Below are 57,450 nucleotides of genomic sequence, written 5' to 3' on the forward strand. Positions count from 1 at the left end.
CGCTTGTGGCAGGTCCACCGCCGAACCCTGGCCGCTCAGGTACATCACGCCAAGATTGTATTCGGCGGGCTTGTACGCCCACGAGGCCGCAACCTTGTACATCGCAATGGCGTGCGTGTAGTCACCTTTCCTGGCTGCCTGCGCGCCGAGCGCGAAGAAGTACTCGCCAGGCCGGGCATCGTCGAGCGGGGTGTTGAAGGCCTTGCTGTTGTCTTCGCCGGTGTCGGTAGTAGTCGTGGCTACCGGGGCCGCCGCTGGCGTCTGGGCATCGATGGGGATTGTCTTGAGCGCGTCCTGGTCGCCGGCGATGCCCGCAACGGGCCAGAAGGCGAATCCAGCGGCAAGGCACAACAAGGGCAACGTCGCGTGCTTCTGCAGGGCCATGGCAATCCGTCCATTGTCTGCGCAGGGAAACATTCCGCGGAAGGCTACTCCCTCGCCTCATACCCTAGCAACTGACGCCATCTCGGCCCTCCCGCGTCATTTCTTAGGCTTGGGTCTGGGCGGTTTCGCCTGTCTGGCGCGGGGCGCTCCAGGCTCACGGGGCAACCGGGCAAGGTATCTGGTTCCGCAAGACGCGGAGGTAGAAGGGCGCGGCGGTCACCATTTGAATGCCTAGCTGGAAGGTCTCCTCAAAAGCCCGGATAGTGGTAAGCGTGCTCCCGAAGGTTCGCTGCCCCTGGTGGACGCTTACACAGGTCGGTCAATCGCAGGCTATGACTGCCAGCGCTGCATGTACGCGGGGCGGTAACCGTCCCCTGGCTGTGCGAAGAACCATGATGTTCAGGCCTACGGCTCGCATGTCGAGCGGTGGCTTTCGCTCATGAGGCATCAGGCCATGGGCAATCGGCGCATTCAGCACGCGCAGGACATGGACCCGCGGGCGGCAGGCCATGCGTGTGACAACGCGTTGTTGGTTTCTGCGGGTGCCACCCGTTGTGCACTTCGCCGTATCGCTACCGAATATTCCTTGCGAAGAGGCCGGTGTCCATTTCCGTCCCATGACGAGCGTTAGACAAGGGCGCGCTGTCAGGACGTGCCGAGTCGATGTGCGAGCAGGGCTTTTACGGATGGCCATTCTTCGCTCACGACGCTGTAGAAGGCGGTATTCCTTGGCTTGCCATTGGGCTCGATCTTGTCCTTTCGCAGGATGCCCTCGAACGTCGCCCCGATGTTTTCGAGCGCGCGCCGTGATCTGGCGTTGTCGGCCTTGGCCCGGAACTGGACGCGACCCACACCCAGCGTATCGAAGCAGAAAGCAAGCAGGAGCTGTTTGCATTCCGTGTTGATGCCTGTGCCCCAGAATTCGCTCGCGATCCAGGTGACGCCGATCTCGACCTTTTGATCATCGCGATGGATGTCGAGGAGTCGCGTGGTACCAATGATCTGGCCACTGTCGCGAAGGCACACGAGGAACGGATAGGCCTTGCCCAGATCCCTGTCGCGCAGCGCGGTTCTGAAGTTCGGGTAGAAGATGGCGGGATCGGAGTAGTCCACGGATGTCAGGCGCCATAGCTCTCGATCGCGACCGACGTCGAAGAGTGCATCCAGGTGTTCTTCTTCCACGGGGCGAAGTTCAACCCGGCTGCCTTTGAGAACCAGTGGGTGTTGAATCCATGAAGTGAGCATAGTCGCCATGTGGTCCAAAGAGTGGCGTGGTATTGGACACGCGATGGCTGGCTTTACAGCGTCGCGATTGAGGCGGTTCGAAGGCGAGCCTGCCGGGAGGGGCATCGCCAACCTGGGGCACCTTGGAGCGGAAGCGGGTGCTGGGACAACGGCGCGCGATGGACAGGGCACGCCGCCCATGCCCCGGGCATTCCTTGCCGACATTTCGCCCCAGCCCTGTCCCGCTCGCCACATAGATGACGTCCGTCGCCACGGGCCGGCTATAGTCGACGGCATGAACGTGCCATCCCGCCATTCCCACGAAATCTCCCATGGCGGCTACGGTGCGCCATTTGCGCCGATAACGTTGGCGGTGTCGTGGACGGCATTCTGGCTGCTCATGATCTGCATCGCCTTCCAGGAATCGCTTCGTAACCCCCACGTCCAATGGTGGGAGCCGATCCTGTGGGAAGGCAGTTCCGGGCTGGTCCTGACGGGTTGGTTATTGCTCGCAGTGCGGATTCGCGGGCGTTATGCATCGTATCTCGATAAACCCCTGGCCTGGTTTGGTGCCTACCTGCGCTGGTTGCCGTTGGCCATCCTGCTTTGGATTGCGGCGGTCTACGCCATACGGCATGGCGTCTATGCGGCCGTTGGGAGAACCTATGATCACCCGGGCTGGGGCTATATCGTTGTGTACGAGAGCTTCAAGCTGGTGATCTTTACGGGGCTGTGGCTTGGGGTGCTGTTTGGCATCGATTCCCACGGGCAATGGCAGATCCAGCGGCAGCGCCTGTTGCAGACGCAAAGGGCGCTGGCCGAAGCGCAGCTTGCACAGCTCCAGGGCCAGCTGCGGCCGCATTTCCTGTTCAACGCGCTCAATACCGTCTCTGCCTTGATGCACACCGATGTGGAGCGGGCCGATCGACTGGTCGCGACGCTCGGGGACCTGCTGCGCATCAGTCTTCGCTCCACCGACAACGAGATGACGCCGCTGGGTGAGGAGCTGCGGACGCTGGAGTTGTACGCAACGGTGATGAGCGAGCGGTTCCGCGACCGGGTCACCCTGAGCTGGCAGACAGAACCGGCCGTGCTCGACATTCCCGTCCCGGCCCTGCTGTTGCAGCCCTTGCTTGAGAACGCCTTCAAGCATGGCGTCGAGCGGACAGTGGCGCGCGTATGCATCGATGTCTGTGCAAGTCGGCGAGACCATTCGCTGGAGATCGTCGTGAGCAACTCCGGTTCCCGGCTCGCTGACGAGCCCCATGCCGGGCTGGGATTCCGCAACTGCAGGGAGCGATTGGGCATCATCTACGGCGACTTGGCATGGTTGCATGTACAGAACGAAGGCGACGGCGTGGCCGCGCGCGTTTCGCTACCGCTGGGCGAGGCGGTCCGGTGATTCGCGCGATGATCGCCGACGACGAGGCGCCTGCCCGCGAGAAGCTCGAACGCTGGCTGGCGGATCAAGCGGACGTGGCGGTGGTGGGTTCGGTCGAGGATGGACTTTCCGCGGCGCGCTGCATCGAGCAGTTCCGTCCGGACGTGGCCTTTCTCGATGTGCAGATGCCGGCATTGTCCGGACTGCAGGTGGCCGCGCAGCTCGAACCTTCGAGGGCACCGCTGATTGTGTTCGTCACTGCCTATGACGCGCACGCGGTGAGGGCGTTTGACCTCAATGCGGTCGACTACCTGCTCAAGCCTTATGACCTGGAACGTTTCGAAAGAACGGTGCAGCGGGTCCGGGTGCGGCTGAACGACCATGAGACCGGCACGGCGGCCGTCACCGTGAGCCGGACACGGGAGCCGTCCTGCGACCGCCTGCTGGTGCCGGATCGCGAGCGGCTGCAGCTCATCGACGCCGCGGCCGTCGAATGGCTGGAGGCCGACGACAATTATGTTCACGTGCACACGGCCGGTCGCACTTACCTTTTACGCCGAACGCTGCAGGACCTCCTTTCCCAGCTGGGCGAGCAGCGCTTCATTCGGATACACCGGTCGGCAGCGGTCAACCTGGCCTGCATCGAGTCGCTCACCCCGCTCTTCAAGGGTGACTACGAAATCCACCTGCGCAATGGGCACACGCTCAGGCTGAGCCGGCGGTTCCGCGACGCCCTGTTCGCCCGCATGGGGCGCTGAAAGCCGCCTTGCCACGGCGACGTCCCCGTTCACCCCAATTGGGATGCCCACCGGTCACCGAGGGGGCAGGCTCCTTCCCATCGCCGCTACAGGAGACCTGAACCATGCGTGCTGCCGATGAGCGGGAGAGTCGTTATGACTTCCTGGACTGGCTGCGAGTCATCGCCATCTTCGTATTGTTTTTCTTTCACACCGGAATGATCTTCGTCGGCTGGGGTTGGCATGTCGTCAACAGCCAGACCATACCTGGCCTGCAGTGGCCCATGGACATCGCCCATCGCTTGCGCATGCCGCTGCTGTTCGTCATTGCCGGCGCGGGCATGTGGTTCGCACTGCAGCGACGTACCGCGGGGATGTTGCTGAAGGAAAGAACGATCAAGTTGCTCCTACCGTTTGTAGCCGGCATGTTCATCATCGTGCCACCGCAGATCTACTGCGAGCGCCTGCTTCGCGGCCAATGGCAGGGTGGCTACCTGGAGTTCTACGCGACGCGGGTGTTGCAGTTTTCACCGTATCCATCCGGTGATTTCGGCTGGCATCACCTATGGTTCATCCTGTATCTCTATGTGTACGTACTGTTGCTGTTGCCTGCGATGCTTTGGTGGAGGCGACGCGGCAAGCCGGTTTCGCCAGGGACCTGGCTGTGCCTGCTGGGGATTCCGCTCGGTATCAACGAGGCGCTCCTGAAGCATGCCTATCCGGAGTCGCATAACCTGGTGAGCGATTGGTATATCTTCAATCACTACCTGCTTCTGACGGCCTACGGATATTTCATGGCATCCATGCCTGGCATCTGGCGATGGTTGGCCGACTTCCGCACATGGTCGCTTGGCGCTGGCCTGGTGTCGTTCGCGCTGCTGATTTCGTTGTTCAATGCGGGCGTGATCGAGCATGACTCGATAGCCGACGCCGTCGGCGCCAACATCTTTACCTGGCTCTGGATGATGGTATTTCTTGGGTACGGCTACCGTTACCTGTCCTTCGTGAACCCGTTGCTCGCCTGGGCAAGGGAGGCCAGCTACCCGTTCTATATCCTGCATCAGACGGTGATCGTCGTGATCGGCTACTACGTCATCCAGTACGCGTGGGCGCCGTGGACCAAGTACTTCGTCATCCTTGTTCTCAGCATGGTTGCGTGCCTTGCCCTCTATGAAGGGTGCGTGCGGAGGTTTGCCCTGCTTCGCCTGCTGTTCGGGATGAAACCGGAAGCTTCACGGTTACGCCTGGGCCCGGTGGCGGAGGCGCAGGCGGCCGGTGAGGATGTCCAGTAGATCCTTCACGGGGCCCGGACGTCCCCGGTGTTGCTGACGGGACACGACCGGGCTTAAGCAGTCGATGGCCGCCTGGGGCAATCGTTGCCCTTACGCATGTGGGGCATCATCTTGGTTTCAGGTCGCCCACCAGGGTTGGCAGCAACTCCGACACGGTGGGATGAATGGGGACTGCCCATTTCAAGGTGTCGAAGGGCTGGTCGGCGTTGATCAGGTCGATCAGGCCGTGGATGGCTTCGTCCCCACCAACGCCAAGGATGGCGGCACCAAGAATGCGGTGCGTATCAGCGTCCGCAACGACCTTCATGAAGCCTTGTGTTTCCCCGCGCTCAACGGCCCGGCCGACACGGGTCATGGGGCGCTTGGATACCGATAGCCGTTTGCCGCTGGCCAGTGCCTGCGTGTCACTCATGCCAACGCGACCAAGCGGAGGGTCGGTAAACAGGCCATAGCAGGGTACGCGCGCCGAGACGCGTCGCTGCGCGCCATCGAGCAGGTTTGCGGCAATGATTTCGAAGTCGTTGTAGGCGGTATGCGTGAACGCGCCGCGGCCATTGCAGTCGCCCATGGCCCAGATGCCGGGCACGTTGGTCGCAAGCGTGTCGTCAACGACGATATAGCCATGCCCGTCGGTCCTGACCCCGGCCCGCTCCAGTCCGAGGTCATCGGTGTTGGGGCGGCGGCCAACGGCAAGCAGCACATGGCTGGCCGCGATCTCCCTGTCACCGGCGCTGCAGTCCACACTGACCCTGACGCCGTTGCCGTCACGTGCGAATGCAATGCACTCGGCGTTCGTCCGGATGTTGATGCCCTCGGCCTCCAGCAGGTTCCGGAGCGCTTCCGAGATGTCTTCATCTTCGCGGGAAATCAGGTGTGGCTGGCGTTCGACGATGGTGATGTCGCTGCCGAAGCGGCGAAACATCTGTGCGTATTCCAGCCCGATGTAGCTGCCGCCGATGATGGCGAGGTGCTCCGGCAGCCGGGTGAGCTGAAGTATCGAGGTGTTGGTGAGATAGTCGACGTTGCCCACGCCGGGCATGTCTTCAGGAACCCGGGCTCGACCGCCCACGTTGAGGAAGATTCGCGGTGCCGTGATGGCGTCACCATTGACGCTCAAGGTGCCGGGGCCTTCGAAGCGGGCGTGCCCTCGCAGCAGGGTCAGGCGGTCCATGCCTGCGAGCCAGCTCTCCAGGTTGCCGCGGGATGTTTCCGTCACCTTGTGCGCCCGGGCCATGACGCGCGGCAGATCGATCGCTACCTCGCCGTCCAGCACGACGCCGTAATCGGCGGCGCACCTCGCCTGGTGCGCGACACGTGCACTGGCGACCAGGGTTTTGGTGGGCATGCAGCCGGTGTTGACGCAGGTGCCCCCAAGGAAGTGGCGTTCCACCAGTGCCACCGTCATGCCAGCGGCGGTGAGCCGGCCGGCCAGGGGCGGACCTGCCTGTCCGGCGCCGATGATGATCGCATCGAAGGCGCGGCTCATGGCTGTACCTTCGACAGGCAGGATCGATAGTCCATATATCCTCCTCGCTGCGCATTTTGCATCCGGAGCCGGTGTTTCAGGGGCGGTGCCAGCCTGTTCGGATCAGCTGCGGTGTTCGACCCACTGGCTACGCCAGGCAGGCGCGGGGAACGCATCGGCGAAATACTGGGTCTCGTGCGATACCTTTCCGTCGCGGAATTCCATGATGCTTACGGTGTAGGCAGGTTTGCTTTCATAGTCGATCACGTATTCGGTGACCCACAGGTTGTCGGCCCCAACGATACGGCGTATCACGAAGCCCGAGGGCTTTCCCGGGTGATGGCTGCGAAGCAACTGAAGGTTGCGCCTGCCGTGAATGACCTCGCCCGACTGCGGGTACTCGCACACGGCATCGTCGTGATAGATCTCGTGTTCGGCTACTTGGTCACCTGCAGCGGATGCGGCCCAATGTCGATCGATGGCCGCCCGGATGTTCTGCTCGTTCATCTCAGGTCTCCGCAACGGTGGCGTGCCATTCCGACAACGGCACTGGAGGCGCAGCTGACGCCTGACCACGGCGACAGACATGCGTGCATCGCATCCAGGGAAGCCTACGCTGCGCCTAGTCATGGTGGCGTGCAAGTGCTACCGCATGTTTGCCATGCGTAATGGGCGGGCGCGGGCCTCGCATCGGATCGCTCATCAAGCCATTCGCGGCGATCCTGGTGATGCATTGATGCAGGAGGTGCAGTCCCTTCCCATGCTCGTGGATGGACCGCTTCTGCCTCATGGCAGAGGTGTCGCGCCAACGACGCACCGACTTCGCCAGAACTTTGCCGGAACGACGCGGTCCCATTCGCGGTGTCCGAATGGCCGTTGCCCCCAAGCCGGTGGCGCGCCTCAACCCTGATTGCTGCGCATGAGGCATGGAAAGGGGAGGGCGTCGCCAGGCTGGTGGGGAGCGCCTCCGCTCGTCGGAAACACGGTTCGGGCACCCGCCGCAGTGGCGGTCGGTGGTGCACGGCATGCCTTCGGTAGCACACGCATCGGACCGAAGTGGATCGGCAGCGCACTACCGCCTGGCGGGTTGCGCCAAAGGGAGTTCGCTGATGGGAAGGAAGGGAATGAAGTCCCAAGGCCTTGTCATGTCGATGCGCCGGGTCGCGGCATGGGTCGTGACCCTGGTTTGCCATCTTGTCCTGCTGGTCGGCTTGCTGCGGCCGGCGGGTCCATCTGCTGACCGGAGTCTGCGTGCGCAAGACGGCGAGGTGGCACTCAAGCTGCGCTTCCTTCCGCGGCCTCGCCCTGCGGCCATGCCGTCGGCATCGCCCGAACCCCGGCCCGCCGCTGCCGCGTATGGCGGTCCCGCTCGGGTACCGGTGAAAGCGCGCGTGCAGTCTTCCGCAGCCGTCGTCCCGCATGTTGCGGCCAGGCCGGTCGAGCCGGATTCCGTCAGTGGGTCGCTACCGCCGGTAGTTTCCGGCGAGCCTGTGGTATCCGGGCAATCCACGGACCACCCAACGGCCACCGGAGACGGCGGATTTCGCGAGCGGGTGCTCAATGCCCAGCATGGCCAGAACATCCATGGCGTGCCCGGTTCGGATCAACGCGTCGCTCCTGGCATCGAGTTGGCCAATCCCATGGACCAGGGCATCGGCTCCGTGGTGCGCAATGCGCAGCGCCTGTTCGGCGTTACGAGTCGCCAATGCATCGATGTCGAGGCCTGGCAACAGCTCACGCCGGAGGAGTTGAGTGCGCGGCACCTCGATGCACAAGACGTGGCGAAGGCGGCCGAAAAATACCAGTGCAACCGGCCGTTGGGACTGAATTTCTAGGGGCCATTCGGCAGGTGGGATCGCACCGTAGGGCGCGCACCCAGCGCCTGCCGTTGCTGGCAGCAACCGAAGTAGGCTCAATCGATCCTCTTCCATACCGAAATCGGCACGTCGCCATTGGGGCGTGGCGCCACCCGATAGCTGAGGGTGTTGTCGTTGAGCTGGTACTGCCGGCGCTGGTCCTGGCCCTCCCAGTTGGGAAAGGAGGCGCCCTGGATATGGAAAACCAGGACACCATGACCTTGCTCGATGCTGAGCGTGCCGAAGTGGGTGCTCGATCCCATCACGGCAGCCTCGTACTCTTCAGGCGTTCCCTTGGCCTTGTCGCCCGAGTGAAATGCGGGGCGCTCGGACTTGTAGATCTGCAGCGAGTAGTGCCCTTGACGGTCCACCAGCAGCAACCCTTTCGGCTGCGCGCCGAAATCTGGCGCGCGTGAACCATCAGGGTGCTGGACGTCAGCTGCCACCAGCGTCCAGCTGCCGGCAAGCGATGAGATGTCCTGTGCCGAGTCGGCGCCGGCAGCCGCGGCCCAGAACGCACATGCGGACAGAAGCAGCGCCATAAGGCGACGCGCGTTTTTCGTACAGACATTCATGCGAGTGGCTCCGCAAAGGGGTTCGGTACACGCCGGAACCTGTCCGGCAAGGGTGCCGCCGATGCTAGGCTCTTGGCGGACTTTGGAAAATTCGATAATCCCAAACCATTCCATCGGGAAAACGAAAGTAATGTCCCTGCCAAACCTGGATATGGACGCCATGCGAACGCTGGTCGCGATCCTCCAGCTGGGTAGCCTGGGGCGAGCGGCCGAACGAGTGGGGCGCTCGCAATCGGCAGCGAGCCAGCAGATCCGGAAACTCGAAAGCCAGCTTGGCCAGCCCCTGTTCCGCAAGCAGGGGCGTGGGATGGTCCTGACCGATATCGGTGAGCTGGTGCACTCGTATGCGCGTCGCATCCTTGACCTCAACGACGAAGCGGTCCGCAGCGCAGCGGGGATATCGGTGGAAGGCATGGTGCGCTTTGGCCTGCCGGGCGACTTCGCGGAGACATGGCTGCCTGCAGCATTGGGGCAGTTCAAGAAGGCGCATCCGGCGGTACGGGTGGATGTGGAAGTGGAGCGCAATGGACTGCTGCTGGAGCGCCTGGACCGGGGTGAATTCGATCTCGTGCTCGCCATGGGGTATGCCAGCCGGCCGGATGCGAGGCAGCTGGCGACCTTGCCGATGACGTGGATCGGCCCGGCGGGTCGCGACGTGGTGCTGGGGCCCGGTGTGCCGCTCGAACTGGCCTTGTTCAACGCACCATGTTTTTTCCGGCGGGCGGGCATCGAAGCGCTCGACAAGGCATCCATTTCCTGGCGGCAGGCCTATGCAACGGGGAGCTTGCAGAGCCTGTGGGCGGGCGTGGCAGCCGGCCTCGGCATTACGTTGAGAACGGCGGTGGGCATCCCGCCTTCCCTCATGCGGCTCGATGAAAGGCATGGCTTGCCGCCGCTGCCGGTCGTTGAGCTGTGCCTTCACTCGGGGCAAGGCGCGCCGAGCGCCGCACTGAGCGAGCTGGAGCGCGTGGTGATCGACAACGCCCTGGCCAACCTGGGCGCGTAGCGCGAGGACGGCGGCTGGCGTGGCGCCTGCGCCCCGCCCCATGAGGCGTGCAATATTGCACCGCATCGTGAGGATGGTGGCGACAGGTGCATGGCGACCGTTGGAATCGATCGCCTGCCTTCGGGCAAGCTGGGCGGGTATACCGATGGTCCTGGCGAGCCTCGCAGGTCGTCGCGCCCGCAAGACGGTTCTCAGATGGGATAGCGAAGTATCGCCGCCAGTGGCGAGGGGTCCGGCAAATCCTCCTGGCGCACCGCGAGGAAACGCGCACCGGTGTCGATGGCGCGTCCGGTGATCTCGTCGATCACGTCGTAGTCACCCGGGGCCGGCCGGCTGGACAACTCGACCGCCCCGGTCCTGCTCACCGCGCCACGCAATACGTTGTCGATGTCGACCAGCAGCAGCTCCACCGCACCACGGGTGGCCCCGCGCGCCACCTCGTCGATGTCGGGGGTGGCGCGGCGATCGTTGCGGGCCTCGTTGAACTGCTGCACGGCTGCCTGCACCTCGGCGCGGTAGTAATCATCCAGCACCGGCCGGGCGGCGCTGGCCAGCTCGCCCTTGGTCAGGCGATCGGGACTTCCCGCGATGCCCTCGGGCAGCAGGTGCGGATAGCTGTTGAGGTTGCGGTAGATGCCGGCCAGCGGCTGCGTGGCGGCAAGTATCAGCGGCAACTCGTGGCCGGCCAGCACGCCGTGAATGGCGGTGTCGACCTTGCGCGCGTACTGGCGCAGCAGGACGGTTTGTCCTTCGGCATTTGCGATGCGGGTGTTCTGCGTCAGGTTGTTCACCGAGGCGCGGCCCACCGCGCTCGCCGCATCCTTGGGCAGGCCTGGCACGCGCACCTTCACCGGCGGGATGTCTGGGAAGATCTCGACCAGTTGCACCGCGTTCTCGGAGAGCGCCAGCACGAAGGCGGTCTGCGGAAAGGCTATGGCGCGCAGCAGCGGCTTCACCAGGAAGCGATCACTGACTTCCAGCGTTTCCGGAACACTGGTGGCCAACCGGTAGATGCGTGCGTTGCTGGCGGTGAGCAGCACGGCAAGCGTATTGGCCTGCAGCGCCCAGAAGTCGTCGTCATCGGCGATGGCGGCCAGCTCCTCCTCGAACGGGACGCGCCCGCGCTTGTCCACGCCAATGGCGTCGAGCTGCTCAAGCGTACGCTTGACCACGTTGCCGAAGGCGATCCGCGAAGCACCGATCCTGGCAGTCTTGGGCGTGGTGGGAAGATAGATGGACACACAGGCATCTGCCCGCACGTGGATCAGCTTCTTGATCTCGGAGAGACGCGGAATGTCGACATGCAGCATCGGCGGATACTCCCATGGGCGCAATGATGCGGAACAGCTCCGCAAAGGCCTAAAGAGTCCACCGGGGCGGGTGAAGAAAACATCTTCTGGGCACGGTCGAGCCCGCGTCACGTGTGAAGCCCCTGCTGCTGGCGGACCTCGATGCCAGGTGCCTGCGCGATAATGAACGGCCTCGTGCGTAGATGCCCGAGGGTGCTGTCGTCATGAGCATGCGGGAGCGGCGCCTGGTTCAATGTCATAGCATGGCCAGCTTCAGGCAAGTCGCACGGCGGTCCAGCCGCGTGGCTTGTTCGCGATGGGCGTGCGTGGCGGATCCAGCGCACGGAGTCTTGATTGGGCTTGGCCCGTGGTTGCAGGAAACCCGAGGGGGACAGTTTGGAAACGGATTTCGCAGCGATCACGCGTGCCGGCGTGCAACTGCTCGCGGGCAGGGACGGCATCCAGTTCGTAATGCCGGCGGGTGACGACTACCAGGCCTGCATCGACTTCATTCGCCAGATGGCCAGCGACCAGCTCATCCTCTGGCTGCGCGCCATGCCTGGACGCGACGCGGTTGGCGAGTTGCTGGGTTGCAGCGGAGTGGAGGACATAAGGCGCATCCACCTACAGACCAAGGGACTGCAGGCGCCAACGCGGCTTTCGGTGCTGCACCAGTTGCGCACGCTTTCCGCGGACTCCGCGGTCGCTTTCGATTTCAGCGGCATGGTGGAGCTGGAGGAGCTTGGAGGCGTCTGGTCGGAGCAATGGACGGGGTTGGAATACTGCAGCGCGCTACGGTCGCTGCATGTTTCCGCCTTCCGGCGCAAGACGCTGGAGGGCTTGCCACGACTGGCCAACTTGGCGTCACTGACGCTGATCCAGACCTCGCTGGTTTCGTGCCAGGGGATGGAGGCGGCCACCGAGCTCGAGGAGCTTTCCGTTTCCTACGCGAGGGGCCTGCGCGACATCACCGCGCTGGCTTCACTGCCGCGCTTGCGGCGCGTGGAGTTCGAGTCGTGCAGAAACATCGTGCAGCCGGAGGTGCTGGGCAGTCTGCCGGCGCTGGAATTCCTGCTGCTGAAACGGTTCGGCAGCTTGCCATCGCTTTCGTTCATCGAGGGCAATAAGCGCCTGCACGGCCTGGCTCTCATTGATAGCAAGCCTGCCGACATGGACCTGGGCGTCTGCCTCCGTCATCCCACCCTGCGCCGCTTGGGTGCGACCGGATTCAAGGGAGCCATGCCCCCGGTGGCGGAAGTCGAAAGGCAGTTGGAGGCACGCCTGTCACATGAACATGACGCCTGAGGCGCGGGTCGGTGATTCATGCGGTGGTTCCCGTGTTGGCGCTCCGTTGCCTGGCGCGCCACCGCGACCGACAATGTACCCACCCCGCTCGCGGGGCCGATCATCCCAGTCCGATCCATGGTGGTACTACGCATGAGCCCGTCCAGCGACGACTTCGACACCGAGCACGCGTTCGATGATGACGACAATTCGTTGGATGCCTATGTCTGGCAGCTGTTCCTGCTGATCAATCCGGGCGACGACGATGCGGCGTTCCAGCAGTTCACGGCGTTTCGCGACGCGGTGGGCGACACGCCCGAGGACGACGTGGACGTGGCGCAGGTAGTGGGGGAGGTGGCCGACTGGCGGTCGAGCTTCCACGTGGATGGCGGCGACAGTCGTGCCCTGGTCCAGGCGATCGACGAACTGGCCTCGCGCTGGAACCTGTCGATCGACTGGGACGGCGACCCGGATGACGACGAATTCCACGCCGATGTGGATGTGTCCGAGCTGCTCGCCCTGGCCTATGACAACCTGGCGCCGCACGGTTATACCTTGTGGCTGCTCGATACCGAGGACGACAGCATCGCCGGCTGGATGACGCTGTCGCGCGACGTGGAGCCGATGCGCGAACTGTCGACGGAGCTGGGCATCCACCTGCGCCTTGGCAGTGAGGCGGGCTGAGCGCAGGCTCTCGCGGGGCTACCGGTTTCCCATGTCGAACACCATGCACTTTCCTCAAGCGGGCTTTCTTGCGCTGTTGGACCAGCCTGCCGAACAGGCGCCCGCAGGCGTGATGGCACGCCTTTCTCCTTCGTTGCGCGAGCTGTTGCTGGCCCGGACCGAAGCCGCCCAGTGGACGGGAGCCGCCAGTCTTTTGGGCGAGCTGCTGAGGGCGCGCGAGGCGACGTTGCAGGCGGCTTTCGATACCGCGCTCGCCGCTGACGAGCTGCGGCGCTACCAGAAGTTCGCCAAGCCGGGACGCCCATCGGCGCACATCATCCAGCTGCGGCAGAAGCAGGCCGGGGCTCGCCAGGCCAGCAACCTGTCACGGCAATCCCTGATCAAGGCCGCCGCGGCCTTTGTCCGCGATGCGGGCATCGATGTGCCGGAGCGCACCACGCTCGACGTGTTCATCGTCGGCTGGATCGACGCCAACGTACCGGGCGACGCTGCGTAGCACCGAGCGGGCTTGCGTCTGGTCCGGTGCTGCGTTTTGCAGCGCATCAATACGCATGATCCCTGGTATCGCTCCTGCCGATGCGCTTGATCGCGAGATGCCATTTCTGGCGATCCTGACGCTCCTATAGAGTCGGTCACCGGGGCCGGCCGACCCTCCCTTCACCCTCGGGAAGGACGTGGCCGGGCCCGCGTTGACGGCGCCGGCCGTGGCTCCACGGCCGGCGTCATTTTGTGGGCGGCGTACAGGGTTCCCGTGGACAAGACATACGACATCATTGCGTTGGGCGGTGGCCATAATGGCCTGACCACGGCGGCCTATCTCGCCAAGGCGGGCAAGAAGGTGCTGGTGCTGGAGCGCAAGAGCTGGGCCGGCGGCGGCGTGGTGACGCGCGAGCTGACCGTGCCGGGTTACAAGCATGACGAGCACTCCAACGTGCACATCATGATCCAGGGCAACCCGTTGATCACGCGCGACGAACTCGGCCTGCTCGGCAAGTTCGGCCTCAAGTACAACTATTCCAAGGTGCCGCACGGAACCATCTTCGAGGACAACTCGACGATGTGCACCTATGCGAGCATCGACCGCACCTGTGACGAGATCGCGCAGTACTCGCAGAAGGATGCCGACACCTACCGGCGCTTTGCCGAGCAGAGCATCAAGTTCCTGCCCATGCTGCTGTCGGGCATGTATGCGCCGCCGCCGCCGGTGGGGCCGTTCCTGACCATGCTGGACCAGACGCCCGAAGGGCGCATGATCGGTGCCGCCATGCACCGCAGCACGCTGGACATGGTCAACGAGCTGTACGAGAACGACAAGGTCAAGATTCATTTCATGAAGCTCTTGACCGAGAACCTGCAGATGCCCGACGAGCTGGGCACCGGGTTGGGGCTGTATGTATGGCCGGGCCTGATCCACAGCGTGCCGCCGGGCATGCCGATCGGCGGCAGCGGCAAGCTCACCGAGGCGACCGTGCGCTGCATCGAGCATCATGGCGGCGAAGTGCGGCTGAACTGCGAGGTGACCAAGGTGCTCACCCGTGGCGGACGCGCGGTGGGCGTGCAGACCGCCGACGGGCAGGAGATCCTGGCCAAGGATGCGGTGATCGCCGCGTTGCACCCGCGCGTGCTCGGCCGCTACGTGGAGGGCCTGGATGACGAGCTGCTGCTGCGCGCCTCACGCGTGAAGCCGTCCTCGTTCAGCCTGCTGCTGGGCCATTACGCCTTGAACGAGCGCACCCGCTACAAGGCCGGCGCGCATATCAGCGAGGCGACCCTGCTGGAGTACGTGCAGACCAGCAAGCTCGACGAATTCCTCGCGGACTTCGACCCCATCCGTCATGGCCGGCTGCCGCAGAACCTGCTGCTTTCCGGCGGCGACATGAGCCACGCCGATCCCACTCGCGTGCCTGACGGCAAGGGCATCTTCTATTCGGTGTGCTTTGCGCCGTACCGGCTGGCCGAAGGCCCGCAGCACTGGGATCGCATCAAGGAGGAGATGGAGGACAAGGTGCTCGGCCAGATGAGCCGCTACATCTCCAACCTCGACGCCTCCAACATCGTTGCCCGCAAGGTGTACAGCCCGCTGGACATGGAGCGCAGCTCGCCGAACAGTTTCGTCGATGGCGACATCCACGGCGCGGCGCCGTTGTTCTACCAGACCGGTGGCTACCGGCCGTTGCAGGAGCTGGCGCAGTACCGCGTGCCGAAGATCGATGGCCTGTACCTGGTCGGGCCCTTCATGCATCCGGGTGGCGGCGTGTTCGGCGGTGGCCGTGCCACCGCCATCAACATGTTCAGCGACCTCGGCATGGACTTCGACAAGCTGATCGGTACCGAAAGCAGCATGGTCACCACGCGCACCACCACCAGTGGCGACAACCCGCGCATGCCGCCGCGCGAGCAGGCGGCGCCTGCCACAGCTACCTTGTTCGGCCCCGGTGACGAAGACCTCATGACCATTCGCTCGGTGGCGCGCGAGGGCGACGAGCTGGTGGTGAAGGGGCAGGCCTTTGGCGCGATGCCGCTGGTGGCCAAGCTGCGCCCGGAAGAGGCGCGCCGCATCTTCAAGCTGCTGAACCTGCGCACGCTGTGGTTCCTGCTCAGCATGCTGTTCCGTCGCAGCAAGACCCCGTGACACCGAAGGCGTACAGGCAAATGACACCAGGCATGACTACCCGGCCGCTGCATGACAAGGTTGCCATCATCACGGGGGCCGGCGGCGGCATCGGCGCCGCCACGGCGCAGGTGATGGCGGCGCGCGGAGCCATCGTGGTACTGGCGGACGTACACCTCGATGGCGCGCGTCGCGCGGCCGAGGATGTTCGCCAGGCGGGTGGCCGCGCCGAGGCGGTGTATGTCGACCTCGCGGACGAGGAAAGCATCCGTGAGCTGGTCGGGCAGACCATGCAGCGGCACGGCCGCCTGGACGTGCTGCACAACAATGCGGCGGACCAGTCGCCCGAGCTCGGTCCGCGTGACCGCGACGTGGAGACCATGGAAACAGCAGTGTGGGACCGCATCATGCAGGTGAACCTGCGGGGCACCATGTTGTGCTGCCACTACGCCCTGCCGCACATGGTGAAGCAGGGAAGCGGATCGATCATCAATACCGGCTCCAATCTCGGCTTGCAGGGCCAGCTGATCCAGTGCGCCTACTCGGCGTCGAAGGCGGCGATCCTGCAGCTCACCCGATCCATCGCCACCTCGCATGGCCGCCGTGGCATCCGCTGCAACATGGTCTCGCCCGGCCTGGTGTTGTCGCCTGCCGCGCGCCAGAACCTGCCACCTCGCCTGTTGGAGATCGTGGCGAGCGAAACGCTCACGCCGCAGCTCGGCGAGCCGCTGGATATCGCTTACGCGGCAGCCTATCTCGCTTCCGACGAGGCCCGCTATGTCACCGGCCAGAACCTGGTGGTCGATGGCGGTACCTCGTCCCATGTACCCGGTTTTGCCCAGTTCTCGGAGATGTTTGCGACGTCTTGACCTGCGGGGAGGTGTGCCTATGCATGTTGCGCTGATTGGGGCTACGGGGCAGGTGGGGTCACGTGTACTGGACGAACTGCTTTCGCGCGGGCACCGGGTCACCGGTATCGTGCGTGGTGTCGAGCACTTGCCGATTCGTCCCGGGCTGACGCGGCGACGCGGCGATGTGATGGACCAGCCCGGCCTGGTCGGACTGCTGAGCGGGCACGATGCCGTGGTCAGCGCGGTGAAGTTCAAGGACTGCGACACGCAGCAACTCATCGACAGTGTCGAGGCGGCCGGCACCCGGCGCTACATCGTGGTCGGTGGTGCCGGCTCGCTGGAGGTGGCGCCGGGAGTACGCGTCATGGACACGCCCGGCTTCCCCACCCACGTGCGCCCGGAAGCCCTGCTCGGCGGCGAGTTCCTGGACCAGCTGCGCGCCAGCCGCCTGGATTGGACCTTCTTTTCGCCATCGCTGTTCCTGGTGCCCGGCGAGCGCACCGGCGAATTCCGTTATGGCAAGGACCAGCTGATGACGACCGCCGACGGCAGCAAGCCGGCCAGCATTTCGCTGGAAGACTATGCGATGGCCCTGGTCGACGAACTGGAGTCGCCACTGCACCTGCGGCAGCGCTTTACCGTCGGCTACTGAAGGCGACCGCGGCCCATGCGGGCGCGATCGGGCCACGCGGTGGCGCGCCAGCGCACCACTGTGTGACCCACCACCGTGGGGACGAAACGGAGAATGGCGTCGCTCAGGCCGCGATGGACGCCGGCCGCCAGTGCGGCAACGGCAAGCCCGCCACCGGCGAGCGAAAACACGACAGGGTGGTGCCGAGCAGGCTGCCCAGGTACACCGTCTTCAGGTCCGGCCCGCCAAAGGTGAGGCTGGCCATCAATGGGGCGACCGTGCCCTGCGCAATGCGCATCAGCTCGGGCGTGATGGTGCCGGCGTAGAAATGCTCGTCGTAGATGGCGATCTGCTCGGGGCGGCCGTCGTCGAGCAGGGTAAGCAGCTCACCCTCCGGCGTCAGCGCCACCAGCCGTTCGGCCATGATCAGGGTAATCCACAGGTTGCCGTACGCATCGAAGGCAAAGCCGTCCGGCGTGCCGCCGAGGTTGCCGGGGCCGAACACTTCGCGGCCGCTGAGCGAACCGTCGGCCTGCACGCGCAGGCGCGAGATGCGGCGGGCGTTGGACTCCACCACGTACAGCCACTCTTCCTTCGCATCGAGGCGGATCTCGTTGGTGCCGACAAAGCCGTCGGCGACGATGCGTATGCCCTTTTCGTCGATCAGCCCGACATAGCCGTCGGGCGTCTTCTCGTTGATGGCGCGTGTCCACGGGCGAAGGCGCGTGGTCACGGTGAACCAGATGCGGCCGCGGCTGTCGGTGAGCACGAAGTTGGTCTTGCCCAGCGGCTCGCCGTCGATCTCGGTATAGAGCGTGCGGCTATGGCCGTCGCGCGTCATCAGCTCGATCGCGTCGGTACCGAAGTTGGCGATCAGGATGTTGCCGTCGCGGTCGAAAGCCAGCCCGTTGGGCAAGGTGCCATGCAGCAACAGGCGCTCGGCCGAACCATCCGCGCCCAGGCCGCTGTCCACCGTCTGCGCGATCAGCTGCTGGGCGCCGTCCGGCGCAATGCGCATCACGCCGCCCCGGGCGTCCGCCGTCCACAGGGTGCCGTCCGGTTCGGCCAGGATGCATTCGGGCCGCTGGAGGCCTTGGCCAACGGTGCGGATCGACGCGCGATCGACCGTCCAGCCAACAAGTGGATTGGGGGATTGGGGCATACTGCGGGCTCCACTACGGGATCTTCGAAAGTGGAGCCATGGTGAGGCAGTCCGTTTCGGTGCAAAAATCGAATCTCCCGATGTCGACCATCACGGCGTTTCATGGACACCGGCGGCAAGCTTCGCCGGGCCCGATCTGACAGCAGGAGATTGCGAAGACGTGCGTTACCAGAAACTCGACCTGAATCTGCTGGCCGCGCTGAAGGCCTTGCTCACCGAGCGCAACGTCACCCGCGCTGGCGAGCAACTGCACGTCACGCAGTCCGCCATGAGCGGCATCCTCTCGCGCCTGCGCGAATATTTCGATGATCCGCTGATCGTTCAGGTCGGTCGCAAGATGGAACTGACGCCGCTGGCGGAAAGCCTGCTGGTGCCGGTCAGCGACATCCTGTTGCGCATCAACACCACCATCGCCACCCGGCCCAGCTTCACGCCGGCCACGGCGGAGCGGCATTTCTCGCTGGTGGCCTCGGACTACACCACCAGCGTGCTGTTGATCGATGTGCTGCGGCGCGTGCACAACGAGGCACCGGGCATTTCGGTGGAGCTGCGCACGCCCAGCGATGCCGCGGCGTTCGAGCTGGAATCGGGCGACGTGGACTTCATCATCCATCCGCAGCACCAGTCGTCGACGTCGCAACCGGGCGAGGTGCTGTTCGAGGACACCTATACCATCGTGGTCGACGCGAACCATCCCCACGCTGGTTCGACCATGTCGCTGGACGAATACCTCAGCTGGAGCCACGTGGGCTTCAAGAGCGGCTCCACCGGCCTGTCCATGTACGAGAACTGGTTTCTGCAGACGCATGGCGATGCACGGCGCATCGAGGTGTACAACCACAACTTCCACCTGATGCCGCACCTGGTGGTGGGCACGACCCGGCTGGCCACCATGCATACCCGGCTGGCCGAGAAGTACATCGGCCAGCTGCCGGTGCGGCTGATCACGCCGGGCTTCGACACGCCGCGGCTGGTGGAATTGCTGCAATGGCACAAGTATCGCGACATGGATCCCGGCAGCATCTGGCTACGCCAGTGCATCGTGGATGCGGCGAGGGAACTGCACTCGATCTGAGCGCGCAGGCGGGATGACGGCCGGTGCCGCCATCCCGCCGCCGGCGCAGGGTCAGAACAGCTTGATGTTGAACACCACGCCGAACGTACGTGGGTCGCCGAACATCGCCTTGAAGGCCGGCCCGGCAGGGTTGGACTGCTGCAGCAGCGCCTTGTTGCTGATGTTGTTGATGTAGGCGCCCAGCGACCACTTGTTGTCCGCGCTGTAGTAGGTGAGCCGGGCATTCCACACGGTGGCGCCTGCGGCGTACGAGCCTTCGAAGTGGTAGATGTCGATAAACGAGCCCGACTTGTACTTGCCGTCGAAGTGCGCGGTGATATTGGAGCCGTCACCGAAGTTGAAATAGTGCTCGTACGACAGGCTTGCACTGCGCTTGGGCGCCTGCGGCAGCGGTTCGCCCTTCAGGTTGATGTCGACCAGGCAGGTGGGTGGCCCCACCGGGCAGTTCTCGGTGATGGACGCTTCGCCGAACGACGTGTGGTTGTAGTTGATCCATCCGCCCAGGCGGTCGGTGGGCGTGAACAGGTAGTCCAGTTCGCTTTCCAGGCCGGCCACCGTCGTCGTGCCACTGACATCGGTGGTGTAGACGTTGATGTCGCCGTCGGACAGGTAGTGCGGGTAGCTCAGCTGGTAATTGGTGTACCAGTAGTAATAGGCCGCGGAGTTGAGCTGCAGGCGGTCGTCCAGCCAACGGTTCTTGCTGCCGATCTCGAAGGCGCGGATATGCTCGGGCGCGTAAGGCCCGGTATAAGGGTTGCTGCCGCCTTCGCTGCTCGCGGTGGAGTAGTCCGTGTAGAGCATGCCGCTGGGCGTGTAGCTCCAGTCCAGGCCGACCTTGTACGACCAGTAATGGAAGTTCGCCGCGATGCCGCTGAGTCCGCTGGCCGGCGTCGGGTCTTCCGAGGTGCCGATGTAGTCCCACTGGCGAACCGCGTCGTGGGTGTAGCGCAGGCCGGTGGTGAGGTGAACGGTGTCGGCGAGATCAAAGGTGAGCTGGCCGAAAGCCGCCTTGGAGCGATCGGTGGCCACGTTGGTGGTCTGTACCGAGTCGAACGTATAGATGTGGTCGATGCCGCCGCCGGTGTTGGCGTCGAAGTAGTACAGGCCGGTCAGCCAGTGGAACCAGCCATCACCGGTCGAGGCCAGGCGAAGCTCGTCCGAGTCCTGCGAGCGCGGCGAGGTCTTGTATTCCCACAGGCCGGAGAACTGCTGCTGGTAGGTATACAGGTAATCCTGGTGGTTGATGATGTAGGTGAGCTTGGCCGGGCCCAGATCCCAGTCCAGCTGGCCGGTGTACTCCTTGTCGGTGAGGTGGTTGTACGGCTGGCAATTGGGGCTGCACGAGGCATCGGCCGTGTTGTACGGCTCGGCCGTCCAGGCGCCGCGGCCATCCAGCGGGATGGTGACGTTGCCGGTGCCCAGGTTGTCCTGGTGGTATTCGGCTGCCGACAGCACGACGCGCAGGTTGTCCGAGGGTTGCAGCAACAGCTTGACCCGGCCGTTGGTCTGGTCGGCGTCGTCGAGGCCGTTGGTGAGGTAGCCGCTGTGTCGGTCCTTGTCCACTGCCACGCGCAGCGCGGCCCAATCGCTCAGCGGCAGGTTGAGCACGTTGGTGGCCTGCACCGAGTTGTAGTTGCCCAGGCCCACGGTGAGCTGATCGGACAGTTCGTTGAGCTGGGGATCGTTGGTGACGATGTTCACCGCGCCGCCGGTGGCGTTGCGGCCGTAGATGGTGCCCTGCGGACCACGCAGGACTTCCACGCGGTTCACGTCGAGCATCGATCCGGCGATCACCGGCGGTTCGGCCTGGTATACGCCATCGATATAGGTGGCGATCGGCGACGGAGAACCGAACGCCGCCACCTTGGTGCCGATGCCGCGTATGTAGAAGCTGGGCCCGCTGTTGGCGTTTTGCAACTCCACGCCAGGCATGAGTACGGCGGCCTGGGTGACGGTGGTGATGCCTTGCTGGGTCATGGTTTCACCGTCCACCGTGCTCACGGTAACCGGTGTCTTCTGCAGGTCGGTTTCCTTCTTCTCAGCGGTTACCGTGACCACGCCAAGCGTCTTGGCCTGCGCCCGGTCCTTGCCCGAGTTGTTGCTGTCCGTGGCATCGCTGCCATTCGTTGCCGGGCCATTGCCCGGCGCGGGTGGACTGGATTGTGCAAAAGCAGGCGTGCAAAGCGAACATGCAAGCCAGATGGAAACACAGATGGAACGACGTGCCGGCAAACTGCGCATGGACTCCCCCCTCCGAAGAGTCTGCTGCACCCGGGCCTTCCGGGCTCCGGAAGTGCAGGCGATTCGTTAGTGCCAGGCACTCCGGCCCAGCATCCGAAGAACGCAGCAACCCGCACCCCCATCCGGGTTGGTCCGCGGATCAAAGCACGCGCGTTTCGCGCAGACCAATGGACAATGGCAATCCATGTCATTCGTGGCGGCAATTGATGCGGCGCAATAGCTGTTGCGTTCGAAACGCTGTGAAACGCATGCACGCGGCAAGGCACCGGCGGCATGCGTGATGTCGCCGGTGCCTTGTCGCCGTGGGCCGCTCAGGAGAGCTTGATGACGAGCTTGCCCTTGTAGCTGCCCGGCTTGAGCGGTGTCTTCACGCCGTTCACCAGCAGGGTCAGCGGCTGGCCTTGTGCACCACTCACCACTGCGCCCGGCGCGAGCGTCAACTCGTTGAGGTAGGAGGTCTTGTCGACGACCCAGCGCGAAGTGCCGTCCAGCGAAAGCCGGGCGCCATGCGGGCCGGTGTTGCTGCCCAGCGCGTTGGCGACGCAGCCGATGTCGTGCAGTGTTTCGCGGGTGGGCGGCTTGCCCGAACAGGGCGACGTGGTCGACGTGCTGATGGCGCCTTCGACGGTGGCATCCTGCAGGGTGATGATCATGTCACCGACGTCGGTCATGCCGTTGAGCAGGTCGCCATGCAGGTGCACGCGATGAAAATCGGCCACGATGTCGCCGCTGAAGGTGGGCGTGCCTGCAGGTGGTCCGGGCAGGGCGCCCGGGTGCTTGGCCATCTCGACCATGATCGGGTCATCGTTGTCCATGCCCTGCAGGATCACGCCATTGCCCGGATGGAGGCTCGCATCGTCCACCACGATGTGGGTGCCGCGACCTTTCACCTCGATGAGCGTGGAGCCGGTGTTGAACACTGAACCCTTCTCGATGGTGAGCGTGCCGCCACCGGTACCCTGGTGCATCATCACGCCGTAACGGCCCGAGTTGACCACCGAGCCATCGGTGAAGGTGCCTGAACCCGGTCCGCCGATGATCAGTCCGACATCGACCACCTTGAACGTGCAGTGGCTGAAATGGTCGTGCGCATGGCCATTGGCGTAGGCGCCGTAGCCGCTGTCGATGGTTTCGATCAGCGTGTCGGTGGCGTACATGTAGGTGGGGCCGTCGCCATCGGACGACAACGCACCCCAGCCCTGGGCACGGATATGGTCATGGTTGTAGTAGACCGTGCCGTGATCCATCAGGTTGGTGGCGCGCACATTGCCGGTGATGCCCAGGCCGTAGGGCACCTCGCGCATCTCGCCAGGGCGGATGGAGAACTTGTAGTCGGGCGGCAGCTGGCCGTTCTTTACTTCGACGAAGGAGTCGTTCACCGTGAGCGTGCTGTCGCCGCCGATGAAGAACGCGGTACGCACGGCGCCCTGCGTGGTGATCCTGGCCTTGTTGACGGTGACCTTGGCCTTGCCGGTGGTCATGATCGCAGCACCGTAGCCGGCGAAGTCGTTGCCACCGTTGCCGGTCATCTGGATAGTCGGCTGGTTGATGGTGTAGCGCGAATCGCCGGCGACGATGATGCCGTTGACGTTCTCTTCGCGCGAATCGATCGACACGTGATCGGCCTGCGTATCGGTGATGCGCGACTCCTTGCCTGTCATGGCCGATACCGACCTTGCCGGCACCTTGGCGCCGCCGTCGATATACACCGCTGCCCGGTAGAGGTAGGGGTCCTTGCGGTCGCCAAAGGCCACCGGTATGTCCTCGGTGACGCTGAGCACCACGTGCCCGCGATAGGTGCCGGGGAGCATGGGCATGCCGACGCCGTCGACGGTCAGCGAGAGGCTGTGTCCGACGGGTGCCACCAGCGCTGCCTTGTCGCCAAGGGTGAGGCGGGCGAGGGTGGTGGTCTGTGCGATGGTCTGCGTCTTGCCCGCCGACACGGAAAGGCTCTCGCCAATGCTGGGGTCGGCCAGTGCGCTCAGGGACAAGGCCAGCACGCAGGCGGCACATAGGGCTTTCGGGCGATGAATACGGGGCATGGCATCTCTCATGGCTGTTGAATACCGATACGAAAGCTGCAGCAGGACAAGACCGGCCATGCAACGCGGCCGGTCGCGACACCCGTCAGGTGCTCAGGCGCCGATCACCGACTTCATGTTGAGGAACTCCAGCAGACCCGCGCTCGACAGCTCGCGGCCGTAGCCGGAGCGCTTCACACCACCGAACGGAAGGCGTGCGTCGGAGACCACCAGTGCATTGACCGCGGTGATGCCCGCATCGGCTTGCCGCACGTAGGCTTCCGCTTCGTGCTCGTCGCCGGTCCAGATGGCGCTGCCCAGGCCGAACGGCGTTTCGTTGCTGACGGCAATGGCCTCGTCCAGGCTGCGCACCTTGAACAACATCGCCACCGGACCGAAGAACTCCTCCTGGCGGATCGGCGCGTGTTCCGGGATGTCGGCCAGCACGGTGGCCGGGTAGAAATAGCCGGTGCCGTCAGGCAGCTCGCCACCCAGCAGCACACGGGCACCCTGGGCCTTCGCATGCTCGACCTGCGCGTGCAGGTCGTGGCGTGCACGCTCGCTGGACAAGGGGCCCAGCTGCACGCCTTCGGCCATCGGGTCGCCGACCCTGGCGGCCTGCATGGCGGCGACAAAGGCCGTCGCGAAGCGGTCGTACACCTTCTCGTGCACGATGAAGCGCTTGGCGCACACGCACGACTGGCCATTGTTGTTGAGTCGGGCGATGACAGCCTGGCCGGCGGCTTTCTCGATGTCGGCGCTGGGCATCACCACGAACGCGTCGCTGCCGCCCAGCTCCAGCACGCACTTTTTCAGCTGCAGGCCGGCGGCACTGGCCACCGCCTGGCCGGCGCGCTCGCTGCCGGTCAGCGTGACAGCCGCGACACGAGGATCCGCGATCACGCCAGCGATATCCTCGGTGCGCAGCAGCACCACCTGGCACACGCCGGCCGGCAAGCCCGCCTGGCGCATGATCCGCTCCAGCGCCAGCGCGCATTGCGGGGTATTGCCGGCGGGCTTCACCAGCCCAACGTTGCCGCCGAGCAGGGCCGGTGCAACGAAGCGCATGATCTGCAGGAACGGGAAGTTCCACGGCATCACTGCCAGTACCGCACCCAGCGGCAGCAGGCGCACCGATGCCTTGCCCTGGGGCATGGCCACCGGAGCGGTAGCCAGCAACGCCTCGCCGTGTTGCGCGTAGTGGCGGCAGATGCTGGCGCACTTTTCCACTTCGGCCAGCGCCTGCGGGAGGATCTTGCCCATCTCGGCCACCGCCAGCTCGGCCAGCGCGTGCTTCTCCGCCAGCATGCAGTCGGCTATGCGATCGAGCAGTTCGGCGCGATGGGCCACGCTGGTGTGGCGCCACGAGGCGAAGGCCGATGCGGAAGTCGCCAGGGCCGCCTCGATGCCGCTGGCGGCGAGGCTGGCGAAACGGGCGCCGGGCGTGCCATCCACCGGGTTGATGCTGGCGTAGTGCGACATGGCGGCTTAGCCGATGACGTCGACGTTGGCGAGTACCTTCACGCCGATCGGTTCGGCCAGGTAGTCGGGGATCTTCGCCCGGTACGCCTTGTAGTGTGCGCTGGCGCGGTGTGCCTCCAGCGCCGACTGGTCGGTGTAGACCTCGAACAGGTGGAAGTTCACCGGTCCTTCGGCGATACGGTACAGGTCATAGCGCAGGTTGCCCGGCTCGTCGCGGGTGGGAGCGATCATGCCGCGCAGCTCGGCCTCGGCGTCCGCCTCATGGCCGGGTTTGGGATAGAAGCTGGCGAATACGACGACAGTCATGCGTGGTTCCTCAATGGATGCGTGGGTAAAGGCTCAGGTGGGACCCAGTTGCGCCAGTACGTTGCGTACCAGCGTCACGGCGTCGCCATCGTGCTGAAAGCCGAGCCGGTCGGCGGTTTCGGCAAGCAGGGGTGGGTAGCGGCCGAACTGCGCTTCGAGCGCCTCGTTCGGTGCATAGGAGACGAGCTCGCGAACGTGGTCGCCGAGCACGTCGGCCAGTGCATCGACCAGCGCGTCCGCGCGCAGGCACAGGGCCGGAAGATTCCAGGCGCGCCATGCCGGCAGCGTGTCGGGCGAAAGACTGGCTGCGTGGATCAGGTTGCGCACCACGCAGGACACCGACATCACCCAGCTGGTGGAATGCGCGGCCACCGGCAGGGTGAAGCGCTCGCCGGCGCGCAGTGCACTGAACACGTCGCTGAGGTAAGCCGACAGCAGTCCGTTCGGCTGGCGCGGTCGCGCGAGCACGCCGGGCAGGCGTACCGCGCGGCCATCCAGCCAGCCGCGACGGCTGAAGTCGCTGAGCGTGGCTTCCATCATCAGCTTCTGCGTGCCGTAGCTCATGGTCGGATGGGTTGGCGTGCGGTCGTCGACCGGCGAGCGCGGCAGAGGCACGCCATACACGCCGATGGTGCTGGTGTAGACCACCACCGGCGGTCGCGGCTGCTCGCGCAAGGCCTCGAACAGCGCCTGCGTGGCCTGCACGTTCACGGCGTGCCCCAGCGCATAGTCGCGCTCGGCTGCCCCGCCCGGCACCGCAGCCAGATGGAAAACCACATCGACGCCCGGTTGCAGTGCGCGATCGCGCACGGCGGCGTCACCCATGCTGCCTTCGACGAAACGCAGGCGCGGGTCATCGGCAAGCTCGCCGCGTACCTGGTCGAGGGCGGTGATCGTGCCGATGGCGCGTTCGCCAAGGTGGCCCTGCGCAAGCAGGGCACGCACCAGCCGCTGACCGACAAAGCCGCCGGCACCGGTCACCAGGATGTGCAATGGCTCAGTCATCGACGGGCTTCACCAGGCGGTTGCGCAGCGTGCCGATGCCGTCGATGCTGAATTCGAACAGGTCGCCGTCGCTGAGGTAACTGTCGCGCTCCAGACCGCTGCCACCCGTCACCGTACCGGCACTGATGAATTCGCCGGCATGCAGGGTTTCGTCGCGGGAGACGAAGGCAATCATCTCCTCGAAGGTGAATACCCCGTCCTCCATGGTGGTGTCGGTACGCAGCTCGCCGTTGACGCGTGCGGTCATGCGGCGGGAGCGGATGTCCGGCAGTTCGTCGCGCGTGACGATCCACGGGCCGATCACGTTGCCGGTATCGAAATCCTTGCCCTTGGCCGGGCCAAGGTGCCCCTGCATCTCCACTACCTGCTCGTCGCGGGCGGAGATGTCGTTGAAGATGGTGTAGCCGAAGATGTGCTCGTGGGCGCGTTCGGGCTTGATGTTGACGCCCCGGCGGACGAGGAAGAAACCGCATTCGAGCTCGTAGTCCATGTAATGGGCGAAACTCGGCCAGCGGATGTCGGTGTCGGTGCCGATCACGCTGTAACGGTTGGTCTTGAAGTAGATCGGTCGCTGGCGGTTGATCGCCGGCACGTCAGCATGCTCGGGCAGGTTCGGTGGCGGCAGCCCCTTGAGGCGGGCCAGCAGGCGCTGCACGCCGACCGGCGCATGGCGCAGGTGCCCGTCGAAGTTGGTGAAGCCACGCATCTGCCGTGGCACCGGCACCGGCGAAAGCAGTTTCACCGCAGCGAGGTCCTGGCTGAGGTCCTGTTCGTCGCGTCGGCGGGCGAACACGCTGTGGGCCAGATCGAGGGCGGCCGTGTCGCCGTCGATCAGGTCTAGCATGGAGGCGAAAGCCGCCGACGGCGTGCCGGCACGCTCTGCGGCCGCGGCCAGGTCGAACATCTGGCTGTCTTCGGCGTGAACGATGCCGATCCGGGGGGCGCCCTGATGCAGGTAAGTCGCAAGTTTCATGAGGATTTTCTGGGTGCGCGTTGGGTGTCAGTGCGAGCCCTGGGCCGAGGGCAGGCCGGCGGCGTCGCCGTTCCGTAGTGCTCCGGTGAGGCTGCCGATGCACAGCAGCAGGACACCGACGATCAGTGCACCGACGCCGAACAGCGCCGTGGTATGCAGCACGTCGCCGCCGAGTCCGCCCTGCACGTGGCCAAACAGGAAGCCGCAGATGGGTTGCGAGATGAAGAAGCTGCTCATGTAGGTGCCGGTGCCTTTGCCGCGCAGCGAGTAAGGCAGCAGGCCGAGCATCCAGGTCATCAGGCCCGACAGCATGAAGCCGCAGCCGAACTCGTGGAGCACCATGCTGAGCGTCAGCGTGGTGAGGTCGCCGGCATGTGCCATCAACAGCAGGCCGCAACCGGCAAGCTCGAAGGCCAGGATCACCAGCCACGGCGTGCCGACGCGCCGCTTGCGCAGCAGGTTGAACACGAAGGCTCCCACGGGCATGGCCAGGCTGCCGATGGCGCCGATCATGCCGGCGGTACGCGGCTCGGTGAAACCATGCGCCGCGGCGATCACGCCAAGCTGGATCTGCGGTGTCATGAAGGTGATGCCACCAGCCACGGTCACCACGCCGACCGCGAGCAGCGCACCCAGGCTGAAACGGCTGTCGCCGTTTTCCTCGGCCCGCTGCGTGGGCGCCCGGCGTTCCGGTTCCCAGGTAAAGGCCAGCACCGCGAACAGGAACAGCAGTGCGGAGAAATACACCGCATAAGGGAGGCGCCAGCTGGTCTGGGCCAGTATGCCGCCGAGCGCGAAGAACACCGTGGCCGACAGCGAGGCAATCGCCGTGTTCAGCGCGAGATAGCGCTCGCGGTCGCGGCCCTGGAATAGGTCGCCGAGCATGGTGATCGACGCGGTCATGAGCACCGTCTCCGCGATGCCCACGCACAGGCGGCTGGCGACGATCTGCGGCAGCGTGGCGAGGTAGAGCGGCGCGGTGCCGGCCACCACATAAAGCACGAGGCTGGCAATCAGGGCGCGACGGCGGCCGAAGCGGTCGACGATGGCGCCGGCGAATGGGGACAGCAGGGCCACGCACAGCGCCGGAAAAGTCAGCGCATTGGTGACCCAGGCCAGCGTGTGCGGGTCGTCGCCGAAATGGTGGGCCATCGCCGGCACCGACGGTGCCAGCAACACCACGGCCATGGTCGAAAGCAGGCCGATCGCCACCAGCAGCACGCCCTGCAGCGGGCCGGGCTGGCGGACCTTCGAGGATGCGGCGTGAATGCTGGCTGTCATGTCGCTCTTGGCTGGCGGGAAGGGAGGTGGCTGCGGGTGCTTGCGCGTGGGTGCCGCGGGCTAGCTTTCGGCGATGCAGCGATTGCGCTGCACGCCGAGGCCGGTGATGGTGCTTTCCATCACGTCGCCCGCGCGCAGCAGGCGCCCGTGATGGATGCCGTTGCCGGCCGGCGAGCCGGTGGCGATCAGATCGCCGGGCTGCAGCTGCACGTGCGCGGAAATGAATTCGATCAGGCGTGCGACGTCGAAGATCATGTCGGCGGTGGACTCGTCCTGCATCACCTGACCATTGAGACGCAGGGTGATCTGCAGGTCCTGCGGGTTGCCCACGAAGGCGGCAGGCACCAGGTAGGGGCCCTGTGGCAGAAAGGTCGGCGTGCTCTTGCTCGCCATCCAGTCCATGCCCATCTGCGGGATGTCCGGGCGGTTGACCAGTTCGCGGCTGGTGATGTCGTTCACCACCATGTAGCCAGCGACATGGTCCAGCGCCTGGGCCCGGCGCACGCGCCGCGTCGGCTTGCCGATCACCACGCCAAGCTCCAGCTCCCAGTCGGGCTTCACCACGTCGTGCGGCAGCACCACGTTGTCGTACGGGCCGACGATGCTGCTGCGCGATTTGAAGAACACGAACGGCTTACCGTGCGCGGCGCGCTCGTCCATCATCCGGATGCCATGCGCGCGCAGCTCGTCGCGGCTCATGTGTTCGGTGCCGGGCTCGCCACCGCCGGCGAGGATGATGTCGATCACATGCTTCTTGTAGTTCGCGCCCGAGCAGTAGATCGTGCCCGGATCGGGCAGCGGCGCATGCACGCCCAGCGCCGTGACCGGCACCCACGGCAGGTTCTCGTCCACGCCGGTGGCGCCCGGCGACGGCGCGATGGCGTCGCCCACCGCGGCGAGCGCGGCGTCCCAGTCCTGCAGCAGTTCGAACAAAGTCGCGCTGGCGGGCAGGCGATGGCCATGGCGACGCCAGCGCGGCTCCAGTGCATGGACGGATACCACGCGCTCGTCGACCACTACGCCCACGAAGGGCTGGGCGCCGGCGATGGAGAAACGTCCGAAGGAGAAACGCGAAGGCAGGGAGGCTGAAGGCATCGGTGGTCTGCTGTCACAAGCGGAAAAGTGGCGGCTCTGGCAGCGCCTGAATCGAGTATGCGCAGCCGTGGCCGGAGTCGGGAAATGGATTGTCGGAATGCGGGCTATTGGCGTTGCCGATGGCTGCACTGCAACGCGCGCAGCGCATCGTCAGGCGTCCTGGTGCAGGCCCAGCAGGCGTGCCGCGTTGCCGCCGAGGATCTGCCGACGCCGGTCGGCATCGAGCCCGGGCACCTCGTCCAGCATCGCGTGGATGTCATAGGCACCCATGTCGAACGGATAGTCGGTGCCCACCACCAGCTGCGACGCGCCATAGCGCGCGATCAGGCCACGCAGCACCGAAGGGTCGGCCACCAGGGTGTCGAACCAGATCTGGCGCAGGTAGCTGCTGGGTGCGCGCGAGGCCTGACCCGCCTCGGGACGTACGCGGTACCCGTGGTCCGAGCGGCCGGGGTAGGACGGCAGGTAGCCGCCGCCGTGTGCGCCCAGGAGTTTCAGGCGCGGGTGCCGGTCAAGCACGCCGCTGAAGATGAGGTGGGACAGCGCGATGGTCGTTTCCAGCGGCTGTCCGATGATGTTGGAGAGGTACCACGGCTCCAGCCGTGAGCCCAGCGTGGTGCCGAACGGATGGATGAAGACCACGCAGTCCAGCGATTCGGCGCGTGCCCAGAACGGTGCGAAACGCGGGTCGCTGAGTTCCACGCCGGCCACGGCGCTGGAGATCTGCACGCCGCGAAAACCCAGTTCGCGCACCGCGTGATCGAGCTGGGCAGCGGCCAGCTCCGGATGCTGCAGGGCGACATTGGCGAAGCCGAGCATGCGCGAGGGATAGGCGGCGCACAGTGCGGCGATGCCCTCGTTCTGCACGCTGACTATGCGCCTGGCCAGTTCGGGATCGGCCCAGTAGTAATTCTGGCTGGGCGATGGGCCGATCACCTGCACGTCCACGCCCATGGCGTCCATGTCGGCCAGCCGCACGGACGGGTTGGTCATGCGCGGGAACGCCTGCGGCAACATCACCGTGCGGTTGTGTTCCCCCGAGACACGGCCCTGGCCTGCGGCGAAGGCGGCCATTTCCTGCTGTTTGCCGGGATGGTCGGTGACCAGGTCCTCCACTGCCGGCACGAAGGCGTGGCAGTGCACGTCGATGGTGGTGAGCGATGGATCGCGCCGGGCCACCGCGGTGCGGGCAAGCTCAGGGGCCGCGCATCCGTCCGCGCAGCCGTTGCCGCAGGTATGCAGTTGTATCGTCATGTTGCCCCTCCCCAAGAGCGTGATTCACCAGGCGGTGGCGCCGCCGTCGATGTTGAAGTCCGCTCCGGTGACCCACGTCGACTCGTCGGAGGCGAGGTAGGTGGCACACCACGCGATGTCGTCGGGCGTGCCCAGGCGCTTGATCATCATCTTGCTGAGGACGTGTTCCTTGAAGCCGGGCTGGTCCAGCACCGGCCGGGTTGCGCCGGTGACCACCATCGCCGGTGCGATGCTGTTGGCGCGGATGCCGTGCGGCCCGCCTTCCATCGCCAGCTGCCGCGTCATGGCCATCACGCCGCCCTTGCCGGCGCAATGCGCGACGGCGCCCGAACCTTCCAGCGCCACGTACGCGTTGGCGGACGAGAAGTTGATGATCGAGCCGCCCCCGCGGGCGATCATGTGCGGCCACACGGCCTTGCAGGCGAGGAACACCACGTCGAGCTCGCCGACCAGGGTTTTCTTCCACTGCGTTTCATAGTCCATCTCCTCGATCCAGGCGAACGCGCCGAAGGCGGCCGCATTGACCAGGATGTCCACACCCCCGTGCAGGGCCAGCGTGGTGTCGACCAGGCGCCGGACGTCGTCGGGGCGGCTGAGGTCGCAGGGGTGCAGGCTGTCGATGGCCAGCCCTTCGGCGCGTGCGCGCGACAGGGCCTCCTCGGCGTTGGCGGCGTCGAGGTCACAGGTGACCACGCGGGCGCCATGGCGGGCGAACATCATGGCGCAGCCCTGGCCGATGCCGCTGCCAAAGCCGGTGACGATGGCGACCTTGCCTGCAAGGCGGTTGGAAAGCATGGGTGAATCCTCTCTCGACCGGCCGGGCCGGCGGGTGATGTACGGCGGCAATGCGCGGGCAGGGTCAGTCGACCCACATCTCGGGCGCTTCGACGAACTCCAGCAGGTTGCCGGCGTTGTCGCGGATGAAGATGTTGGCGCCGAAGCTGGCGCGCATCACGAATACGATGTCGGCACCGCGTGCGCGCAGCTCGGCAGCCATCGGCTCGACGTCGCGCACCGCAAAGGCGACATGCTTGTTTCCGTGCGTATGCACATCGCGGTCGGGATGGCGGCGATCTTCTGGCAGCGGGGCTGCCCCTGGCACCTCGAACAATTCCAGCCGCAGCTCGCCGCGCCGCAGCATCGCCACGCGGGCGGGGATCTTGTCGATATCGAAGCGCTTCTCCACTTCGAAACCCAGCATGTCGCGGTACCAGGCGATGGATGCCTCGATGTCGGGCACGCTGATGCCGCCGTGATGGTGCTTCAGTGCTACCCGGTCGGTTGCGCCGGCATCCGTTCCGGCGGGTGTTGCTGGTGATACTGCCTTGGTCATGCGCTCCCCCGCGCTGGTACAGGTCGCCGGCATGGATCGCCCGACGGATGTCCCGGCATGGTAGCCAATCGTCCCGACGCTTATGCATGGCGTGTCGTGATCGCCCGCATGAAGAACGCTGATAGCGGGGCCGACGAGCTGGAAACGGCTGGCAAGGCGTGACGATGACGAGGCCGCTTTTGCCGCTGAACCCGCATCACGTCGCGCATCGTCAACGTGATGCGTCGCATCAATTTTTCCAGCGGATGACGCGCATCGGAATTACCAATTTCTCAATGTTTTCGCCACACACCTAAGATCCGGGCGGTGTTCGACATCGGGGGCTGTCCTGACGAGGGACGGGACAGCCTGGAATCAAAAAAAATCCATGGCCTGCCCTGAGTTCGCCCGCACCGACTGGGTCGAATCGAAGTGTCGGGAGCCGGCCGCAAGTCATTGGGGGAGGAAGCAATGAAAGTAAAGGGTTCACCGACGCTCGCCATGTGCATACTCGCCGCGCTTGCCGCGACGGCCAGCCAGCCGGCGATCGCGCAAACGGGCAGTACCGATGCCGCCCAGCCGGAACAGGCGCAAGCCGCGCCGGCCGGCCAGGACGCCAAGAACGACAAGCGCCCGTCGACCGACAACATCAAGAACCTGTCCCAGGTGACGGTCACCGCCCAGAAGCGCAGCGAGAACATCGAGTCCGCGCCGGTGTCGGTGTCGGTGGTTTCGGCCGACACGCTGGCGCAGAAGAACATTTCAAACGCCGCCGATCTCAACAACGTGGTGCCGTCGGTCAACATCAACGACACCATGAACGGTCGAACGCCGCTGTCGATCCGCGGCATCTCCACCGTCAGCAACGAGGCGGCCGTCGGCATCGAGTCCGGCGTGGCGATGATGATCGACGGCGTGCCGGTGCCCTCGGACTCGGTGGCGGCCAATGACCTGCAGGACGTCGAGCGCGTCGAGGTGCTGACCGGCCCGCAGTCCACCCTGGGCGGCCGTGCCGCCTCGGCTGGCGTGATCAACGTGGTCACCCGCTCGCCGACCGATTTCTGGACCGGCGGCGCCAGCACCACGGTCACCAACGACGGCGAAAAGCGTTTCCAGGGCTATATCTCCGGCCCGCTCAGCAAGGTGCTGGACTTCAGCCTGGCGACCTGGGGCGGTCATACCGATTACCCGATCTTCAACACGGCGACCGGGCAGGCCACGCGTACCAGCAAGTTCGGCGGCCGCGGCAAGCTGGAGTTCAAGCCGACCGACAACTTCGACGCCACCCTGGCCCTGCGCGCATCCAAGCAGAACACCAGCGGCTCGAACTGGGTGTACAGCTATGTGACGCCCGGCGCCAACCTGTTTCCCTATGTCAACGGCGTGGGCGCGACGCAGGCCCAGAGCTTCCCGGGCATCCAGCTGGGCGCGGACAACCGCGACTACAACACGGCGCCGCAGCTGTACTCCGATGCGCGCGACCGGCAGGCCACGCTGACCATGAACTACACGTTCGCCAACGGCAACGTGCTCACCTCGACCACCGATTTCCAGAGCGAAAAGCTGACCAACGTCCAGCCGAACTTCCTGACGGCGACGTATTTCTGGAACGACATCATCGGCGTGCCCTATGGCACGCCCAGCCCGCCGGCGTTCTACAACTGGCAGCAGGTGCACCTGGACATGAACCAGAGCACCGAGGAAATCAAGCTGGTGTCGCCGGCCGACGAAACCTTCAGCTACGTCACCGGCGTGTTCTTCTCGCGCAGCGACGTGACCGGTACCACCACGCGCTACTTCCTGCCCAACCTGTACCTGTCCACCGCCGAGTCGATCACCAGCACCTACGACTGGTACGGTCGCGGCACCTGGAAGTTCAGCGATTCCACCTCGCTGATCGCCGGCCTGCGCTACAACCGCGACAAGATCGCCTACGACATCAACCAGACCGCCTACAGCAGCTCCGGTCCCTACATCAGCGATGCGGCCAACTGGTCCTCGGCGGTGGTGGGCGACCTGACCCTGCAGCAGAAGCTCGACGAATCGTCGATGCTGTACTTCACCTACTCGCGTGGCTACAAGCCCAAGGCGTACAACACGGCGCAGCAGCTGACTTCGTCCGACCCGCTGACGCCGGTGAAGCAGGAGCACATCAACAGCTTCGAGCTCGGCAGCAAGGGCGTGTACTTCGACAACAAGCTGGTGGTCAACGCGGCGCTGTACTACACCAAGTACCAGAACTACCAGGTGCAGGAGTACGCCGCGACCAGCTACGGCCCGGTGCTGCACCTGGACAACGCCGGTGGCGCCAAGACGCAGGGCTTCGAGCTAACCACGCAATACAGCATCACGCCGATGACGCGGCTGGACTTCAACATGGCGTACACCGACGCCAAGTTCACCTCGTACAAGAACGCAACCTGCTACTCGACGCAGACCGCGGCCGAGGGCTGCACCACCACCTACGTGGGCGGTACCGCGGTGCAGGTACAGGATGTGTCCGGCGACACCATGCCGCTGGCACCCAAGTTCAAGGCCACGCTGGGCGCGCAGCACCGCATTCCCTTCAGCAACGGCTACGACCTGACCCTGGCGGGCGACTACGCCTATCGCACCAAGCAGCAGTTCCTGCCCGACCAGAACCCGATGACCCAGATGGGTGCGTTCGGTCTGCTGAACCTGTCGACCACGCTCACCAAGCATGGCGAATCGGCCGACTACTCGGTGTCGCTGTTCGTCAACAACGTGACCAACAAGAACTACTACACCGACATGACCGACTGGTGGGCCGGCCTGTGGGCCATCCCCAACGCGGGGGGCGGTTTCACCCCGGCCAATGCGGTGATCGTGCAGCGTGCACGCGATTCGCAGCGCTATTTCGGCCTGCGCCTCAACGTGAACTTCTGAGCGGACAGATCGGCTTTACCGCTGGGCGGCCCGGCGCCGGGATAGTGGATGTAGGCGTCGGGCCCTCTTGACCGTTGGTGGTGTGACTACCCCGCTGGCAAGATCGGGCGGGTGGCTTTCCAAAGACGTTGGAGTGTGCTGGGTGAATATCGTTGGACTGGACTCACTGGTGTTTGGCGTCGATGACCTGGACGCGTCGATCCGTTGCCTGGCCGACTATGGCCTGACCTGCGTGGAACGCACGCCTTCGGGTGCCGTGTTCGAGGCGCTCGATGGCACCTCCGCGGTGGTGCGGCATGCATCGGACGGCGGGCTCGCCGAGGCGTTTGCGCCGTCGCCGAACATCCGCGAGACGATCTACGGCGTAGCGGACCAGGCCACGCTCGAGCAGATCGGCGCGGAACTGGGCAAGGATCGGCCGGTCACGCTGGGCAGCGACGGCGTGCTGCGCTGCAAGGACGACTCGGGCATCCCGATCGGCTTTCGCGTCACCTGCCGGCGGCCCATCGATGCGCCGCCGGTGCTGATCAACGTGCCGGGAATGAAGCCGCAGCGTCCGGTGAACCAGGTGGCCGCGGACCCCGCCATGGTGTGCACGCCGCGCTCGCTTTCCCATGTGGTGTTCTTCGTGCCCGACGTGGCCAAGGCCGAGCGCTTCTACACCGAACGCCTCGGCTTCCGGGTGACCGACCGCTTTACCAATGCCGGACCGTTCCTGCGCCCGGCCGGCACGCTGGAGCACCACTGCCTGTTCCTGATCCAGGCACCGGCGCACATGTTCGGCCTCAACCACTTCACCTTCCACATGGCCGACGCCAACGAGCTGATGCTGGCCGGCTGGCGCTTCCAGAACAAGGGCTGGAAGGGGTTCTGGGGTCCGGGGCGGCACATCATGGGCTCCAACTATTTCTGGTATTTCAACAGTCCGTTCGGCGGCGCCATCGAGTTCGACGCCGACATGGACCTGCACGACGACACCTGGGTACCGCGCGCGGTGGACGCGAACGCGGAAACCTCGCAGACCTTCCTGTTCGACTACCGCCCGCTGTGGTCGCCCGGCGGCAAGGATCACTAGGCGGGACCATGGCCGGCGCGAACGAATCTTGCACCGACGCGCCCGAGGCCTACCGCCCGCTGTGCGGACTCGACGAGCTGCCCGATGGCGGCGCACGCGGGTTCTGCAGCAGCGGGCAGGGCAGCGACGATTTCTTTGTGGTGCGTCGTGGCGATACCGTGGTTGGCTATCGCAACTGCTGTCCGCACAATGGCGTGGCACTGGAGTACCGCAAGGACATGTTCCTCAATGCCGCCGGCACGGACATCGTCTGTTATGCGCACGGGGCGCACTTCGACGTCGCGACGGGCTACTGCACGTACGGCCCCTGCGCCGGGGAGTCACTTGAGGCATTGCCGATACGGATCGAGCAGGGGCGGGTGATGATCCCGCGAACGATTGCATGGGGCAGCGGGGGCTGCCCGGGTAACAAGGGGTGGAGTTGACGATGTTGAAGCGCGCGTTGGTGGTCGGTGGTGGCATTGCGGGAACCTGCTGTGCCATCCAGCTTCGCAAGGCAGGGGTAGAGGTCGACCTGGTCGAGATCGACCCGCACTGGGGCGTGCTCGGCGCCGGCCTGACCATTACCGGGCCCACGCTGCGGGCGCTGCATGTGGTGGGTGTGCTCGACGAGGTCAAGGCGCTGGGCGCTACCTGGACCGGCGGCAAGGTACACGACCAGCAAGGCCGGCTGATCACCGAAATCCAGGTCGAGGCGCTGTCGCCCGAATTGCCGGCGACGGGCGGCATCCTGCGCCCGCTGCTGCACAAGGTGCTGGCCGAGCGCACCCGCGCCGTGGGCGTGAACGTGCGACTGGGCACCACGGTCACCGAGGTCACCATCACGGATGAACCTGCCGAGGCCAGCTTCAGCGACGGTACCCGTGGACGCTACGACCTGGTGGTGGGCGCCGACGGCATCCACTCCGCCCTGCGCGGAATGATCCTGCCGGACGCACCGCGGCCGACCTTCACCGGCCAGGTGATCTATCGCCTGCTGGCGCGACGGCCCGAGGGCTTCGAGTGCAGCCATTTCTACATGGGGCGCGACATCAAGATCGGCTTCAATCCGGTCTCCGCCACGCACATGTACATGTTCCTGTTGCACCCGGCTCCGGACAAGCCCTGGGTTGACCCCAAGGACCAGCCGGCCCGCCTGCACGCGCTGATGGAAGGCTATGGCGGCATCGTGCCCGAGGTCCGCGCCACCGTGCTGGGCGAGAACGCCGCCTCCATCAACTACCGCCCGCTGGAAGTGATGCTGGTGCCGCGCCCCTGGTTCCGCGGGCGCGTGGTGCTGATCGGCGACACGGTCCACGCCACGACCCCGCATCTTGCTTCCGGCGCGGGCATGGCCATCGAGGATGGCATCGTGCTCACCGAGGAGCTGCAACGTCACCCATCGGTGGGCGAGGCATTGTTCGCCTTCCAGGAGCGGCGCTACGAGCGCTGCGCCGGCATCATCCGCAACTCGGTGCGACTGGGCCAGTTGGAGATGGAGCACGGCTCGCCGGTGGAGCATGGCAAGCTCATGGGCGAGTCGCTCAAGGCTTTGCGCGAACCCATCTGAGGCAGGCCGCCGGTGTTCGCAGGCTCGGTCGCACTGCGCGCGGCCATCTGCCCGCATCGGCATGATCCAGCACTTGCATGCCTGTGCCGGCATGGTTACCCTGCGCGTCCCTGTAACCCAGCCAAGAGGAGGAAACGACCCATGATTGTTGTTGTAGCCGCATCCTTCGCCGGGTCGTCGCGCGCCTGACCGCTTTGCCAGCACCTCGCTGGCGCGCCTCCGCTTTTCGCAACGCACCCTGGCGTCCTGCCCGGCCTCCGCTCCGGAGGGCCGTCGCTTCCCATGCTTCCCAGGGTGTCTTCATGTCTTACAGGACGTTTTCGCTGCACCAGCTCGGCTGGCGTTCCGCGTACGCGCAACAACTGACGCTGGCGGATTTCGAGACCGGCTATCCGGCACGTGTCATGGCCGCGCATGGCGGCCGGCTAGACGTGTTGTCCTCGCGCGGTTCGGCCAGCCTGCCGTTCCCTGCGGAGCCGGTGGGCAACGATGTGGTCGTGGGTGACTGGATCTGGCTGGACGATGCCACCGATGGCGTGCTGCGCGTGCTGGCACGCCACTCGCGGGTGGCCCGCGTGCATGTCCAGGGCGGCCATCGCCGGCCCCCGGCCGCCGCCAACCTCGACGTGTTGTTCATCGTGTGGTCCTGCCAGGCCGAGTTCCAGCCCGCACGACTGCTGCGCTACCTCGCCCTCGCCAATGGTTCGGGCGTCACGCCGGTGGTGGTGGCCACGGGCGTCGATCGCGCGGGACGCGCCGAGCAGTTGGCCACGGCCGCGCGCGGCTTGCTGCCTTCGCTCGCGGTGGTGCATGCACCTTCGGGCTCGTCTGAAGGCCTGTCGGACCTGGCGCCCTGGCTGCTGCCCGGCCTTACCGTGGCGTTCGTCGGCACCGCCAGCGCCGGGCGCTCGCTGGTCATGCGTCGCGTGCTGGGTCCGGCGGGGGATGCCCCACGGGCGGCGATGCTGCGCGGCATGCTGCCATCGCCTGCTGGTGCCTGGGTCATGGAGACGCCCGAGCTGCGCCAATGGTGCCTGGGCACCGCCGAGCCTGTTCCGGATGCGGTGTTCGAGGCAGCCTAGCGCGGGTCGTCCTGCCCGTTTCGCGACGCCGTATCACGAAGGATTCGCGACAACCCCGTACACTAGCGTGGCCGTTGCAAGCGTTGGCGCTGCCGCGCCATGACCAACGGGACAGACCACGGTGACACTGACCATTCGAGACATCCGCCCTGACGAGTTCGATGCGTTGGGCCAGTTGCTGGTCCAGGTGTATGCAGGGCTGGAAGGCTTCCCGTCGCCGCAGGAACAGCCGCGCTACTACGAGATGCTGGCACGCATCGGTGAGTTCACCACCCGGAAGCACGCACGCGTGCTGGTGGCGGTGGACGAGGACCTCCTGTTTGGCGGTGTGGTCTATTTCGGCGACATGGCCGAATACGGATCAGGCGGTATGGCCACGACGTTGACCAATGCGTCGGGTTTGCGCTTGCTTGGCGTCGCGCCATGGGCGCGCGGCCGGGGCCTGGGCCGCAAGCTCACCGAAGCCTGCATTGGGTTCGCCCGCGAGCAAGGCCGTGCGCATGTGGTGTTGCACAGCACTGAAGCCATGCGCGTGGCGTGGGGCATGTACGAGCGCATGGGTTTCCAGCGTGCGCCCGACCTGGATTTCATGCAGTCGGCCCTGCCGGTGTTCGGCTTCAGGCTGGAGCTGCCTGAGGCATGAGTCCGATTCCCTTTCGCGTTTCGCGGAGCCTTTGCACATGACCCAGCGCGTCGCCACCTGCAGCTGCCGACAATTGATGTTGCGCACCGACGAGGAGCCGTTGCGCATCTCCATCTGCCATTGCCGTGCCTGCCAGCGACGCACCGGCAGCGCATTCGGCGTGCAGGCACGGTTTCATGAAGATCGCGTGGTGATCCGTGGCAAGGCCACGCAGTACGTGCGCATGGGCGATTCGGGCGGTTCGGCCACGTTTCATTTCTGCCCCGTGTGCGGCGCGACGCTCTATTACCAGCTCGAAGAGGCGCCTGGACTGATCGGCGTTCCGGTCGGTGCGTTCGTCCGGCAGGATTTCGATGCACCGGAAGTCTCGGTGTTCGAGGAATGCATGCAGCCCTGGATACGACTGCCCGACGGCATCGAGCACGTGTATTGATGCCGCTGTCGCGCAGACACGCGTGTCTGCGCGCGTGCGACAGCGAGCGGCGTCATTCGACTGTAAAAAAAGCGCACTGCATCACGTAAGCGCAAGATATTGCTCATAAAGGAAGCCCCTGCCGAGCCGATACCTCCCCATGGGGGGTGATCACCCTCGGTAGGGGAATCATCATGCGTTTTACCGTTCGTCTGAAGATCGTATCGGCCATGGGCATTGCCTTGGCCATTGCCCTGGTCGTGGGGCTGGTTGGCTTGTTCGGGGTGCGTGCCACCTACCGGCTGGTCGACGACATGTACCGCACCAACGTGCTGGCCATCGTCGCGGTAAGCGACGTGCGCTCGGCCATCGTGGATGACAGGCTCGCCCTCAATCGCTCGCTGATCGATCCGAAGCAGCGTGACGTGGTCAAGAAGACCACGGCAGACCAAGTGAAGCTGATGGCGGCATGGAAGCGCTACTACCCGGCCATGGTTTCTTCGGATGCGGAGCGCAAGGTCGCGCAGGATTTCGAGTCGCTGCGCGTGCAGGTGGGGCCGCTGGTGCAGCACGAAGCGGAATTGCTCGATGCCGGCAAGACCGATGAGGCACGTGTGCTGCACGTCGGTGAGGTGGCCGATGGCATGACGCGTGCGACCGCGGCGATCGACCAGCTGATCACCATCAACGAGAAGCAGTCCGAAGGCTCCGCAGCCGAGGCTGCGCAGCGCTTTGCGCACACCTGGAAGCTCTCGCTGGCCATCCTCGTGCTGGCCGTGCTGGTGCTGCTGGTGGTGGCGATCGCGTTGATCCGCGCGGTGACGCGCCCCTTGAACCAGGCACGCGAACTGGCCGGCGCGATCCAGCAGGGACGGCTCAACAACGGCACGGCCATTACCGGCAACGACGAGTTCAGTGACACCTTGCGCTCGCTGGACGAAATGGATCGCCAGCTCACCACCATCGTCACCCAGGTGCGCGACGTGGCCGAGCAGGTCACCGCTGCGGCGCGCGACCTGTCGCAGGGCAACGATGACCTTTCGCAGCGCACGCAGGAACAGGCCAGCTCGCTTGAGGAAACCGCCGCTTCGATGGAGGAGCTGTCGGCCACGGTGAAGCAGAACGCCGAAGGCGCCGGACAGGCGCGCGAGATGGCGTTGCGCATGCGCAAGCGTGCCGAAGAGGGTCGCGACATTGCAGGTTCGGCCGTGGGCGCGATGCAGGCGATCACCGATGCCAGCCGCGAAGTCGGCGAGATCGTGGGCATGATCGACGAGATCGCTTTCCAGACGAACCTGCTCGCACTCAACGCCGCGGTGGAAGCAGCACGCGCCGGCGAACAGGGACGCGGCTTTGCGGTGGTCGCCACCGAAGTGCGCAATCTCGCCCAGCGCAGCGGCAGCGCAGCCAAGAGCATCAAGGCGCTGATCCAGGACACCACCGACAAGGTCGCCGAAGGCGCCTCGCTGGTGCAGCGCACCGGCACCGCGCTCAACGACATCGCCGGCGACGTGCGGGAGGTCAGCACGATCATCGAAGTGATCGCGGCAGCATCGGAGGAGCAGTCCGCCGGCATCGGCCAGGTCAACAACGCGGTGGTGACGCTGGACGAAGTGACCCAGCAGAATGCCGCGCTGGTCGAGGAAGCCAGCGCCGCCAGCCGCAATACGCTGGACCTGTCGCAGGTGCTGATGAACGAAGTGGCCTACTTCACTCTGCAGGGTGAAGTCGCGACGGAGCGCCCGCACGTTGTGGCCGCCCATGCCGCAGCGCCTCGCGCCATGCCCGCCAAGGCGGCGGTACCGCCTGCGACGCCGGCAGCACGGCCGCGGCCCGAGCCCACGCTGACCACGGCCGGGGACGCCTGGACCGAGTTCTGACGCTAGCCCACGTGTCGTTCAACCCATGGGGCGCTCATGCGTTCCATGGGTTTCTACGTCAATGAAGACGCGGTTCGAGCTCGGGGAAGCCAGGCAGGCCAAAGAATACGATCATTGGGCGAAAATCCGTGGACAGGGCATGCTCCGGTATGTGCTGCTGAGGGGCGTGCTGTTCTACGGAATCCCCATGTTCATGGTGATGACCTACCTGATCCCCCATCCGCGCATCTCCACCGCCCAGTCCGTCGCCCTCTGGGCCCTGGCTGGCGCCGGCTACGGCATCGGCATGTGGATGGTGCAGGAGCGGCGTTTCCGCAAGGTGGCTGGCCGCGCCTGAGCGACGCGAGATCATGCGGTTGGTGTTTGCCTGCTGGCGCATCAGCCCCCGATGGCGGGGCTGAAGCGCCGTGCGCGGACAGCGTGGGGAATCTTGCTTGAGGCTGACACTTTTGTGAAGATTGGCCAGGGACGTGGGGGCTGCCTGGCGTAAGCACATCTGACTCACGCGCGTTACCGCGTATGGGGCGCTGAACGGCGACCGGAAGCCAAACGTGCCGACAGCGTGACGAATCAGGGGTGATATGACCACTTCACAAGGCAAGGCGATCCTCAAGATCGCATCTGCTTTCCTACTGCTCCCGGTTGCTGCGTGGGTCATGGATCGCCTCTCGCTCGGGGTGACGCTGGACAGCAACCTGTTCTCGACGACCTATTGGCTCAGCAGTCTGCCTGTACTGATCTTGCTGGCCGCGATGATCCTGCTGAGTCGGCGTGTGCTGCTGTCAGCCGCGATTATGCTGTCGCTGCTCGCGATGCTCTTCCTGGCCAACTACCTCAAGATCCGCTATCTCGCGGTGACGTTGATGCCGGCCGACTACTTTCTTTTGAGAGATCTGGATGAAAGTACGATCGCGCTGTTTACCCGGTATCTCAACAACCCTGCCGGGGTGATGGGCGCCATCGCGGTGGTCGCACTGTTGGTCGGCCTGGCTCGCTGGGATCGCCCCGTATTCTCTGGCCACCGCTATCTTCGCGCGTTCATGCTGATAGCTACGCTAGCCGCGGGATATGTCTCGCTCGTCTCCCCGTGGAGCGAACGGATCTATTCCGTCGAGCGCCTGAAGGTCGTTCCAGGCCAGTCCCGGGTCACGCAATATCAGGCTGGCCTCATAGCCGGCCTGGTCCAGGCTGCACATGTCATTGGCCGGGCTTTTGACGAACCCATCGATCGGCATGCGGCCAACGAGCTTTTTGTTCGTTTTGGTGGAAGTGAACTGCCAACAAGTGAACATGCATCAGCATCGCGCCCGGATGTGATCGTCATTCAAAGCGAGTCCTTCTTCAATCCGGACGTGATTAGCCAGGTTTCCGATACGCAAGCGTTGCTGCCCAATTTGCGCGAGGCGGAACGAACAGGTGCCGGAGGAACCCTGCTGGTTCCCACCTTCGGCGGTGGAACCATTCGCACGGAGTTCGAGGTGCTGACCGGCATACCGCTCGCCGCTTACGCGAGAGTGCAGTTTCCATATCTGCAATTTGGCGGTTCGGACATTCCCGGCCTTGCCCGATTGTTCTCTGGCAATGGTTACGAGACCGTCGTCGTTCACGGTAACAGCGGTACCTTCTGGAATCGAAGACAGGCCATCCATGCGCTCGGGTTTGACCGATTCGTTACGGCTTCGGAATTCGATAAAAAGGCATATCGCGATGGTTGGTATCTATCCGACCACTCCATGACCGATGAAATCATCGGTCAGCTCGGGCACGGGGATAGGCCGCACTTCATTTTTGCCATCAGCATCGAGGCTCACGGCCCCTATCTCGGCGCGCCCCGTAGCGAGGGCATGCTGCATCGTTCACCTGCGGCACCCGCCGCATTCTCGCCGGATGCTCGCGACGAGTACTCGCGTTACGCGTATCACATTGCGAATGCAGATCAGGAGCTCGGGCGCCTTTGGTCATACTTGCGGCAACGGCAACGCCCATTCGTTCTGGTCTTCTATGGCGATCATCTGCCTCCTTTCCAGGATGTCTACCGGGAGGCCACGTTTCGCGATGGCCGTGCAGCCAGCGTGCATGGAACGCCATGGATCATGCTTGGCAGTGATGTGACGGCATCCCCCCGCAAGCAGATCTATGCCTGGATGCTACCGGACGAGGTGCTTCGAGCGGCGGGATTGAAGGACAGCCCTTATTTGTCAGTAGCCCACGCCGCCGGTCAAGCGCTCATCGATTCGCCGGCACCGGCGCAGTCTTCCGATGCTTTGAGGCATGCGCTGTATTCGGCGGCACGCCTCGATTTCAATGGTGAGTTGGACTCCACCATCTCAAGCGGCACAGGCGCAAAGGCTGCAGCTACCGAAAAGGGCCCGTGATATAGCCCCGGCTTCGGGGCGAGTCAGCGCCATTTTCACCACAAGCGTAAAGTCCGCGCCGCTACCTTTAAGCCTGAACAGTGCCTGTGTTCACGCTCGGTTTCATCCCTTCGGCGCATGTTCGAGGAGTGACGCGGCCGGTTTTCCACAGGCGGCGCTTTTGTCGTGTCCGTGCGTGGTGATTCGCGCGGGTCGAGGTCTCAAGCCCTTTGCGTTTGCTTGACGCTTTGGACGGATACTCCCGATGGCGTACCCGTTCCGTGCAGGGGCGGTTGGCGTGTGCGCGCCGCCAACGAGAGGAGACAGACCATGGCAATTGCAAGCTCTCGAATCGCTCGGGGATGTATCGGCATGTTCGTCGTCGCGCTTTGTGGCTGTACCGGATACGTCAAACAGAGCGATTTCAATGCCGCCATCGCGGAGCTGCGTGCGAACGATCAGAAGCAACAGCAGGAGATCGACGCGATCACGCAGGAGATGCACCAGAAGTTCGCGCAGTACGATACGCAGATAACCGCGATGCAGGGGCGCATCAGCGTCGACACGATTGCCCATTTCGACACCAACCAATCCACCTTGCGCGACGAGGACAAGCAACGCCTCGACGACTTCGCCAAGGTGATGCGTGAGCACCACGCCAATGCGGTCATCACGGCCGAGGGCTTCGCCGATCCATCCGGTTCGGCAGCACTCAACCAACGCCTTGCGCTCAGGCGCGCACAGGCGGTGCGTGACTACCTCGTGCAATCGGGCGGCTTGAATGCCGGTCAGGTGCGCGCCGTGGGCTATGGCAAGGTGGCGAATCGCCAGGTGGTGAAGGGGGCGACGGGCGAACAGGGGCAACCCAATCGCCGCGTGTCGCTGGTCACCGACTTTGCCGGCAGCACCTGAGCCGCAAGCCGGCAGCATCGGTCGAATTGCAAAGGCCGCCCATGGGCGGCCTTTGCATGTCCGCAGGTATCACTTTCCTGTGGCTTTGTAGCTTAGTTCGGCGCTGTAGCTGTCGATGTGCGCACTCTCGTCCTGCAAGGCATCGTTGAACGACTTGCGCGTGGCCGCCGCATCGGCCTTGCCGTATACGCTCTCCATCATGGTCCACAGCGGCGTAGCCGGCTCCTTGCCCAGCTCGGCCCATGAGGCGGACGGAATCACGACGATGAAGTCCGGGGCGTCGCTGCCACCATCACGTATTTCGTTGATGGCGTAGTAGTTGGGCCATTTTGACTTCTCGGCTGCGTCCGCGATCTTCTTCGCCACGCTGACGAAGGTTTCGTGCGCCTGGTGGCCGGGCTTGAGCTTGAAATAGATCACCTCGATGAAATGTGTCATGTCGATCAGGGGCTGATTGCTGCCCGGGCTCTTCGGCAGGTGGCTCAGCTCCGGATGGACTTCCATGAAGGCGCTGGTCTCGCTCTTGAGACGCGGATTGATGCTGGAGCGCGAGGTACTGTCGCAGGCCTTGGCGGCGGCTTGCATGGCGTCGTACTCCGACCATGGAAGCGGGTCGGTGGTGTAGGAGTATGCGTAGGTGTCCCCGGTTTCGTGCACCCACGCCGTCCAGGTGTACTTGAACCCATGTTGTGCCAGGCACTGGTTGTAGGACTTGATGCCCGCTTCATAAGCGTTCTGGTCAGGTGGCGACACGATGTCCGTGAAGTCCCTCATTACGAGGGTTGGGGGCGCATCCGCCGCGCGGGTGCCGGTGGTCCATGTGATGGCTGCAGCCCATGCCAGCCAAAGCAAAGTGTGCTTCATGGTGCTCTCCATGGGGGCGAAAGCCCCGCCTGTATGGGGTGAACAACGACACGCGCGGCGCAACCACCGGCGATAGCCGGCTTGCAACATCCGGAACCCGGAGTGATCGCGCAGTTGTCGACCGGCATTGGCAGCGGGCGCCCGGGATGCAAGGCGATGCGGAAATGGGGAAATGCAGGGCGCATGCTGTCCGCTCCGGTGGGCTGGCCAGGCCGGACCGTGGTGGGGCACGCCGAAGCATGTGCTCACGCAACGTATCGGCTTGGACGTAACGGGCGGTAGCGCGGATGGTGCCTGTTCGGCGGTGGCGGACTATAGGCCAAACAGCCTAGTCGGGCGATGTTCGCCGCTGGCGGGCCGGCTGAAACGGCGAAGGCCGCCCTGGGCGGCCTTCGCGTGTGACGCAAGCGGCTGGGATCAGCGCTTCATCGAATTGAAGAACTCGTCGTTGGACTTTGTGTTCTTCATCTTGTCGAGCATGAACTCCATCGCGGCCAGCTCGTCCATCGGATGCAGCAGCTTGCGCAGGATCCAGATCTTGGAGAGCAGGTCCGGCTCGATCAGCAGGTCCTCGCGGCGGGTGCCGGAGCGGTTGATGTCGATGGCCGGGTAGACGCGCTTCTCGGAGATGCGGCGGCTCAGGTGCACTTCCATGTTGCCGGTGCCCTTGAACTCTTCGTAGATCACCTCGTCCATCTTGCTGCCGGTGTCGGTCAGCGCGGTGGCGATGATGGTCAGGCTGCCGCCTTCCTCCACGTTGCGCGCGGCGCCGAAGAAGCGCTTCGGGCGCTGCAGCGCGTTGGCATCCACACCACCGGTGAGCACCTTGCCGGAGCTGGGCACCACGGTGTTGTAGGCACGGGCCAGGCGGGTGATGGAGTCGAGCAGGATCACCACGTCCTTCTTGTGCTCGACCAGGCGCTTGGCGCGCTCGATGACCATTTCGGCCACCTGCACGTGGCGCACGGCCGGCTCGTCGAAGGTCGAGGAGATCACTTCCGCACGCACGGTGCGGGCGATTTCCGTCACTTCTTCCGGACGCTCATCGATCAGCAGCATGATCAGATGGACGTCGGGGTGGTTGTACTGGATGGCCTGCGCGATGTTCTGCAGCATCATCGTCTTGCCGGACTTCGGCTGGGACACGATGAGGCCACGCTGGCCGCGGCCGATCGGCGCCACCAGGTCCAGGATGCGGCCGGTGATGTCCTCGGTCGAACCATTGCCACGCTCGAGCTTGAACGCCTTGCGCGGGAACAGCGGCGTCAGGTTCTCGAACAGCATCTTGTTCTTCGACGCCTCCGGCGGATCGCCGTTGATGTCGTCGACCTTGAGCATCGCGAAGTAACGCTCGCCTTCCTTCGGATGGCGCACGCGTCCGGTGATGTAGTCGCCGGTACGCAGGTTGAAGCGGCGGATCTGGCTGGGCGAGACGTAGATGTCGTCCGGGCCGGCCAGGTAGGACTCGTCCGCCGAGCGCAGGAAGCCGAAGCCGTCCTGCAGGATTTCCAGCACGCCCTCGGCCCAGATGCCACCGCCGGAGCGGGCGTGGGCCTTGAGGATGGAGAAGATCACGTCCTGCTTGCGGGCGCGGGCGACGCCTTCCTGGATGCCCAGCGACTCGGCGAACTCCAGCAGCTGGATCGCGTTCTTGCGCTTGAGCTCGGTGAGGTTGATCAGGCGGTCGTTGCTGCCGGCATCGGCGTAGTCGTCGTCCACCGGCAGGCCGTTGGGATTGCGCGGATGCTGCTGGTTGCCGCCACCCTGGCCACGCTGCTGGTTGCGCTCGTGGCGACGGCGGCGACCGCGACCATCACGGTCATTGCGGTTGAACTGCTGCTGATTGCCATTGCCGCCACCTTGCTGCTGGCCGCCTTCGCGGGCTTCCTGCTGCGGACGTTGGCCGCCTTCGGCCTGCGGAGCGGATTCTGCGACGGAAGCGGGAGGGTCGGCGGGAGGGGCGGCGCGCTCCACCGGCGGCGGAGGCGGCATGTCCAGCTGCGCCTGCTTTTCGGCCTTGGCCGCGGCGGCGGCCGCAGCGGCGGCGGACTTGCGGGGTGCGCGCGGGCGGGGTTCAGCCACAGGCTTGGCGTCGGCGCTCTTGGCGTCGTTGGTTTCTTTGCTTTCGATATCAGACACGGGCAAACCTCTGCGGGGCGCCGTTGATGACAGGAGGGAAGGGTTGCGTTGCGCGGACGGCGCGGGGGACAGGACAGTCCCGACGGACGCATTGGAATCTAGCACCGGCTCCGCGGCGCCGTAAAGCGCCGCGTGCCGCAAAATTCAGAAAACTTCAGATGGCCTTGTCGATCATCTCGGCCAGCTTGCCTTTGTTGACCGCGCCGATCTGGGTGGCCTCGACCTTGCCGTTCTTGAAAACCATCAGGGTGGGAATGCCACGCACGCCGTAGTCGCGGGGCGTCTTCTGGTTGTGGTCGATATTGATCTTGGCGATGCGCAGCTTGCCCTGGTACTGCTGGGCAAGCTCGTCGAGGATCGGGGCGATGGCCTTGCAGGGGCCGCACCACTCCGCCCAGAAGTCCAGCAGGACGGGGGTATCGGACTTCAGCACTTCCTGCTCGAAGGCGTCGTCGCTCACATGGGTAATCAGGTCGCTCACCGGGGTCTCCGAAGGTAGGCGGGATAGGGCTTTCACGACCGCGCGCCCAGCATCGGCTACACTGGGGTGCCCATGAAGCGCGGGGTCGTACCGGAAGGAAGTCTTGATGCCGTTGCGGCAGGCCTCCATTCCAGCGTAACTCGGGGCACGATTCAAGCGATTCAAGGGTGTCCCCGGACGGTTCCGTTGACATAGGTGAAAGGGTTTTCCTTGAGGAACAGGGTGTTATCGCCCGTAGTCCTTTGACCTATGCCAGCGGAGCTGTCGCGGACCACCGCTCCCTCCGGCGCCAGCCAATGCAGCGTGTCGCCGGCACGTGAGATTCCTCGGGATTTCGCCTGCCGCGCCATGTTCGGGTCGCGCCGATCATCCACCCGTTCCTTGTAGCGTCTCACCGGCAAGGAGCCAGGCGGTCGCCTCGCGGCGCCGCCTGCCCAGTGTTCCCATATAAGCGAATGTCTCAAACCGTACTCACCGATACCTTTTTCACCAACTTCGATCTCCATCCGCTGCTCCAGAAGGGCCTCGACGAGGCCGGCTTCACGCGCTGCACGCCGATCCAGGCGCTGACCCTGCCAGTCGCGCTCACCGGGCGTGACGTGGCAGGCCAGGCCCAGACCGGCACCGGCAAGACCTGCGCCTTCCTGGTGGCGATGATGAATCGCCTGCTCACCACGCCGGCCGTGGCCGAGCGCAAGGACAGCGATCCGCGTGCCCTGGTGATCGCGCCGACCCGCGAGCTGGCCATCCAGATCGAGAAGGACGCCAAGTCCATCGGCCGCTACACCGGCCTGCGCACCGCGCTGATCTACGGCGGCGTGGACTACGACAAGCAGCGCCAGCAGCTCAAGGACGGCTGCGACATCATCATCGCCACCCCCGGCCGCCTGCTCGACTACTACAAGCAGCACGTGTTCGGCTTCGAGGGCGTGGAAGTGATGGTGATCGACGAGGCGGACCGCATGTTCGACCTCGGCTTCATCAAGGACGTGCGCTTCATCTTCCGCCGCCTGCCGGCGCGCGAGCAGCGCCAGGTGCTGCTGTTCTCGGCCACGCTGAGCCATCGCGTACTGGAGCTGGCCTACGAGCACATGCACAACGCCGAAAAGCTCGAGGTGGAGACCGAGAACGTCACCGCCGACCGCGTGCGCCAGGTGGTCTACTTCCCCGCCAAGGAAGAGAAGATGCCGCTGCTGCTCAACCTGATTGAGCGCACCAGCCCGACCCGCAGCATCATCTTCGTCAACACCAAGGCCGCCGCCGAGAAGATCACCGATCGCCTCAAGCGCCAGGGCTACCGCGTGGGTGCGCTGTCCGGCGACGTGCCGCAGCTCAAGCGCCAGAAGCTGCTGCAGCGCTTCCAGGAAGGCCAGCTCGACATCCTGGTGTGCACCGACGTGGCCGCGCGCGGCCTGCACATCCCGGCGGTCAGCCACGTGTTCAACTACGACCTGCCGCAGGATGCCGAGGACTACGTGCATCGCATCGGCCGCACCGCGCGCCTGGGCGCCGAGGGCGACGCCATCAGCTTCGCCTGCGACCTGTATGCGATGAGCCTGCCGGACATCGAGACCTATATCGGCCAGCGCATCCCGGTGGCCAATATCGAGCCGGACATGCTGGTGATGCCCAAGCCGCGCGAACAGGACGCCCAGTTCATGGCCGACTCCGCCGCCGACAGCGCCGCCTTCGGCGACAAGGTGGAGTCCCGCGAGAAGGACGGCGGCTCGCGCAAGCCGCGTGAGCGCAGCCGTGGTGGTCGCGATGGCGATCGCCCCCGCAGCGACAAGCCACGCGAGCCGCGCAAGCCGCGTGCGGAGCACGGCGAGGCCGTTGCCTCGCCGGTCGAGAGCGCTGCCGCGCCCGCCACTGCGCCGGCGGACGAGTCCGCCGATGGCGTGGCGCGCAAGCGTCGTCGCCGTCGTGGTGGCCGCAACCGTCGTCGCGACGGCGAGGCTCCGGCGATGGACGTCGCCGCGCATGCCGGCAACGAAGCCGCCGCACGCGCGCCGCGTGGCGAGCGTCGCCCGCCGCGTGAGCGTGGTGCTGCCGAGGGTGGCAATGGCCATGCACGTCCGTCGCGCCAGGTGACCATCACCTCGGCCAAGTCGGCCGAGCATGTGCCGCCGCAGAAGGTCGGCTTCTTCCGTCGCCTGAGCAAGTTCTTCACCGGCCGCTGATGTCCCGTCATCCCAGCGAAGGCTGGGGTCCAGCGCCTTCGTGGCGCGTCCCGGGGCACTGGATTCCGGCTTTCGCCGGAATGACGAACAGGCAGGCCGTGGCGTTGGTTGTCGCCACGGCCTGAACCCGCGGCAGCAAACCCGCACAAAGGCCCTGACCTTCGCGCGAGCATCCCTTATCCTTGCGGCATCCAGGATCGGGGACGCGCGGTGATCCGCTTCGACCAAGTCAGCAAGCGCTATGAAGGTGGCCATGAGGCCCTGTCGCAGCTTTCCTTTGAGGTGGCGGCAGGCGAGATGGCCTTTGTCACCGGCCACTCCGGCGCCGGCAAGAGCACTCTCCTCAAGCTGCTCGGCCTGATCGAGCGGCCTTCGCACGGCATGATCACGCTCGATGGCCAGAACCTGGCCAAGGTCGGCCGCAGCGGCATTCCCAAGTTGCGCCGCCGCGTGGGCATGGTGTTCCAGGATCACCGCCTGCTGATGGACCGCACCGTGTTCGCCAACGTCGAGCTGCCGCTGATGATTGGCGGCATGGCGCCGAACGAGCGCAGCAAGCGCGTGCGTGCCGCGCTGGAAAAGGTCGGCCTGCTGGCCTATGAGCGCCAGCTGCCTGAAACCCTTTCCGCGGGCGAGCAGCAGCGCGTGGGCATTGCCCGCGCCATCGTGGCCAAGCCCATGCTGCTGATTGCCGACGAGCCCACCGGCAACCTCGACCCCACCCTCGCGGTGGAGATCATGGGCCTGTTCGCCGAATTCCAGCAGGTGGGCACCACCGTGCTGGTGGCCAGCCACGACCTGCCCCTGATCAAGCGCATGAGGAAGCGGGTGATCGTTCTCGACCATGGCCGCTTGGTGGCCGATGTGGCCGCGCAGGAGGTGCTGTGAGCACGCAACCGGACATTCCGCTCAACGAGAGCCCGCTGCTGGCCGAGACCCATGCGCGTGGTGGCCGTTCGCGCGCCCGTCCGGTGGCGAGCTGGCGCGAACACCATGGCTGGAGTGCGGCAGCCAGCCTGCGCCGCCTGATGTCGCGACCGGTGGGCACCCTGCTCACGGTCGCCGTGATGGCCATTGCGCTGGCCCTGCCGCTCACCTTCTACCTGCTGCTGGGCAACCTGCAGAAGATGGGCGACGCGCTCGGCCAGAACCAGACCATCAGCGTGTTCCTGCAGCCGGGCCAGGGCGTGGCCTCGGCCGACATGCTGGCCAAGAAGTTGCGCGAGCGCGGCGAAGTGGCCGCGGTCACGGTCAAGTCGCCGGACCAGGGCATGGACGAGCTGGCCAAGATGCAGGGTTTCTCCGGTGCGCTGCACGCGCTGGACGCGAATCCGCTGCCCTTCGTGCTGGAAGTGCTGCCCAGGCCGGATGCCAGCGCCGACAGCGTCGATCACCTGGTCGGCGAAATGCGCGACATGCAGGGCGTGGACCAGGTGCAGGACGGTGGCACCTGGCGCCAGCGGCTGGAAGCCCTGCTCGGCGTGGGCCAGCGCGTCGTGCTGATTCTTGCGGCCTTGCTGGCGGTGGCCGTGCTGCTGGTGGTGGGCAACACGGTGCGCGTGGACATTGCCAGCCGCAGCGAGGAAATCGGCGTGCTGATGCTGGTGGGCGCAAGCCGCGCCTTCGTCCGCCGCCCCTATCTCTATGCCGGCATCTGGTACGGCCTGTTCGCCGGCGTGCTGGCGGCCGGTTTCGCCGTGCTGGTGGAGCTGGCGCTGGCCGAGCCGGTGCAAAGGCTTGGCCAGGTGTACGCTGGCAAGCTGCAGGTCGACGTACTGCCGGTGTGGCTGCTGGCCGCGGTGCCGGTGGCCGCGGCAGTCCTGGGTTGGCTGGGCGCGCGCCTGGTCAGTGCATGGCAGTTGCGCAAGGCCGCCTGAACCGTGCGCGGGCTCACGGCCGTGCCGGGGGCGTAATGCGAGGGTTGCGTGGCTGGCGCCGGGCTTCGGCACCGGGCATCAAGGCGCGAGGAGGATGCGCCGATACAGCGCCGACACGGAACGCCGGCCAATACGTGGAAGACAGGGGATGAGCGGAAGTTTCAGCAGTCGAGTGATGGGGAGCGCGCCAAGGGTGCTGGTGGTGGATGGCTCCAAGGTGGTGCGCCAGCTGATCGCGCGGGTGCTGAAGGCCGAGCTGCCCGAATCGGAGGTGGTCGGCGCCGGCACCGGTGCCGAGGCGCGCGAGATGCTCGAAGGCGGCGCCTTCGATTTCATCACCATTGCGCTGCGCCTGCCCGACATGGACGGGCTGGAGCTGGCGCGCCATGTGCGCGAATCGGCGGCCCAGGCCTATGTGCCCATCGTGGTGGTCTCCGGTGACGTGGATGACCGCCTGCACAACCGCACCCTGGGCGAGCACGTCACCGATTATTTCGACAAATCGCTGGGCTTCCAGGCGCTGGCGGATTTCATCCGTGGCTATGTGCGCCCGGCCGACTCGGCCGAGGGCGAGGTGTTGTACGTGGAGGACAGTCGCGTGGTTGCGCTGGCCACCCGCCGCATCCTGGAAAAGCACGGCCTGACCGTGCACCACGTGATCAGCGCCGAGGATGCGCTGGCCCTGCTGGAGACGGCCAAGGCGCAGGGCAGGGTGGGGGCCGACATCGTGCTCACTGATGTCAGCCTCAAGGGCGAGCTCACCGGCGGCGACCTGCTTGAACGGGTGCGCCGCGACTACGGCTACGGCAAGGGCCGCCTGCCGGTGCTGGTGATGACCGGCGACGAAAACCCCGTCAACCAGGCCGCGCTGCTGCGCGCCGGGGCGAACGACCTGGTCGAGAAGCCCATCGAGGAGAAGCTTTTGATCACCAAGCTGCTGTTCCAGCTGCGCGTTTCGCAGCACCTGCGCGAACACGACGAAGCGGCATGACCGAGGATCGCGTCCGGCTGGAGCCGTCCTGGAAAGCCCGCATTGGCGACTACCTGCAGCGACCGGACATGCAGGCGCTGGGTGATTTCCTGCGCGCCGAGAAGCACGCCGGCAAGGTGATCTATCCGCCCGGCCCGGAGATCTTCGCCGCCTTCGACCACACCCCGTTCGATGCCGTGCGGGTGGTCATCCTGGGCCAGGACCCCTACCACGGGCCCAACCAGGCGCATGGCCTGTGCTTCTCCGTGCGTCCCGGCGTGCCGGCGCCGCCGTCGCTGCAGAACATCTTCAAGGAGATCCTGCGGGACCTGGGCATCGCCCCGCCGGACCACGGCTGCCTGACGCCCTGGGCCGATCGCGGCGTGCTGCTGCTCAACGCCTCGCTGACCGTGCAGCAGGGGATGGCCGCCTCCCACCAGGGCAAGGGCTGGGAGGGCTTCACCGATGCCGCCATCGACGCCCTGAACCGGGAGCGGGAAGGGCTGGTGTTCATGCTCTGGGGCTCCTACGCCCAGAAGAAGGGCCAGCTGATCGACGGGCGCCGGCATTGCATTCTGCGTTCGGTGCACCCATCTCCCTTGTCGGCGCACCGGGGATTCCTGGGCTGTGGCCACTTTTCGGCGGCGAACCGGTATCTGGAAAGCCGCGGGGTGGCCCCCATCGACTGGTCCCTGCCAAAGCGCGCCGAATTAGGCTGAACGGGCCTTTCACTCCTCCTGAACCGCCCGGCAGGCATAGTGGAGCCTCCCCTGGGATGCCCCACTGGACGGGTGTCCTAAATTCCTGTACTATTCAGTTCATCAAAGGCGCCGGAACTCGCCGGGGCCTTTAGCACTCTCACCATACGAGTGCTAAGCTGATCCCCCATTCAGGAGGTCCAACATGTCTCAAGCTTTGGTGACCGCCAACCTGCCGGTGCCGAGTGTCGTCGGCAGTCTGGATGCCTATATCGCGGCGGTCCATCGGATTCCGGTGCTCAGCCAGGATGAGGAGCAGGCGCTGTCGCGCCGCTACAACGAACAGAACGATCTGGACTCGGCCCGCCAGCTGGTGATGTCGCACCTGCGTTTCGTGGTGCACGTGGCCCGTGGCTACAGCGGCTACGGCCTGCAGCTGTCCGACCTGATCCAGGAAGGCAACATTGGCCTGATGAAGGCCGTCAAGCGCTTCGACCCCGACCAGGGCGTGCGACTGGTCAGCTTCGCGGTGCACTGGATTCGTGCCGAAATGCACGAGTTCATCCTGCGCAACTGGCGCATCGTGAAGGTCGCCACCACCAAAGCGCAGCGCAAGCTGTTCTTCAACCTGCGCAAGAGCAAGAAGCGCCTGGGCTGGATGAACGCCGAGGAAGTGCGCACTGTGGCCAAGGACCTGGGCGTGCCGGAAGCGACCGTGCGCGAGATGGAATCGCGCCTGTCGGGCCGTGACATCGGTTTCGAGGCTCCGGCCGACGCCGAGGAAGACGCCAAGCCGGCTCCGGAAGCGTTCCTGATCGACGACGGCGCGGACCCGTACGAGAATGTGGCCGACGCCGACCAGGCCGACAACCAACTGGATACCTTGTCCAACGCGCTGGAGAAGCTGGACGAGCGTTCGCGCGACATCATCCAGCGCCGCTGGCTCAACGAAGACAAGGCCACGCTGCAGGATCTGGCCGATGAGTACGGCGTCTCCGCCGAGCGCATCCGCCAGGTCGAGGCCAATGCCATGAAGAAGATGCGCAGCCTGTTCGCGGCGTAAGCTTTCCGATCGGCGTAACATGCCAACGGCCCCTTCCGGGGCCGTTTGGCTTTGCGGGGACATGGCAGGCTCCGCACCCCTGGACTGGAACCCCCGCTCTCAATCCGCCATGCCCCGAGTGCTGGTCATCGAAGACGACGAAACCACCGCGCGAGAAATCGTCGCGGAGCTTGGCGTACACGGCATGAGCACCGAGTGGGTGGCCGATGGTCGCGCGGGGCTGGAACGCGCCAGCCAGGGCGATTACGACCTGGTGACACTGGACCGCATGCTGCCCGGCATGGACGGCATCGACGTGGTGGCGGCCTTGCGCCGCGCCCAGGTCGACACGCCGGTGCTGATGATCAGCGCGCTCAGCGACGTCGACGAACGCGTGCGCGGCCTGCGTGCCGGCGGCGACGACTATCTGACCAAGCCGTTCGCGCCGGACGAGATGGCTGCGCGCGTGGAAGTGCTGCTGCGCCGACGCCAGCCGACCGTGGCGCAGCGCCTGCGCGTGGCGGACCTGGAGCTGGACCTGGTCAGCCATGTCGCCTATCGAGGCGGCCAGCCGCTGACGCTGCTGCCCACCGAATACCGCCTGCTCGAATTCCTGATGCGCAATTCGGGACAGGTGCTCACCCGCAGCATGATTTTCGAAACGGTATGGGGCTTTCACTTCGACCCCGGTACCAACGTGATCGATGTGCACATCGGCCGGCTGCGGCGCAAGATCGACGGCACCGGGCAATCGGCGCTGATCCACACCGTCCGCGGTACCGGCTACATGATCGCCGCGGCCAACGAAGCGGCATCGGTGGTGTCATGAACGCACGTCCCAACGCGTGGCATTCGGCCACCTCGCGGCTGATCCTCATCTACGGCGTGCTGTTCGCGCTGTGGGGCTTCGTGCTGGTCTGCGTGATCCAGTGGGAAACCACGCGCTACCTCAACAGCGTGATCGACCAGATGCTGATGCAGCGCATGCACTACATTGCATCGACCGATCCCGAGCGCCTGCCGACGACGGTGGACGCGGCCAGCGCCATCGACCCGCACGGCATCATGTCGGTGGGCCTGTTCGACCGTGATCACCGGCCGGTGGCGGGCAACATCGACCACCTGCCGGTTTCGCTGCCCCGCGACGGCCAGGTGCACCTGCTCAAGCATGGCCTGCCGCGGCCCGATCGCGATGCCGAGCGCGTGCGTGCCCGTGGCCTGGCCAGCATGCTGCCCAATGGCGACATCCTGGTGATCGCAAAGGACACCAGCACCATCGACGGCATCGGCGCGATCATCCGGCGCGCGCTGCTGTGGGGTGTCTCGCTCACCGTCATCCCGGGCCTGCTGGGTGGTTTCCTGCTGCGGCGCGGGCCGGCCAAGCGCATCCGCGAGCTGCAGGAGGCGACCGACCCGATCCGCCAGGGCGATCTCTCCAAGCGCCTGCCGGTAAGCCGCCGGGGCGACGAACTGGACCAACTGGCGGCAATCGTCAACACCATGCTGGGCGAGATCGAGCGCCTGATGAGCGAGGTGAAGGGTGTATGCGACAACATTGCGCACGACCTGCGCACGCCGCTGACGCGGTTGCGCGCCCGCCTGTATCGCACCCAGCAGCAGCTAGAGGGTGCACCCGAGGCGGCGCTGGTGGAATCGTGCATGGTGGACATCGACGCCGTGCTGACGCGCTTCCGCGCGCTGCTGCGCGTGTCGGAGCTGGAGGACCGCAATCGCGCCGCCTGCTTCGACGAAGTGGACGTCGGCCAGGTGCTGCGCCAGGTGCACGAGTTCTATGCGCCGGTGGCTGAGGATAGGGGCCAGCCGTTCGAGCTGGAGGTGCAGCCGCTGTCGCCGATCCGCGCGGATGCCCATCTGTTGTTCGAGGCGCTGGCCAACCTGGTCGGCAAC

At 65.3% G+C, this 57,450-nt stretch carries 52 protein-coding genes (2 of these 52 cut by a window edge); 31 read left to right on the forward strand and 21 right to left on the reverse strand.

Annotation, left to right across the window (positions count from 1 at the left end; translation table 11 throughout):
• Nucleotides 1-384, reverse strand: partial view of a tetratricopeptide repeat protein gene (locus DVU99_RS12755; protein WP_114240603.1) — the 5' end (the start) only. The gene continues 567 nt to the left of window position 1, outside the view; only the first 384 of its 951 coding nucleotides appear in the window; its start codon is at nt 382-384; the stop codon falls past the left edge of the window.
• A gap of 645 nt (nt 385-1,029) precedes the next feature.
• Nucleotides 1,030-1,905, reverse strand: coding sequence for a GNAT family N-acetyltransferase (locus tag DVU99_RS12760; RefSeq protein WP_343126328.1), 876 nt, complete (start codon nt 1,903-1,905; stop codon nt 1,030-1,032).
• Here DVU99_RS12760 and DVU99_RS12765 point away from each other — a divergent pair.
• The 3 genes from DVU99_RS12765 to DVU99_RS12775 all read left to right on the forward strand — a co-directional run bounded on the left by DVU99_RS12765 (nt 1,904) and on the right by DVU99_RS12775 (nt 5,018).
• Complete coding sequence (locus DVU99_RS12765; RefSeq protein ID WP_157971430.1) at nt 1,904-3,010, forward strand: sensor histidine kinase; 1,107 nt, start codon at nt 1,904-1,906, stop codon at nt 3,008-3,010. The genes DVU99_RS12760 and DVU99_RS12765 overlap by 2 nt on opposite strands.
• An 8-nt stretch (nt 3,011-3,018) precedes the next feature.
• Nucleotides 3,019-3,747, forward strand: a complete 729-nt coding sequence (locus DVU99_RS12770) for a LytTR family DNA-binding domain-containing protein (RefSeq protein ID WP_198670302.1) — start codon at nt 3,019-3,021, stop codon at nt 3,745-3,747.
• Between the two features lie 104 nt (nt 3,748-3,851).
• Nucleotides 3,852-5,018 carry an acyltransferase family protein gene (locus tag DVU99_RS12775; protein WP_114240607.1) on the forward strand — a complete coding sequence of 389 codons (1,167 nt, stop codon included), beginning with the start codon at nt 3,852-3,854 and terminating at the stop codon, nt 5,016-5,018.
• Between the two features lie 106 nt (nt 5,019-5,124).
• Here the strand turns inward: DVU99_RS12775 and DVU99_RS12780 are convergent, their stop codons facing one another.
• Together DVU99_RS12780 and DVU99_RS12785 are read right to left on the reverse strand one after the other, a co-directional pair.
• A complete protein-coding gene (locus tag DVU99_RS12780; protein WP_114240608.1) occupies nt 5,125-6,504 on the reverse strand; it encodes an FAD-containing oxidoreductase in 1,380 nt (459 codons plus the stop codon).
• A 102-nt stretch (nt 6,505-6,606) separates the two neighbouring features.
• A complete protein-coding gene (locus DVU99_RS12785) occupies nt 6,607-6,990 on the reverse strand; it encodes a nuclear transport factor 2 family protein (protein ID WP_114240609.1) in 384 nt (127 codons plus the stop codon).
• 617 nt (nt 6,991-7,607) lie between these two features.
• Between DVU99_RS12785 and DVU99_RS19785 the strand changes: the two genes are divergently transcribed.
• On the forward strand, nt 7,608-8,318 hold the full coding sequence (locus tag DVU99_RS19785) for a hypothetical protein (protein ID WP_157971431.1): 711 nt from the start codon (nt 7,608-7,610) through the stop codon (nt 8,316-8,318).
• A gap of 77 nt (nt 8,319-8,395) precedes the next feature.
• Here DVU99_RS19785 and DVU99_RS12795 read toward each other — a convergent pair whose 3' ends face one another.
• Complete coding sequence (locus tag DVU99_RS12795) at nt 8,396-8,881, reverse strand: lipocalin-like domain-containing protein (protein WP_232823597.1); 486 nt, start codon at nt 8,879-8,881, stop codon at nt 8,396-8,398.
• 115 nt (nt 8,882-8,996) lie between these two features.
• Here DVU99_RS12795 and DVU99_RS12800 point away from each other — a divergent pair, with 115 nt between their 5' ends.
• Nucleotides 8,997-9,920: a LysR substrate-binding domain-containing protein gene (locus tag DVU99_RS12800; protein WP_232823598.1), complete on the forward strand. Its 924-nt coding sequence runs from the start codon at nt 8,997-8,999 to the stop codon at nt 9,918-9,920.
• 191 nt (nt 9,921-10,111) lie between these two features.
• On the opposite strand, the gene DVU99_RS12805 is transcribed toward DVU99_RS12800, so the two are convergent.
• A complete protein-coding gene (locus tag DVU99_RS12805) occupies nt 10,112-11,230 on the reverse strand; it encodes a hypothetical protein (RefSeq protein WP_114240613.1) in 1,119 nt (372 codons plus the stop codon).
• Nucleotides 11,231-11,605: 375 nt separating this feature from the next.
• Between DVU99_RS12805 and DVU99_RS12810 the strand changes: the two genes are divergently transcribed.
• From DVU99_RS12810 to DVU99_RS12835, 6 genes are all read left to right on the forward strand, one after another.
• On the forward strand, nt 11,606-12,514 hold the full coding sequence (locus DVU99_RS12810) for a leucine-rich repeat domain-containing protein (RefSeq protein WP_114240614.1): 909 nt from the start codon (nt 11,606-11,608) through the stop codon (nt 12,512-12,514).
• Between the two features lie 132 nt (nt 12,515-12,646).
• The gene (locus tag DVU99_RS12815; RefSeq protein WP_114240615.1) at nt 12,647-13,177 is read left to right on the forward strand and encodes a hypothetical protein; all 531 of its coding nucleotides are present in this window, start codon (nt 12,647-12,649) and stop codon (nt 13,175-13,177) included.
• Between the two features lie 43 nt (nt 13,178-13,220).
• The gene (locus DVU99_RS12820) at nt 13,221-13,673 is read left to right on the forward strand and encodes a hypothetical protein (RefSeq protein WP_232823599.1); all 453 of its coding nucleotides are present in this window, start codon (nt 13,221-13,223) and stop codon (nt 13,671-13,673) included.
• A gap of 255 nt (nt 13,674-13,928) precedes the next feature.
• Entirely contained in the window at nt 13,929-15,809 is a 1,881-nt protein-coding gene (locus DVU99_RS12825) for an NAD(P)/FAD-dependent oxidoreductase (protein ID WP_114240617.1), read from the forward strand.
• A 32-nt stretch (nt 15,810-15,841) separates the two neighbouring features.
• On the forward strand, nt 15,842-16,657 hold the full coding sequence (locus DVU99_RS12830) for an SDR family NAD(P)-dependent oxidoreductase (RefSeq protein ID WP_114240618.1): 816 nt from the start codon (nt 15,842-15,844) through the stop codon (nt 16,655-16,657).
• A 19-nt stretch (nt 16,658-16,676) separates the two neighbouring features.
• Nucleotides 16,677-17,291 carry an NAD(P)-dependent oxidoreductase gene (locus DVU99_RS12835; protein ID WP_114240619.1) on the forward strand — a complete coding sequence of 205 codons (615 nt, stop codon included), beginning with the start codon at nt 16,677-16,679 and terminating at the stop codon, nt 17,289-17,291.
• Nucleotides 17,292-17,394: 103 nt separating this feature from the next.
• Here DVU99_RS12835 and DVU99_RS12840 read toward each other — a convergent pair whose 3' ends face one another.
• Nucleotides 17,395-18,432 carry an SMP-30/gluconolactonase/LRE family protein gene (locus tag DVU99_RS12840; RefSeq protein ID WP_114240620.1) on the reverse strand — a complete coding sequence of 346 codons (1,038 nt, stop codon included), beginning with the start codon at nt 18,430-18,432 and terminating at the stop codon, nt 17,395-17,397.
• A 160-nt stretch (nt 18,433-18,592) separates the two neighbouring features.
• Between DVU99_RS12840 and DVU99_RS19790 the strand changes: the two genes are divergently transcribed.
• Nucleotides 18,593-19,507 carry a LysR family transcriptional regulator gene (locus DVU99_RS19790; protein ID WP_198670303.1) on the forward strand — a complete coding sequence of 305 codons (915 nt, stop codon included), beginning with the start codon at nt 18,593-18,595 and terminating at the stop codon, nt 19,505-19,507.
• A 51-nt stretch (nt 19,508-19,558) separates the two neighbouring features.
• Here the strand turns inward: DVU99_RS19790 and DVU99_RS12860 are convergent, their stop codons facing one another.
• From DVU99_RS12860 to DVU99_RS12910, 11 genes are all read right to left on the reverse strand, one after another.
• On the reverse strand, nt 19,559-21,748 hold the full coding sequence (locus DVU99_RS12860) for a TonB-dependent receptor (RefSeq protein WP_114240623.1): 2,190 nt from the start codon (nt 21,746-21,748) through the stop codon (nt 19,559-19,561).
• A gap of 311 nt (nt 21,749-22,059) precedes the next feature.
• The gene (locus tag DVU99_RS12865; protein ID WP_157971433.1) at nt 22,060-23,790 is read right to left on the reverse strand and encodes a hypothetical protein; all 1,731 of its coding nucleotides are present in this window, start codon (nt 23,788-23,790) and stop codon (nt 22,060-22,062) included.
• Between the two features lie 93 nt (nt 23,791-23,883).
• Entirely contained in the window at nt 23,884-25,251 is a 1,368-nt protein-coding gene (locus DVU99_RS12870; RefSeq protein WP_114240625.1) for an NAD-dependent succinate-semialdehyde dehydrogenase, read from the reverse strand.
• A 6-nt stretch (nt 25,252-25,257) separates the two neighbouring features.
• Nucleotides 25,258-25,557, reverse strand: coding sequence for a putative quinol monooxygenase (locus DVU99_RS12875; RefSeq protein ID WP_114240626.1), 300 nt, complete (start codon nt 25,555-25,557; stop codon nt 25,258-25,260).
• A gap of 33 nt (nt 25,558-25,590) precedes the next feature.
• A complete protein-coding gene (locus DVU99_RS12880; RefSeq protein WP_198670304.1) occupies nt 25,591-26,562 on the reverse strand; it encodes an NAD-dependent epimerase/dehydratase family protein in 972 nt (323 codons plus the stop codon).
• Nucleotides 26,555-27,535 carry a fumarylacetoacetate hydrolase family protein gene (locus DVU99_RS12885; RefSeq protein WP_114240628.1) on the reverse strand — a complete coding sequence of 327 codons (981 nt, stop codon included), beginning with the start codon at nt 27,533-27,535 and terminating at the stop codon, nt 26,555-26,557. The genes DVU99_RS12880 and DVU99_RS12885 overlap by 8 nt, the downstream gene beginning before the upstream one ends.
• Before the next feature lie 27 nt (nt 27,536-27,562).
• Entirely contained in the window at nt 27,563-28,816 is a 1,254-nt protein-coding gene (locus DVU99_RS12890; protein ID WP_114240629.1) for an MFS transporter, read from the reverse strand.
• Between the two features lie 60 nt (nt 28,817-28,876).
• Nucleotides 28,877-29,911, reverse strand: a complete 1,035-nt coding sequence (locus DVU99_RS12895) for a fumarylacetoacetate hydrolase family protein (protein ID WP_114240630.1) — start codon at nt 29,909-29,911, stop codon at nt 28,877-28,879.
• 150 nt (nt 29,912-30,061) lie between these two features.
• Entirely contained in the window at nt 30,062-31,165 is a 1,104-nt protein-coding gene (locus DVU99_RS12900) for an amidohydrolase family protein (protein ID WP_114240631.1), read from the reverse strand.
• 24 nt (nt 31,166-31,189) lie between these two features.
• Nucleotides 31,190-31,960 (reverse strand): SDR family NAD(P)-dependent oxidoreductase, encoded by a 771-nt coding sequence (locus DVU99_RS12905; RefSeq protein WP_114240632.1) that lies wholly within the window; start codon nt 31,958-31,960, stop codon nt 31,190-31,192.
• Between the two features lie 64 nt (nt 31,961-32,024).
• The gene (locus DVU99_RS12910) at nt 32,025-32,498 is read right to left on the reverse strand and encodes a VOC family protein (protein ID WP_114240633.1); all 474 of its coding nucleotides are present in this window, start codon (nt 32,496-32,498) and stop codon (nt 32,025-32,027) included.
• Nucleotides 32,499-32,978: 480 nt separating this feature from the next.
• Between DVU99_RS12910 and DVU99_RS12915 the strand changes: the two genes are divergently transcribed.
• The 11 genes from DVU99_RS12915 (at nt 32,979) to DVU99_RS12965 (ending at nt 45,291) form a co-directional block, all read left to right on the forward strand.
• On the forward strand, nt 32,979-35,384 hold the full coding sequence (locus DVU99_RS12915) for a TonB-dependent receptor (RefSeq protein ID WP_198670305.1): 2,406 nt from the start codon (nt 32,979-32,981) through the stop codon (nt 35,382-35,384).
• Between the two features lie 142 nt (nt 35,385-35,526).
• A complete protein-coding gene (locus tag DVU99_RS12920; protein ID WP_114240675.1) occupies nt 35,527-36,459 on the forward strand; it encodes a VOC family protein in 933 nt (310 codons plus the stop codon).
• A gap of 8 nt (nt 36,460-36,467) precedes the next feature.
• Nucleotides 36,468-36,884, forward strand: a complete 417-nt coding sequence (locus DVU99_RS12925) for a Rieske 2Fe-2S domain-containing protein (RefSeq protein ID WP_114240635.1) — start codon at nt 36,468-36,470, stop codon at nt 36,882-36,884.
• Between the two features lie 2 nt (nt 36,885-36,886).
• Nucleotides 36,887-38,008 carry an FAD-dependent oxidoreductase gene (locus DVU99_RS12930; protein WP_114240636.1) on the forward strand — a complete coding sequence of 374 codons (1,122 nt, stop codon included), beginning with the start codon at nt 36,887-36,889 and terminating at the stop codon, nt 38,006-38,008.
• Between the two features lie 302 nt (nt 38,009-38,310).
• A complete protein-coding gene (rsgA, locus tag DVU99_RS12935) occupies nt 38,311-39,090 on the forward strand; it encodes a GTPase RsgA (protein WP_114240637.1) in 780 nt (259 codons plus the stop codon).
• Between the two features lie 121 nt (nt 39,091-39,211).
• Nucleotides 39,212-39,733, forward strand: coding sequence for a GNAT family N-acetyltransferase (locus DVU99_RS12940; protein ID WP_114240638.1), 522 nt, complete (start codon nt 39,212-39,214; stop codon nt 39,731-39,733).
• A 37-nt stretch (nt 39,734-39,770) separates the two neighbouring features.
• A complete protein-coding gene (locus DVU99_RS12945) occupies nt 39,771-40,166 on the forward strand; it encodes a GFA family protein (protein WP_114240639.1) in 396 nt (131 codons plus the stop codon).
• Between the two features lie 173 nt (nt 40,167-40,339).
• Nucleotides 40,340-42,025, forward strand: coding sequence for a methyl-accepting chemotaxis protein (locus tag DVU99_RS12950; RefSeq protein WP_114240640.1), 1,686 nt, complete (start codon nt 40,340-40,342; stop codon nt 42,023-42,025).
• Nucleotides 42,026-42,164: 139 nt separating this feature from the next.
• Nucleotides 42,165-42,362 (forward strand): hypothetical protein, encoded by a 198-nt coding sequence (locus DVU99_RS12955; RefSeq protein ID WP_114240676.1) that lies wholly within the window; start codon nt 42,165-42,167, stop codon nt 42,360-42,362.
• Nucleotides 42,363-42,606: 244 nt separating this feature from the next.
• Nucleotides 42,607-44,400, forward strand: a complete 1,794-nt coding sequence (locus DVU99_RS12960) for an LTA synthase family protein (protein ID WP_114240641.1) — start codon at nt 42,607-42,609, stop codon at nt 44,398-44,400.
• 279 nt (nt 44,401-44,679) lie between these two features.
• Nucleotides 44,680-45,291 carry an OmpA family protein gene (locus DVU99_RS12965; RefSeq protein WP_232823600.1) on the forward strand — a complete coding sequence of 204 codons (612 nt, stop codon included), beginning with the start codon at nt 44,680-44,682 and terminating at the stop codon, nt 45,289-45,291.
• 69 nt (nt 45,292-45,360) lie between these two features.
• Here the strand turns inward: DVU99_RS12965 and DVU99_RS12970 are convergent, their stop codons facing one another.
• The 3 genes from DVU99_RS12970 to trxA all read right to left on the reverse strand — a co-directional run bounded on the left by DVU99_RS12970 (nt 45,361) and on the right by trxA (nt 48,775).
• Entirely contained in the window at nt 45,361-46,155 is a 795-nt protein-coding gene (locus DVU99_RS12970; RefSeq protein ID WP_114240643.1) for a hypothetical protein, read from the reverse strand.
• 417 nt (nt 46,156-46,572) lie between these two features.
• Nucleotides 46,573-48,294, reverse strand: coding sequence for a transcription termination factor Rho (rho, locus tag DVU99_RS12975; RefSeq protein WP_114240644.1), 1,722 nt, complete (start codon nt 48,292-48,294; stop codon nt 46,573-46,575).
• Between the two features lie 154 nt (nt 48,295-48,448).
• Nucleotides 48,449-48,775: a thioredoxin TrxA gene (trxA, locus tag DVU99_RS12980; protein WP_114240645.1), complete on the reverse strand. Its 327-nt coding sequence runs from the start codon at nt 48,773-48,775 to the stop codon at nt 48,449-48,451.
• A 455-nt stretch (nt 48,776-49,230) separates the two neighbouring features.
• Here trxA and DVU99_RS12985 point away from each other — a divergent pair, with 455 nt between their 5' ends.
• The 8 genes from DVU99_RS12985 to DVU99_RS13020 all read left to right on the forward strand — a co-directional run.
• Entirely contained in the window at nt 49,231-50,955 is a 1,725-nt protein-coding gene (locus DVU99_RS12985) for a DEAD/DEAH box helicase (RefSeq protein WP_114240646.1), read from the forward strand.
• A 210-nt stretch (nt 50,956-51,165) separates the two neighbouring features.
• On the forward strand, nt 51,166-51,843 hold the full coding sequence (ftsE, locus tag DVU99_RS12990; RefSeq protein WP_114240647.1) for a cell division ATP-binding protein FtsE: 678 nt from the start codon (nt 51,166-51,168) through the stop codon (nt 51,841-51,843).
• A gap of 35 nt (nt 51,844-51,878) precedes the next feature.
• Nucleotides 51,879-52,832, forward strand: a complete 954-nt coding sequence (gene ftsX, locus DVU99_RS12995; protein WP_232823602.1) for a permease-like cell division protein FtsX — start codon at nt 51,879-51,881, stop codon at nt 52,830-52,832.
• 148 nt (nt 52,833-52,980) lie between these two features.
• Nucleotides 52,981-53,823, forward strand: a complete 843-nt coding sequence (locus tag DVU99_RS13000; RefSeq protein ID WP_114240648.1) for a response regulator — start codon at nt 52,981-52,983, stop codon at nt 53,821-53,823.
• Nucleotides 53,820-54,521 (forward strand): uracil-DNA glycosylase, encoded by a 702-nt coding sequence (gene ung, locus DVU99_RS13005; RefSeq protein ID WP_114240649.1) that lies wholly within the window; start codon nt 53,820-53,822, stop codon nt 54,519-54,521. Before DVU99_RS13000 ends, ung begins: the two co-directional genes overlap by 4 nt.
• 184 nt (nt 54,522-54,705) lie before the next feature.
• Nucleotides 54,706-55,563 (forward strand): RNA polymerase sigma factor RpoH, encoded by an 858-nt coding sequence (gene rpoH, locus DVU99_RS13010; protein ID WP_114240650.1) that lies wholly within the window; start codon nt 54,706-54,708, stop codon nt 55,561-55,563.
• A gap of 109 nt (nt 55,564-55,672) precedes the next feature.
• Nucleotides 55,673-56,371 (forward strand): response regulator transcription factor, encoded by a 699-nt coding sequence (locus tag DVU99_RS13015; protein ID WP_114240651.1) that lies wholly within the window; start codon nt 55,673-55,675, stop codon nt 56,369-56,371.
• Nucleotides 56,368-57,450: the 5' portion of an ATP-binding protein gene (locus DVU99_RS13020; RefSeq protein ID WP_114240652.1), read on the forward strand. It continues 348 nt past the right edge of the window; the window shows 1,083 of its 1,431 coding nt (coding positions 1-1,083); it begins with the start codon at nt 56,368-56,370; its stop codon lies off the right edge, out of view. The genes DVU99_RS13015 and DVU99_RS13020 overlap by 4 nt, the downstream gene beginning before the upstream one ends.

This window comes from Dyella sp. C9 (assembly GCF_003332825.1).
Classification (GTDB): domain Bacteria; phylum Pseudomonadota; class Gammaproteobacteria; order Xanthomonadales; family Rhodanobacteraceae; genus Dyella.

What these genes read in the sequence shown, in the direction of transcription:
- DVU99_RS12970 (WP_114240643.1), bottom strand. Translation starts at nt 46,155, where the DNA reads ATGAAGCACACTTTGCTTTGGCTGGCATGGGCTGCAGCCATCACATGG.
- DVU99_RS12860 (WP_114240623.1), bottom strand. Translation starts at nt 21,748, where the DNA reads ATGCGCAGTTTGCCGGCACGTCGTTCCATCTGTGTTTCCATCTGGCTT.
- DVU99_RS12925 (WP_114240635.1), top strand. Translation starts at nt 36,468, where the DNA reads ATGGCCGGCGCGAACGAATCTTGCACCGACGCGCCCGAGGCCTACCGC.
- DVU99_RS12950 (WP_114240640.1), top strand. Translation starts at nt 40,340, where the DNA reads ATGCGTTTTACCGTTCGTCTGAAGATCGTATCGGCCATGGGCATTGCC.
- DVU99_RS12890 (WP_114240629.1), bottom strand. Translation starts at nt 28,816, where the DNA reads ATGACAGCCAGCATTCACGCCGCATCCTCGAAGGTCCGCCAGCCCGGC.
- DVU99_RS12865 (WP_157971433.1), bottom strand. Translation starts at nt 23,790, where the DNA reads ATGCCCCGTATTCATCGCCCGAAAGCCCTATGTGCCGCCTGCGTGCTG.
- DVU99_RS12905 (WP_114240632.1), bottom strand. Translation starts at nt 31,960, where the DNA reads ATGCTTTCCAACCGCCTTGCAGGCAAGGTCGCCATCGTCACCGGCTTT.
- DVU99_RS12930 (WP_114240636.1), top strand. Translation starts at nt 36,887, where the DNA reads ATGTTGAAGCGCGCGTTGGTGGTCGGTGGTGGCATTGCGGGAACCTGC.
- DVU99_RS12820 (WP_232823599.1), top strand. Translation starts at nt 13,221, where the DNA reads ATGCACTTTCCTCAAGCGGGCTTTCTTGCGCTGTTGGACCAGCCTGCC.
- DVU99_RS12835 (WP_114240619.1), top strand. Translation starts at nt 16,677, where the DNA reads ATGCATGTTGCGCTGATTGGGGCTACGGGGCAGGTGGGGTCACGTGTA.
- DVU99_RS12960 (WP_114240641.1), top strand. Translation starts at nt 42,607, where the DNA reads ATGACCACTTCACAAGGCAAGGCGATCCTCAAGATCGCATCTGCTTTC.
- DVU99_RS12795 (WP_232823597.1), bottom strand. Translation starts at nt 8,881, where the DNA reads ATGGCGCTGCTTCTGTCCGCATGTGCGTTCTGGGCCGCGGCTGCCGGC.
- DVU99_RS19785 (WP_157971431.1), top strand. Translation starts at nt 7,608, where the DNA reads ATGAAGTCCCAAGGCCTTGTCATGTCGATGCGCCGGGTCGCGGCATGG.
- DVU99_RS12805 (WP_114240613.1), bottom strand. Translation starts at nt 11,230, where the DNA reads ATGCTGCATGTCGACATTCCGCGTCTCTCCGAGATCAAGAAGCTGATC.
- DVU99_RS12765 (WP_157971430.1), top strand. Translation starts at nt 1,904, where the DNA reads ATGAACGTGCCATCCCGCCATTCCCACGAAATCTCCCATGGCGGCTAC.
- rsgA (WP_114240637.1), top strand. Translation starts at nt 38,311, where the DNA reads ATGTCTTACAGGACGTTTTCGCTGCACCAGCTCGGCTGGCGTTCCGCG.
- DVU99_RS13015 (WP_114240651.1), top strand. Translation starts at nt 55,673, where the DNA reads ATGCCCCGAGTGCTGGTCATCGAAGACGACGAAACCACCGCGCGAGAA.
- DVU99_RS12770 (WP_198670302.1), top strand. Translation starts at nt 3,019, where the DNA reads ATGATCGCCGACGACGAGGCGCCTGCCCGCGAGAAGCTCGAACGCTGG.
- DVU99_RS12895 (WP_114240630.1), bottom strand. Translation starts at nt 29,911, where the DNA reads ATGCCTTCAGCCTCCCTGCCTTCGCGTTTCTCCTTCGGACGTTTCTCC.
- DVU99_RS12870 (WP_114240625.1), bottom strand. Translation starts at nt 25,251, where the DNA reads ATGTCGCACTACGCCAGCATCAACCCGGTGGATGGCACGCCCGGCGCC.
- DVU99_RS12815 (WP_114240615.1), top strand. Translation starts at nt 12,647, where the DNA reads ATGAGCCCGTCCAGCGACGACTTCGACACCGAGCACGCGTTCGATGAT.
- DVU99_RS12880 (WP_198670304.1), bottom strand. Translation starts at nt 26,562, where the DNA reads ATGACTGAGCCATTGCACATCCTGGTGACCGGTGCCGGCGGCTTTGTC.
- DVU99_RS12830 (WP_114240618.1), top strand. Translation starts at nt 15,842, where the DNA reads ATGACTACCCGGCCGCTGCATGACAAGGTTGCCATCATCACGGGGGCC.
- DVU99_RS12885 (WP_114240628.1), bottom strand. Translation starts at nt 27,535, where the DNA reads ATGAAACTTGCGACTTACCTGCATCAGGGCGCCCCCCGGATCGGCATC.
- DVU99_RS12875 (WP_114240626.1), bottom strand. Translation starts at nt 25,557, where the DNA reads ATGACTGTCGTCGTATTCGCCAGCTTCTATCCCAAACCCGGCCATGAG.
- DVU99_RS12945 (WP_114240639.1), top strand. Translation starts at nt 39,771, where the DNA reads ATGACCCAGCGCGTCGCCACCTGCAGCTGCCGACAATTGATGTTGCGC.
- DVU99_RS12840 (WP_114240620.1), bottom strand. Translation starts at nt 18,432, where the DNA reads ATGCCCCAATCCCCCAATCCACTTGTTGGCTGGACGGTCGATCGCGCG.
- DVU99_RS12900 (WP_114240631.1), bottom strand. Translation starts at nt 31,165, where the DNA reads ATGACGATACAACTGCATACCTGCGGCAACGGCTGCGCGGACGGATGC.
- DVU99_RS13000 (WP_114240648.1), top strand. Translation starts at nt 52,981, where the DNA reads ATGAGCGGAAGTTTCAGCAGTCGAGTGATGGGGAGCGCGCCAAGGGTG.
- DVU99_RS12775 (WP_114240607.1), top strand. Translation starts at nt 3,852, where the DNA reads ATGCGTGCTGCCGATGAGCGGGAGAGTCGTTATGACTTCCTGGACTGG.
- DVU99_RS12780 (WP_114240608.1), bottom strand. Translation starts at nt 6,504, where the DNA reads ATGAGCCGCGCCTTCGATGCGATCATCATCGGCGCCGGACAGGCAGGT.
- DVU99_RS12985 (WP_114240646.1), top strand. Translation starts at nt 49,231, where the DNA reads ATGTCTCAAACCGTACTCACCGATACCTTTTTCACCAACTTCGATCTC.
- rpoH (WP_114240650.1), top strand. Translation starts at nt 54,706, where the DNA reads ATGTCTCAAGCTTTGGTGACCGCCAACCTGCCGGTGCCGAGTGTCGTC.
- DVU99_RS12915 (WP_198670305.1), top strand. Translation starts at nt 32,979, where the DNA reads ATGTGCATACTCGCCGCGCTTGCCGCGACGGCCAGCCAGCCGGCGATC.
- DVU99_RS12760 (WP_343126328.1), bottom strand. Translation starts at nt 1,905, where the DNA reads ATGCCGTCGACTATAGCCGGCCCGTGGCGACGGACGTCATCTATGTGG.
- DVU99_RS12955 (WP_114240676.1), top strand. Translation starts at nt 42,165, where the DNA reads ATGCTCCGGTATGTGCTGCTGAGGGGCGTGCTGTTCTACGGAATCCCC.
- ung (WP_114240649.1), top strand. Translation starts at nt 53,820, where the DNA reads ATGACCGAGGATCGCGTCCGGCTGGAGCCGTCCTGGAAAGCCCGCATT.
- DVU99_RS12910 (WP_114240633.1), bottom strand. Translation starts at nt 32,498, where the DNA reads ATGACCAAGGCAGTATCACCAGCAACACCCGCCGGAACGGATGCCGGC.
- DVU99_RS12785 (WP_114240609.1), bottom strand. Translation starts at nt 6,990, where the DNA reads ATGAACGAGCAGAACATCCGGGCGGCCATCGATCGACATTGGGCCGCA.